This is a genomic window from Gemmatimonadales bacterium, from assembly GCA_036279355.1.
Taxonomy (GTDB): Bacteria; Gemmatimonadota; Gemmatimonadetes; order Gemmatimonadales; family GWC2-71-9; genus DASQPE01.
Genome location: DASUJH010000060.1, coordinates 1 through 57,671, shown reverse-complemented (window position 1 = coordinate 57,671; position 57,671 = coordinate 1). Strand labels below are relative to the sequence as shown.

The following is a 57,671-nucleotide window of genomic DNA, read 5'->3' as shown; positions in this document are numbered from 1 at the left end:
CCACTCGGCGCTCAGACCCTTGAGGAACGCGTCGCCTTCGCCGAGCCGCATCCCGAGGAGATCGACGGCCTGGCGATTGGCGATGAGCACATGGCCGTTCGGGTCGAGCGCCACGACGCCGGTGGCCACGGTGGCGAGCACCGTCGCGGTGCGGCGGCGCGCCTCCTCGAGCGCGGTCTGGCTGGCGCTGATGTCGGCCGCCATGCGCTCGAACGCGCCGAAGACGGGCTCGAACTCGAGAGGCGGGTGCGCCGAATGAGCCGGCATCGGTAGCCCCTTACCGAGCGCCACCGCGGAGCGGCGGAGCTCGGAGACCGGCCGGGTGAGCGCGCGCGCCACTCGGCGCGCGCCGACGAGCGCCGCCGCCACGCCCGCGATGGTCGCGAGCAGGAGCACGAGCGCCAGGTCGAGCTGCTTGGCGCCGAGATTCGAATCGCCGGCGAGCTGCGGGGTTGCGATCACGCCGACGGTGCTGGGCGGCCCCGGCTGGACCACGCGAAAGCCGATGCGCTCGCCCAGCTCCGGCATCGGGCCGGCGCGCGTGAGCTCGAGCTGGCCACCTAGCGCAAGGGCGCGGAAGGCCGCGGGGTCCATCAGCCGGCCCACTACGCCGAGATCCTGGAGCACCGGCGCACTGGTGGCGACGAGCGCGCCCCCCCGGTAGAAGGCCAGATCGGCGTCGATCCGCCGGCTCACGTCGCCCAGTCTGGATTCAAGCTCCTCCGGGCCCGCGTGCTCGAGCCCGGCCGAGCCGAGGAGCGCGTCGCGCAGCGTCTGGGTGATGAGCAGGTCGCGCCCCCGCTCCGCCTCCGCAGCGAGCCGCGCGAACCCCCAGCCCGAAAAGCCCACCGCGGGAACGATGAAGAACGTGGCAAGGGTCACGGCCAGGCGGAACCGGAACGAGCGCGAGAGGCTCTTGAGATGGAGCCGGGGCAGCGGGCCGCCGGAGACGAATTCCGCCAGCGCCCAGACCAGCGCCAGCAGTCCGGCGTCGAAGAGCACGACGAGCAACCCGCGCACGAAGAGCGGGAGCGGGCCGCGCAGATCGATTTCCGCGTGGACCTGACGCGCGCCGCCGGGAAACGCGAGGTTGTGCTCGCTCCGCAAGTACCAGTCTTCGCGGCGCCACGTGAGCGGCGCCTGCCCCACATCGAGCTCCGGCGCCGGCGGCGAGAGCGTGAGCCGATACTGCGACGAGCCGCGCCGCTCCGGATCGAGCAGCCGGCCCAACCGCCCCGGCGCCACCAGCCGCGACCGCGGTCCCACTCCTACACTCAGCACGTTGTCGGGCCCCGCGCGCACCACGAGCACGTAGGTGACGCCGGGGATCCGCCGAAGCGGGGTCACCGCCTGCTTCATGCCGGGGGCCAGCCCGCGCACCAGCGACGAGACGAGCGGGAGCGGGAGGTCGAGCGAGTCGAGTGGCAGCTCCTCGCGGAGCGCGCCGCTGTCTGACCAGAGCGCCAGGTGCGCGGGATATCCTTGATCGCTGAGCTCGGAGCCGCCCCAGAGGGCATAGAGCTCGGACGCAGTAGCCGGCGGGTGCCCGGAGCGCACCACATCGCCGAAGCTCTCGAGCAGCGGCACCGCGAATGGATCGGGCTCCTCCCCCAGACGCGCGATGTCGCGCTGCGCCACCTGCAGCCGGCCGCTCAGCTCCGCGCCCCAGGTGGAAAGAGCGGCCGCGCTGCCGGCCACGATTCCGATGCCGGCTATCGTGGCCGCGCGCGGCGCCGGCAACGCGACGAGGATGAGCGCCGGCGCCCAGAGAAAGAGGTACCACTCCGGCCAGCCGCCTTCCGGGCTCCACACGAAGACGCCCACCACCGCCGCGAGCACCGCGATACCGACGCCGGTCCAGACCCGGCTGCTTGCGGGCGGTGCCGCGGCGCCCGCGCGGAAGAGCGCTGCGGCCGCCGCCATCGGCGCCGACATCGCGAACACGAGTGTGAGCTCCCAGGTGAGCCAGAGCCCCGGCGGCGCGCCACCCGCCGGCGGCGTAATGCCGCGTGCGAGCGCGGTTACGAGCCACGGTGCCGCGAGCACGAGCACCACCCCCGCCGCCACGCCGTACCACCGCCGCGCCGGCCGGCGGCGCCAGAGCCCCACGCCGGCCAGCGTGAGCACGAATCCGGTGAGGGCGAGCACGCCGGCCGAGCTCGAGAGCGGACCGAGGAGCGGGCGGAAGTAGGTGGCCGGGGAGAAGAGAGCCCGCGCGCCCAGCGCAACGCCGGGGGGCGCGCGCACCGCGAGAAAGAGGACGAACGCGAGCACGAGATAGCGCTCGAGCGGCCGCCGCGCGAGCGCAAAGGCGAGCGCCAGCACGAGCAGCAACAGCCAGGTGACCGCGCGGGTGCCTCGCTCGAGCGCCAGCTCTTTCTCCGCCCCCTGCTCGGGCGGGATGGGCAGCACGCTCAAGAGCGCGCGCGCGCCGGCCGGCGTGGGCTCGCGGTAGGCGAAGACGTCGGGGTCGCTGGGCGCCTGGCCCGGCTGGTATACCTGGAGGGTGACGTCGGTCTGGCGGCGCACCAGTTCGGTGAGGCTCCGTGCGCGCTCCGGCACGACGGGATGGGCCCAGATCAACAGGCTCGCAACCGCGATGCGCCCGCTCGGCGATTGGCGCCGCGCCTCAAGCACGACATAATATCCGGTGGTCCGCACCGCGACCGAGTCGCCCCGGGCCAGCGGATCGAGGCGTTGGCGCCCGGCCCAGGCCCACGGCAGACCGGCCCGGCCCACGATCGTGACGCCCATCTCGGGTCCCTGCGTGGGCACCGCGCGTCCGAGGCGGCGAAACGCCGTCTCGCGGTCGCCGTCGGCCGCGGCGGCACCTTCTTCGGCGAGGTGGGCCACGGCGTGGTAGGCGGCGTGGAGTTGGTCGTTGAGCGTGCTGCTCGCCACCTTGACCAGGTGCTCACGCTCCGCGGTCCAGTCGGTCTCGATCGTACGAAGCTGCGCCTGGGCCGCGGTGAGCCCGAGAGCCAGCGCCGCGAGCGCGAGGGCCACCGCGGGACGTCTCCACCCGCGCCACGGCCGCACCGCGAGCGCGGCGAGGCCGCCGCCGAGCCACGCGAGCGCAACCCAGAGCGGCGCCGGGCGCCGCAACCACTCGACGGCCACGAGGCCGTCGAGCAGCACCAGCACCATCCACCAGCGAGCGAGATGCCTCACGAACCTCATCCCTGGCGGCTCAAGGAGATGAGCCCGATCGCCGTGCAGGAGCGCCTCCTCGCGCGGCCCACGCTGATCGTGCCGGTCGGCACCACCGAGCAGCACGGCCCGCACCTCCCGCTCGGCTGCGACACGATCATCGTCGAGCACCTGGCCGACGACCTCTCCTCCGCCTTCGGCGTGGTGCGCGCGCCGGCGGTCGAGTACGGCGTCCAGCCCCCGGCCCACCCGTTTCCAGGAGGGGCGGCGCTCCGCCGCAAGACGCTGCATCGGGTCATGAACGAACTTATCGAGTCGTGGGAGGACGGGGCAGGCGTGCGGGAGTTCGTCATCATCACGGCGCAGGCGGCCGATCCGCACCTCGAAGCCCTGAGCACCATCCGGACGGACGAGGCCAGCACGATGGCCATCGACATCTTCGGGCTCGATTTCGGCGACCTGCTCGAGGTGCCTGCCGCACCCGCACAGGGCGGCGAGCTCGACACCTCGCTGATGCTCTACCTCGCGCCCTCGCTGGTGCGCCTGGAGCTTGCGCGCGGCGCGCTGCCGGCGTCGGCACGCAAGGGCGAGCGGCTGTATAGATTCATCCTCGACCGCGTCGGCCGCTGCCTCACCGGCACCTGAGCCCGGACGGGAGCTTCATGCGCATCCTGCTCGCCATCCCGCTGCTGCTTGCCACGGCGCCGCCACTCGTGCGCCCCGCCCGGGCGCAGGCGCGGTTCGACGTCGTGCTCACCGTGCAGCAGAACGGGCGCGAGATCGGCCGGGAGGAATATTCGCTCAGCCGGGCCGGCGCGCGGGCCGGCGGGTCCACGCTCACGGCGGACGCGCACTATCCCGGCGCCGGCCTTCGCATCGAGGCCACGCTCGAGCGCACCGCCGACCTGGGCATCGCCAAGTTCGAGCTCGACGTGCAGGGGCCCGAGGGGAATCTCGTCATTCTTGCGGCGGGATCGGGGGCGCGGCTCATCGTGCGCTCGATCACCAAGGGGTCGGAGGCGGGGCGCGAGATGCCGGGCGGCCGGGACGTGGTACTGCTCGACGATGCCGTCTATTCGCTCTACGGAGCGGTCGCCGACCTCGCCTCGGCGTCCGGCGCGCACTTGACCGCCGTCTTTCCCCGCACCCGTCGCGTTGCCGATTTCGTCGCGCGCCGCGAGCCGGGCGGCGATGCCGACGCCGTGCGCACCCGCCTTACCGGCGATATCACCGGCACCATCGTGACCGACGCGCTCGGCCGGGTCCAGCGGGTGGAACTGCCCGCGGCCGGCATCGTGGCCTCGCGGGCGACGAAGTAACAACCGCCAGCACATCAGTCAGTTACCTCTCGTCGTCACAATCTGAAACTTCTCCGGATGGGCCTTCGTAAGTGGGCCCGTCGCACTCGCCTCGCACAAGGACACCACGCATGCATTGTCGGCTCGTCCTCTTCGTCCTGACGCTCGGTCTGGTCCGGCCTCTCCTGGCCCAGGACTCGACCGCGGCGAAGGACTCGATGGCCGCGCAGGACACCGCGCTCGTGCCCCGGTTGGCACCGCTCGCGACGCTCACACTTTCCGACGCACTCGCCCAGGCTCGGCGCCACAGTCCGGTGTACCGGCAGGCGCTCAACAACGCCGGGCCCGCTCGCTGGGGCGTGCGCAACGCGTACGGCAATTTCCTGCCGAGCGTGCAGGTGGCGAGCGACCTGGGCTACACCGGGTCCGGGCAATCCACCTTCGGTGCCTTCTTCAATCAGACCTCGCCGTTTCTTCGGTCCACCTACTCGATCGGCCTGCAGATGCAGCTCGACGGCAAGACGCTCGCGGGCCCGGGCCAGCAGAAGGCGCTGGAGCGCGCGACGAGCCAGGACATCGAGAACGCCGGCGTGGGGCTCCGCTTCGACGTGACCGACCAGTATCTCACCGCGGAAGACGCGGTGGCGCAGACCGAGGTGGCGCGGGAGCAGGTGCGGCGGAACGAGGAGTTCCTGCGGCTCGCCCAAACGCGCTACCGCGTGGGCCAGGCCACGCTGCTCGATGTCCGCCAGGCCGAGGCGACGCGTGGCACCTCGCAGGTGACGCTGCTCCGCGCCTTCCAGACGGAGAACGAGGCCAAGCTGGAGCTCTTCCGCCGGATGGGCGTGGTGCCGCCGGCGCCGGTGGAGCAGATCGCGCTCACCGACTCATTCACCGTGGCCGAGCCGCGGTTCAAGCTCGACGAGCTGATCACGATGGCGGAGGGCGAGAATCCCTCGCTCCGCGCGCTCCGCGAGCGCAGCTCGGCTGCGGGCGCGAGCGTGCGAGCCGCCAAGTCCGAATACTTTCCCACGCTCACGGCGCAGGCCGGCTGGTCCGGCTTTGCCCAGCAGTTCACCAACGAGAATCAGTTGCTGAGCGAGCAGCTCCAGACGGCGCAGGGCCAGGCCGCCGATTGCCAGTTCAACAACCAGGTGCGGACCGGCCTCAATCTGGGCGGGACGACGCCCGACTGCTTCGGCACGTTCGGGCTCGACGCGACGGGCAAGTCGCTCAATCCGGCCACCGCCGCACTGGTGCGGAGCCGGAACGACGTTTTCCCCTTCGGCTTTGCCGGCCAACCGTTTCAAGCCACGGTCACCCTCTCGCTCCCCATCTTCAGCGGCTTCGGGCGGGAGCTGCGGGTTTCGCAGGCGCGGGCGGACGAGGAGGACGCGGACGAGGCCGCGCGGGCCCAGGGACTCGCGGTGCGCGCCAGCGTACACGCGCGGTTCCTCGGCCTGACCACCGCATATAAGACGATCGGCGTGCAGGAGGTCGGGCGCGCCGCGGCCCGCGACCAGCTCCGGCTGGCGCAGGATCGCTACCGCGTCGGCCTCGGCACGGCACTCGAGGTGACCGACGCGCAGTCGGCGGTCGAGCGTTCCGAGGCAGACTACGTCACCGCCGTGTACGATTACCACCGTGCCTTCGCGGCCCTCGAGGCCGCGGTCGGCCGTCCCCTTCGCTGACGAGGAGCAGTCATGTCGCGTGGCATGAAGATCGGACTCATCATCGGCGTCATCGTGATCGGCGCGGGTGGCCTCATCGCGGCGGCCGCGGCCAAGCGGCGTAACAAGGCGGTCGAGGTGCGGCTCGAGCAGGTCGGCCGCCGGGACCTCGTGGCGGCGGTCACGGCGAGCGGCAAGCTCGAGGCCGACAAGCAGGTCGACGTGAGCGCCGACGTGACGGGCCGCATCACCCACATCGCGGTGAAGGAAGGCGACCGGGTGAAGAAGGGCCAGTTCCTGGTGCAGATCGATCCGGTTCAGTTCGAGGGCGCCGTGTCGCGCGGAGAGGCGGCGCTCGCCTCGAACGAGGCGGCGGTGCTGCAGGCAAAGGCCAACCGCGACCAGGCCAAGCGCACGCTCGACCGCTCGCTCGAGATCAAGCGCACCGCGCCCGAGCTCATCGCACCCGAGGCGGTGGAGCAGGCGCAGCAGGCGTACGACGTGGCGGTGTCGGTCTACCAGTCGAACATGGCGCAGGTGGACCAGGCACGCGCGAGTCTCAAGGAGGCGCGCGACAATCTTGCGCGCACCCGGCTCTTCGCCCCGATCTCGGGACGCGTGGTCCGGCTGCCGGTGGAGGAGGGCGAGGTCGCCGTGCCCGGCACGTTCTCCAAGGAAACGGCGCTCCTCATGACGATCGCCGACCTGTCCACGATCCTGGCGAAGGTGCAGGTGGACGAGACCGACGTGGTGCGGCTCCATCTCGAAGATTCGGTGGCGGTGAGCATCGACGCCTACCCCGACACCACGTTCCTCGGCCGCGTCACCAAGATCGGCAACAGCGCCAAGCTGGACAACTCGCAGGCGACGGGCGGCAGCAACCCCGGCACGAATGACCGCGCGGTGGATTTCGACGTCGAGGTGACGCTCAAGAACCCGCCGCAGGACGTGCGCCCGGACCTGAGCTGCACCGCGCGCATCGTCACCGACACGCGGCCGCGCGCGCTTTCGATTCCGATCATCGCGCTCACCGTGCGCGAAAACGAGAAGGTGCCGAACGAAGCGGGTCCGGAGGGGCCCGACACGATGCGCACCCGGAAGTTCCGCAAGAAGGAAACCGAGGGCGTGTTCGTGGTGCGCGACGGGATCGCGAGCTTCCGGCCGGTCAAGGTGGGGATTGCGGGCGACGAATACTTCGAGGTGCTCGACGGCGTGCGCGAGGGCGAAACGATCGTCGCCGGCACCTACCAGGCCATCCGCGACTTGAAGGACAGCACCCGGGTGAAGCAGGCGCCCGAGCCCAAGAAGGAGAGCAAGGTATCATGACCGACCAGGTGATCCGCCTGCGCGACCTCACGCGCGACTACGAGATGGGGAGCGAGGTAGTGCGCGCGCTCCGCGGCGTCTCGCTCGACATCGGCCGCAACGAATACGTCGCCATCATGGGCCCCTCGGGGTCCGGCAAGTCCACGCTGATGAACCTGCTCGGGTGCCTCGACACCCCGACCTCGGGCGAGTACTGGCTGAATGGGCAGGAGGTGTCGCGCCTCTCGGACGACGCGCTCGCGCGGGTACGGAACCGGGAGATCGGGTTCGTGTTCCAGACGTTCAACCTGCTCCCGCGGGCCACGGCGCTGCACAATGTCGAGCTGCCGCTGGTGTACGCCGGCACGAGCGCGCGGGCGCGGCGCGAGGTGGCCCAATCGGCGCTCGAGCGCGTGGGACTCGCCGACCGGATGCAGCACCGGCCCAACGAGCTGTCGGGCGGGCAGCGGCAGCGGGTCGCCATCGCCCGGGCGCTGGTCAACCGGCCTTCGATTCTCCTGGCGGACGAGCCCACCGGCAATCTCGACAGCGGCACGAGCGACGAGATCATGGGGGTCTTCGCCGAGCTGCACACGCAGGGGCAGACGGTGATCATGGTGACCCACGAGGCCGACATCGCGGCGCATGCCGAGCGGATGGTGGTGCTCCGGGACGGCCGGGTGGCGTCGGACCGCGCCACCCGCGACGCAGCGGCCTGAGGCCCGGTCGGTGCCGCTCTTCGAGGCCGTGCGGATGGCGCTCCGGACCATCCGCACCCAGAAGCTCAAGAGCGGCTTCTCGCTCATCGGCGTACTCATCGGCGTCACGTTTCTCATCGCGGTGGTGTCGGTCGTGCAGGGGATGAACGAGTACATGCGGGAGCGGTTCGCCAACGGGCTCATCGGCGTCAACAGCTTCGAGGTCCGCCGCTTTCCCGCCATCGACAACGGCAATGTCACCGACGATACCTGGCGGCTCTGGCTCCGCCGCCCGCGGGTGAACTACGAGGAATCGGCATTTCTCGCCGCGCAGGTCAAGACGCCCACCATCTTTGCGCGGGTGTGCTTCGACGACAACACGCCCGCCACCCAGGGCAAGCTCCGTGGCAAGATCCAGCTCTATGCCGCGGACGAGGCGTACGCGCGGATCAAGAACTACACGATCGCCGAGGGGCGCGCGTTCACCGCGCAGGAGGTGCAGGCGGGTCTGCCGGTGATCGTGATCGGCGATCTCGTGCGCGAAAAGTTCTTTCCCAACCTCGACCCGGTGGGCCGCGTCCTCGAGATCGCGGGGCTGCCGTACCGCGTCGTGGGTGTGATCGCCAGGCAGGGGACGCTCTTCGGGCTCTCGCTCGACCGCTTTGCGCTGGTGCCGTTCACCTCGCCCGCGCGGCGCGAGTTGTGCGCGGCCAACGTCGTGCACGAGCTCTGGGCCAAGACGGATTCGCCCGAAGCGATGCAGGCGGCGGTGGCGGAGTCGGAGCAGTACATGCGCATCGCCCGCCGGCTCAAGCCGGGTGAAGAGGACAACTTCTACATTCAGACCGCCGAGGGGGCGCTCGGCACCTGGCAGAAGATCTCCCGGATTCTCTTTCTCGCCCTGCCGATGCTCGTGGGCATCTCGCTCGTCGTGGGCGGCATCGTCATTATGAACATCATGCTCATGGCCGTCTCCGAGCGCACCCGCGAAATCGGCATCCGGAAGGCGCTTGGCGCGCGTCGGCGCGACATCCTGGCCCAGTTCGTGGTCGAGTCGGCGACGCTGGCCTCGACCGGCGCGCTGCTGGGCATCGGCACCGGGCTCGTGCTCGCGTTCGTGGTGAAGGCGGTGACGCCGCTCCCGGCCGCGGTGGCAACGTGGTCGATCGGGCTCGCGGTGGTGCTCGGCGTCGCGGTGGGGGTCACGGCCGGCGTGTATCCGGCGTACCGCGCGGCGCGGCTCGACCCCATCATCGCGCTGAGGGCCGAGTGACGGGCGCGGCGGCCACGGTGCAGCGGGGGCGGCCCCGCCGCGGCGGTTCCATGCTGTACCGCATGGGCGAGGGCGTCGGCATCGCGCTCGACTCGATCCGCTCGAACAAGGTGCGCGCGGCGCTCACCATCCTGGGCGTCGCCATCGGCGTCACCGTCGTCATCGCGATGGGCGCCGCGATCACCGGCATCAACCGCAGCATCACCCGCACGCTCGAGCAGGCCGGGCCCAAGACGTTCTTCGTCTACCGCTTCTTCCAGGGCGGGATCAACATCTCCGATGGCTCGGATGAGAACTCGCCCTGGGTGCACATGCCGTGGCTCTCGATCGAGGAGGCGGACCTGATCCGCGCGCAGCCGGCGGTGCGCGACGTAAACGTCGGCGAATACACCCAGGGCCCGGTAAGCTACGGCGACGTGAACCTGAGCGGCGTCTCGATCGTGGGGTTCGGGCCCCATTGGATCACGGTGAACGGCGGAGACATCCTACAGGGGCGCAACTACACGGAGGCCGAATACGCCGCCGGTGCGCACGTCGCCGTGATCAACGACCGGCTCGCCCAGGCGCTCTTTCCGGGGCTCGACCCGATCGACAAGGAGATCAAGATCTTCGGCCAGCCGTTCAAGGTGGTGGGGATGCATGCGGAGGCCGCGTCGCTCTTCAGCAACGCGGACAAGCCGCGGCTGGCCATTCCGCACACCGTCTTCACCAAGGTGGCCGACTACCAGAAGGGGTGGATGGACTTTTCCGTCGTGCCGACCGACGAGGCCACCGTGATCGAGGCCGAGGACCAGGTGACGGCGGCGCTCCGGAGCGCGCGCGGCCTCCGGCCGGGCGACGCGAACAACTTCGCCGTCGTCACCCAGAACAAGCTGCTCGACACCTTCAACAGCATCACCGCCGGCTTCTTCATCGCCATGCTGGTGCTCTCGGGCGTGGGACTCATGGTGGGCGGGGTCGGCGTCGTGGCGATCATGATGATCTCGGTCACCGAGCGCACCCGCGAGATCGGCGTGCGCAAGGCGCTCGGCGCCACCCGGCGCGAGATCATGTTCCAGTTCCTGGTGGAGGCGGCGACGCTCACGCTGATCGGCTGCCTCATCGGGATGGCGCTCGGGTCGCTCGCCGCATGGGGCGTGCGCTCGTTCACGCCGGTCCCGGCCACGGTGCCGCTCGCGTCGGTGGTGGCGGCGGTGCTGGTGTCGATTCTCACGGGGGTGCTCTTCGGCCTTTATCCCGCGAGCAAGGCCTCGCGGCTCGATCCGGTGGAGGCGCTCAGGTACGAGTAGCCGGCGGCTATGTTTCGCGCATGCCCCTCACGGAAGCCTTCCGCCTCGCCGTCCACGCCATCCTCGGCGCCAAGCTCCGCTCGTTTTTCACCCTGCTCGGCATCATCGTTTCCGTCGGGTTCCTCGTGGTGGTCGTCGCGATCATCCAGGGGATGAACGCGTACGTGAAGGAGAATCTCACCGGTGCCATGATCGGTACCAACGCCTTCCAGGTGCGCCGGAACCCGATCGCCGTGGGACTGCTGGACGACGATGAGGTGCGCGCCATCGCCAAGCGTCCGCTCGTGACCCTCGACGACGCCGAGGCGGTGCGCGAGGCGCTCCCCGATGCCGAAGCGGTGGCGCTGCAGTCGGGCTGGCCCACGCCGGTGAGCGACGTGTCGCATGGGAGCCGCGCCGTGACCGGCGTCGCCGTTTTCGGCATCACCCCGCCCTACCAGCTCGTGCAGGACTACCGCTACGCGTACGGCTCGCCGCTCACCGAGCCGGACGTACGCGAGCGGCGCTACGTCGCGGCGCTGGGCTGGGACATCGCCGACCGGCTCTTCGACGATCCCGCCGCCGCGGTGGGCCGCCCGGTGCGCGTCGGCGGCTACGAGCTCACGGTGAAAGGCGTCATCGCCAAGAAGGGCCGCGTGCTGGGGCAGTCGTTCGACGCCTTCGTCCTCGTCCCCTTCAGCACCTTCGAGGCGATGTACGGGCGCCGGAAGACCACCGTGGTCTCCGTGAAGATGGCGAGCGCCGAGGCGATCGACGGCGGGATGGCGCGGGCGGAAGAGGCGATGCGCATCGCCCACCGGCTCCGGCCCGACGAGAGCAACGACTTCACGGTGGACAAGGCCGATGCGCTGGTCGCCTTCTGGAAGAGCCTCACTCGGCTCCTGTTCACGGCGATTCCTGCCGTAGTAGGCATCGGCATCGTCGTGGGCGGGATCGTGATCATGAACATCATGCTCATGACCGTCACCCAACGCACCCGCGAGATCGGCCTCCGCAAGTCGCTCGGCGCGCGCCGGCGCGACATCCGGCGCCAGTTTCTGGTCGAGGCGCTCGTCCTCTCGAGCCTGGGCGGCCTGCTCGGCGTCGCGGCCGGGTGGCTGCTCGCGGCGGGCGTGGCGCACTTCACGCCTCTTCCCGCGCGGATTACCCTCTGGTCGGTGGTGGTCGCGCTCCTTCTAGGCGGCGGCACGGGCATCGTCTTTGGCGTCTATCCGGCGAGCCGCGCCGCCCGACTCGATCCGATCGGCGCGCTCCGGGTCGAGTAGCGGGCGTGCGACGGTGATCTCCCGATGATCCGCAGCGCCCGCGAAGGCGCCGGCATTGCGCTGGGCGCGCTCCGCGCCAACAAGCTGCGCTCCTTCCTCACCATCCTGGGCGTCGTGATCGGCGTGGCGACGGTCATGACGATGGCGTCGCTGGTCCAGGGCATCCGGACCCAGATCTTCAACGCCATCGAGGTCGCGGGGCCGCAGGTGTTCTACGTGCTCCGCTTCTTCACCGCGACGCCGATGGACGCGAACCGCCTGCCGTACGAGTACCGCATCCGCCCGGTGCTCGACGCCGCCGATGCCGACGCGATCCGCCGAGTGCCGCAGGTGGGGTACGCCCAGCTCTGGATCCAGGTGTTCGCGCGCCTCGCCGTGGCGGGCGAGCACACCCAGACGATGATCGTCTACGCCGCCGACGACCGGTTCATGGAGATCATCGGCGGCACCCTGCTTCGTGGCCGGCTCTTCACCCGCGGCGAGGTGTCCGGCGCGGACGTGATCGTGCTGGAGGACGACGTCGCCCGCCGGCTCTTCGGACAGACCGACCCGCTCGGCAAGACGGTCCGCGCGAACGGCGTGGCGCTCCAGGTGATCGGCGTCTATCAGAAGCCCGGCAACATCTTCGAGCCGCCCGGCCAGGAGATCGCCGGCATCATGCCCTACCGCACCGGCCGGAACGAGTTTCGCTACAACGAGAGTTACGATCTCTTCATCGCGGTGCGGGCGCGGAATGGCGTGGCGGTGCCCGACGCCAAGGACGCGGTTGCGGTGGCGCTCCGCCGCGCGCGCAATCTCCGGCCAGACGTCCCCAATACCTTCGATCTCGTGGCGCAGGACCAGATCCTCGACGTCGTCGGCCGGTTCACCCGCTATTTCTTCATCGCGATGGTAGCGCTCTCGAGCGTAGCGCTTCTCGTGGGCGGCATCGGCGTCATGGCGATCATGATGGTGTCGGTGACCGACCGCACCCACGAGATCGGCCTTCGCAAGGCCCTGGGCGCCACCCGGCGCGAAATCCTCTGGCAGTTCCTCGTCGAAGCCGCGACCCTCACCTCGCTCGGCGGGCTCATCGGCATCGTGGTCGGCCTCGCCATGGGCGAGTTGCTCAAGACGGCGCTCCAGTTCCAGTCCGGCGTGCCGCTCTGGAGCGCGGCACTCGCCGTAGTGGTGAGCGCCTGCATCGGACTCGCGTTCGGGCTCTATCCCGCGAATCGGGCGGCGCGGATGGACCCGGTCGAGGCGCTTCGGCACGAGTGACACGCGGCGGCCCGGCCTGCGGCGCCCGTGCGTGCGGGCGCCATGTGCACGGCGCGGCACCCCGCGCATCTCCCCCGGACTCCAACCCTGAGGGCATATGCGCATCATCCGTTGCGCCGTGCGCGCGTCCGCGCTCGCGGCCGTGCTCATCGCATGTCAGCGTCCGGCCGCAGTCCGGAATTCGAAGGATCAGCCGGCGCGGAACGTCGCCGGCGAGGCGAAAGTGATGGATGAGGCCGCCCGCCGCGCCGTCGCGTCACCTGCGGAGCTCAGCCAAAGCACTGCGCAGGCGGCCGACGCGCTCGGAGCTGCGGCCCGGGCCGGCCGCGGCGACGACCTCCCGCCCGGCGCAGATCCGTCCACGTCCGCCATGGTCATCCGCACCGGCAACGCGAGCGTCGAGGTGGACTCGATCGAGCCCGCCGTCACGGCGCTCCGCGACATCGCGCTGCGCGTGGGCGGCTACGTCGGCAACACCGCCATCCAAGCCGGCCGCGATCAGAGCCGCTCCGCGACGCTCGAGCTCAGGGTGCCGTCCGCCCGCTTTGACGACGTGGTGGCCGGCCTCCGCCCCATCGGCCGGGTCGAGTACGTCAACGTCTCGGCCGAGGACGTGGGCGAGGAGTTCGTCGACGTGACGGCGCGCGAGACCAACGCGCGGAAGCTGGAGGAGCGGCTCATCGATCTCCTCGCCACCCGCACCGGCAAGCTCTCCGACGTCCTTCAGGTGGAGCGCGAGCTGGCGCGGGTGCGGGAGGAGATCGAGCGGTACGACGGCCGGCTCCGCTACCTTCGCGCGCGGAGCGTGGTGAGCACGCTGAGCGTCTCGCTGCACGAGCCGCGGCCCATCGTGGCAGCGGGAGAGAACCCGATCGAGGAAGCGCTCCGCACCGCGTGGCGGAATCTCGTGGCGCTTACCGCGGGGGCGATCGCGCTCACCGGCTACCTCATTCCGCTGGCGATTCTCGGCGCCGCGGCGATATTCCTCCTGCGCCGCTCCATGGGCGCCTACCGACGGAGGTTGTCCGATGCCCGTTGACGTGCTCGCCATCGCCGCGCACCGCGACGATGTGGAGCTCACCTGTGGCGGGACCCTGCTCCGCGCCAGGGACCAGGGTCACACCACCGGCATCCTCGATCTCACGGCCGGCGAAACGGGCACGCGCGGGAGCGCGGAGCTCCGCGCCAGGGAGGCGGAAGCCGCGGCGCGGGTGCTTGGCGTGGCGGAGCGGCGGAACGCGGGTCTGCCCGACGCGCACCTTGCCAACACCGACGATGCCCGACGCATGGTGGTGGAGCAGATCCGCCACTTCGCGCCGCGGCTCGTGATCCTGCCCTTCGCCATGGCGCGCCACCCGGATCACCGGGTGGCCGCCGAGCTGGGCCGCGACGCCTGCTTCCTCGCGGGGCTCACGCGCTACGAGGCCGGCGGCACGCCGCACCGGCCGCACAAGATTCTGCACGCGCTCGCCTACCGCGAGGATCCGGTCAAGCCGACGTTCGTGGTGGACATCAGCGCCCAGTTCGACCGCAAGCTCGAGGCGATCCGCTGCTACGCGAGCCAGTTCGACGGCGCGCGCGCCGCGGGTGAGATCTTTCCCACGGGACAGGATTTCTACTCGCTCATCGCCACCCAGAACGCGCACTACGGCTCGCTCGTGCGTTGCCGCTATGGCGAGCCATTCTTCACCCACGAGACCGTGCTGGTGGATGACGTCGTGGCGCTCGGCGTGCAGAGCATGTGAGCCGGGGCGGCGGCTGCGCTATCTTTCCGCCATGCCTTCCGCCGTCTATCTCGACCACGCCGCGACGACGCCGGTCCGCCCCGAAGCGCGGGACGCCATGCTCCCGTACTTGGGCGCGGAGGCGTTCGGCAACCCGTCGAGCCCGCACCGCTTCGGGCGCGCGGCGCGCGCGGGGCTGGAGCAGGCGCGGCGGCAGGTGGCCGCGGCCGTCGGGGCGGAGCCGGCGCAGGTGCTCTTCACCTCGGGCGGCACCGAGGCCGACAATCTCGCCGTCCTCGGCTTGGCGCTCGCGATGCGGCACCGGGGCGAGCTGGCGCACGTCGCCACACCCGGCACGGAGCACAAGGCGGTGCTGGCGGCGGCGCACGCGGTGGCGGTGTTTGACGGGCGCGAGACCCTGCTGCCGGTGGGGCGCGACGGGCTGCTCGACCTCGCGGCGCTCGATGAGGCGCTCGCCGCGCCCGCCGCCGAGCGGCCGACGCTCGTGTCGGTGATGTGGGTCAACAACGAGACCGGGGTCGTGCAGCCCATCGGGGAAATCGCCCGCCGCTGCCGGGCTGCGGGCGTACGCTTTCACACCGACGCGGTGCAGGCGTTCGGCAATCGCGCGCTCGGCTTTCGTGAGCTCGATTGCGATCTGCTGAGCGTCTCGGCACACAAGATCGGCGGGCCGAAGGGTGTCGGCGCATTGGTGGCGCGCGAGCCCAAGCTGCTGGAGCCGCTCATCCACGGCGGGGGCCAGCAGGGCGGCGTCCGGCCGGGCACTGAAAACATCGCGGGCGCGGTGGGCTTCGGCGCAGCGGCCGAGCTGGCGGCGCGGGAGCGGCCGGCGCACGTGGCGCGGCTCGCGGCGCTCCGGGCTCGATTGCGCGACGCACTTGTCGCCGCCGTGCCGGACGCCAGCGTGACGGTCGATGGCGATGCGTCGCGCGACATGCAGGCCCCCCATATTCTCAGCCTCTGCGTCCCCGGCGCCGACAGTGAGGCGCTGCTCATGCACATGGACCTGGCCGGCGTCGCCGTCTCCAGCGGCTCCGCCTGCACCACCGGCGCGGTCGAGCCGTCGCACGTGCTCACGGCCATGGGCGTGCCGCGCGAGCTGGCGATCGGCGCCATCCGATTCAGCCTGGGCCGCGCCACGACCGATGCGGACGTCAACAGCGCGGCGGCTGTGTTCCCCGAGGTCGTCGCCAAGGTGCGCGCGCTCGCCGGAGTGCTGGGGCGATGAGCGCGCGGGTGCTGGTCGCGATGTCGGGCGGCGTGGACAGCTCGGTGGCCGCGGCGCGGCTCGTGGAGCAGGGCTACGACGTGATCGGCGCCACGATGAAGCTCTTCTGCTACGGCGACGCCGTCCCCGATCGCCCCTGCTGCTCGCTCGACTCGATCACCGACGCGCGCGACGTAGCCCACGCGCTCGGCATTCCGCACTACGTCCTCAACCTCGAGGACCGCTTCAGCCGGCACGTGATCGAGAACTTCGTGAGCGAGTACAGCCGGGGCCGGACGCCGATTCCGTGCGTCCGGTGCAACTCGTTCACCAAGTTCCGCGACCTGCTGGCCCACGCCGACGCGCTCGGCTGCGACGCGATTGCCACCGGGCACTATGCCGTCGCTCGTGACGCCGCGCTCTATCGCGGCCGCGACGCCGCCAAGGACCAGAGCTACTTCCTCTGGGGCATCGACCGCGCTGTCGTCGCGCGGATGCTGACGCCGGTCGGCGAGCTGACCAAGACCGAAACGCGCGCCTATGCCCGGCGCCTGGGTCTCACCACTGCGAACAAGGAGGAGTCGGTGGAGATCTGCTTCGTGCCGGACGACGACTACGCCGCGGTACTCGAGCGTCACCTGCCGCCCGGCGCCCCCGCGCTCGCGCCGGGCGCGTTCGTCACCACCGCGGGCGAAGTCGTGGGCGAGCACCGCGGGTTCGCGCGCTACACGGTGGGCCAGCGCAAGGGCGTGCCCGGTGGCGGCCGCGAGGCCCGATACGTAGTCGAGATCCGCCCCGGCGCGCGCGAGGTCGTCCTCGGCACGGCCGGCGACCTGCTGGGCCGGCGCGTGCGGCTCGACGAGGTGAACTGGCTCGCCGATCCGCTCGGCGCGGACGACCGGTGTGAGGTGCAGCTCCGCTACCGCGCGCGCGCGGTGCCGGCCACGGTAATCTCCGCGGGCGACGGCACGATGGGGCTGGCGCTCGCCGAGCCGGTGCGCGCCATCGCGCCGGGGCAGTCGGGCGTCTTGTACGGGGATGGCGGGCGGGTGCTGGGCGGCGGGGTGATCGCGTGAGACGGCGCGGAGGCGCCGCGCTCCAGGCGGTCGCGCCGCTTGCGGCCGTCTTCTTCGTGTTCGCGCCCATCACTGCGCGGGCTCAGTCGCCGGCCCCGGCCCGGCACCCCGTGACGGTGGAGGATTTCCTTTCGCTCCACGTGGTGAGCGACCCGCAGCTCTCGCCGGACGGCAAGAGCGTCGCGTTCACCATCACCACCCCATCTCTGGAGCAGAACAAGAACGTCGGACGCATCTGGCTCGTCGGAGCGGACGGCGCCAACGCGCGCGAAGCGACGAACATCCAGGGCAGCGAGCACGCACCGCGCTGGTCGCCCGACGGGCGCGTTCTCGCGTTCCTCGCGAAGGGCGACAGTAACGACCAGGTCTGGCGGATGCCGGCACCGGGCGGCACTCCCACCCGCGTCACCGCCGTGCCCACCGGCATCTCCGATTTCTACTGGAGCCCCGACGGCCGAGCGCTCTACGTCGTCACCGACCTCAAGTGGCCTGCGCACCAGGAAATCGACGCGCGGAACGACGGCCAGCCCACCGACGCGCGCATCTGGACCGATCTCTTCTATCGCCACTGGACCGACTGGCGCGCGGGCCTGCGCCAGCACGTGCTCCGCGTGCCGCTCGCCGAGAGCGGCGACACGGCGGGGCCCCCCGTGGACGTCACGCCACTCGATCGCGACGTGCCGACGCTCGCGCTGGGCGGCGCGGACGTGGCCTTCTCGCCTTCGGGCGACGAGATGGCCGTCGTCTATAATCCGGACTCCGTCGTCGCCACGAGCACCAACAACGACATCTTCGTCATGGCGCCCGACGGCAGCGGACGCCATGCGATCACGACGAGCCACGCTAACGACCACAGCCCCACGTTTTCGCCCGACGGCCGCACCATCGCGTACCTCGCGATGCGCACGCCGGGGTTCGAGGCTGACCGGCAGGAGATCGTTCTGTACGATCGTGCGAGCGGCCGCCGCCGCTCGCTCACGCCAAGCTGGATGCTGAGCCCGTCCACTCTCACCTGGACGCCCGATGGCCATGCACTCATGGTCGAGGTCGAGGAGCGGGGGACGAATGTGCTGTACCGCATCGACGTGCCGAGCGGGCGGCGCACCCGCCTCGTCGCGGGCGGCGTCAACACGTCTCTGCAGTTGGCACCGGCCGGCGGGGGGATGGTCTTCCTGCGCCAGAGCGGCAACCGCCCAGCCGAGCTCTGGCACGCCGCGCTCGACGGGAGCGGCGCCGCGCCGCTCACTCACGTCAACGACTCGGCGCTCGCGGCACTCGATCTCCCACCTGTCGAGCCGTTCGGCTTCGTCGGCGCTCATGGCGATTCGGTATTCGGCTGGACAATGAAGCCGCCGGGGTTCGACCGTTCGAAGCGTTACCCGCTCATCTACCTCATCCATGGCGGCCCGCAGGGCGCCTGGCTCGACGAGTGGCACGCGCGGTGGAACTACGCGATGTTCGCCGCGCGCGGCTACGTGATCGCGGCCGTCAATTTCCACGGCTCGACCGGCTACGGCCAGCGCTTCACCAACAGCATTTCGCGCCACTGGGGTGGCGCGCCCTACACCGATCTCATGAAGGGCCTCGACGTCGTGGCGGCCCTGCCCTACGTCGATCGCAACCGGATGGGCGCGGCCGGCGCCTCCTACGGCGGCTACATGATCTACTGGCTCGCCGGCCACACCGACCGCTTCAAGGCGCTGGTGGCGCACGACGGGGTGTTTAACACCCGCTCCATGTTCGGCTCGACCGAGGAGCTGTGGTTCCCCACCCACGAGTTCGGCGGCACGCCGCTCTCCCCCTCGGCGCGAGCCTTGCTGGAGCGCTGGTCGCCCTCCAACTTCATCGATCGCTGGAGCACGCCGATGCTCATCGTGCACAGCCAGCAGGACTTCCGGGTGGACGTGTCGGAGGGCTACCAGGCCTTTACCGCGCTCGAGCTGCGCCACGTGCCGGGCAAGTTCCTCTACTTTCCCGACGAGGGGCACTGGGTGGTGAAGCCGCGCAACCGCCGCCTCTGGTGGGGCACCGTGCTCGACTGGCTCGATACCTATCTCGCGCCAGCCTCCGCCACCTCCGCAGCGCCCTCGGTGGCGCGCCCCCGCTGATGCGCCATCTCATCATCCGGCTGCTCATCAACGCCGCGGCGCTGCTCGTCGCCGTCTATCTCATTCCGGGCGTGCACTTCACCGGCGGGTTCGGACGGCTGCTCATCGTGGCGGCGGTATTCGGCATCATCAACGCCCTCGTGCGCCCGATCCTCACCGTGCTGAGCTGCCCGCTCATCGTGATCACCCTCGGCCTCTTCATGCTGGTGATCAACGCCGTGCTGCTCATCCTGACTGCCTGGCTCTCCACGTTCTGGCATCTGGGCTTCAGCGTGGACGGCTTCTGGCCCGCGCTCTGGGGCGGGCTCGTAATCGGGATCGTGAGCACCGTGCTGACGCTCTTCGTGGGCGGGCGAAAGCCGTAGGGCGGCAAGGTGACCTCGCTCTCCGAAGTTCCGGCGACCGCGGCAGCGCCGCCCGACCTTCGCCACCCGTCGCTCTACCTCAACCGCGAGCTGTCCTGGCTCGAGTTCAACCGCCGGGTGCTGCACGAGGCGCAGGACCCCCGCACCCCGCTCCTCGAGCGGCTCAAGTTCCTGGGCATCTTCAGCAGCAACCTGGACGAGTTCTTCCAGGTGCGCGTCGCGGGCCTGAAGCAGCAGCTCGCGGTCGGAATCGGCGAGCGCACGGCCGACGGCATGACGCCGGAAGACCAGCTCCGCGCCATCTCGACCACGGTGCGCGAGCTGTGCAGGCAGCACCGGATCTGCCTGATGCAGGAGGTGCTCCCGGCGCTCGCGGCGCACGGCGTGCACCTCACGCTGAGGGTGGCGGATCTCCCCGCGGCCGATCGCGCGCACCTCGACCGCTACTTCGAGACCAACGTCTTTCCGGTGCTGACGCCGCTCGCGGTGGACCCCGGGCACCCGTTCCCCTACATCTCGAACCTGAGCCTTTCGCTTGCGGTGGCCCTCCGCGGCGCCGACGGCGAGGAGCGCTTTGCCCGCGTCAAGGTGCCCAAGATCCTGCCGCGCTGGGTGCCGCTCACAGCGCCGCACAGCTTCGTGCCGCTGGAACAGGTGATCGGCGCCAATCTCGAGATGCTCTTTCCCGGCATCGAGATCCTCGGCTGGTACACCTTCCGCATCACCCGCGATACCGATCTCCAGATCGAGAACGACGACGAGGCCGAGGACCTGCTGAGCCTGATCCAGGAGGAGGTGCGGAACCGCCGGTTCGCCGAGGTGGTGCGGATCGAGGTGCACGCGTCGATGCCGGCATCGCTCCGCGAGCTGTTGCTGGCCGAGTTCAGCGAGGACCAGGAGCAGCCGGCGGCACCGCTCACGAGTGACGACGTGTACGAGGTGCTGGGCCTGCTGGACACCGCCGACCTCTTGAGCCTCACCTCGCTCGACCTGCCCGCGCTCAAGGACCCGCCGTTCCACCCGGGCACGCAGCCGCGCCTCGCGGGCCCGCGCAGCATCTTCGAGGTGATCCGCGAAGGCGACGTCCTCCTGCACCACCCGTATGACAGCTTCGCCACCTCCGTGGAGCGCTTCATCCAGGCGGCCACCGAGGACCCGGACGTCGTCGCCATCAAGCTGACGCTCTACCGAACCGGCGGCGATTCGAGCATCGCGCGGATGCTGGCGCAGGCCGCCGAGCGGGGCAAGCAGGTGGCGGTGCTGATCGAGCTGCAGGCGCGGTTCGACGAGGAGAACAACATCACCTGGGCCCAGCGGCTGGAAGACGTGGGCGTGCACGTGAGCTATGGGGTGCCGGGGCTCAAGACCCACGCCAAGGTGATGCTGGTGGTGCGCCGCGAAGGCGACGCGATGCGCCGCTACGTGCACATCGGCACCGGCAACTACAACCCCAAGACGGCTCGGCTCTACACCGACTTCGGCCTGCTCACCGACAACGCCGAGCTGGGTGCCGATCTCACAGATCTTTTCAATGTGCTCACCGGATTCGCGCAGCCGGCGGCCTACCGCAAGCTCATCGTCGCGCCGCGTGGCATGCGCGAGTTCTTCCTCGAGATGATCCGGCGGGAGATCCGCCACCGCGAGGCGGGGCGGCCCGCATGGATCTTCGCCAAGCTCAACGCGCTGGTCGATCCGGACTTGATCGCGGCGCTTTACGAGGCGTCGCGGGCCGGGGTCGCGGTCGATCTCATCGTCCGCGGCATCTGCTGCCTCCGGCCGGGGCTCGCCGGGGTGAGCGACAACATTCGCGTGATCAGCATCGTGGGCCGCTTCCTGGAGCACTCGCGCGCGTACTACTTCCTGAACGGCGGCGACGCCGAGGTCTACATCGGCTCGGCCGACTGGATGCCCCGCAACTTCGAGCGGCGGATCGAATGCGTGGTGCCGATCGACTCGCCGGCCCACCGCGCCACGATCCTGAGTCTGCTCGAGCTCATGTGGAAGGACAACCGGCAGGCGTGGGAGCTCGGGGCGGACGGGGTGTACCTGCAGCGCCAGCCGCGCAATGCCGAGGGCGAGCGATCCACGCACCGCGTGCTGGCTGAGGGCACACGCAGCCAGCTGTAGCCGCGCGACCGCTCATCGCCGCTGCGGAACCGTCCCGACCCTCAGCTCGTTTACCCGGGACCAAACTGCGGCCCCAGCCGCGTCGCACTCCCGGAGGCGCCAACGGTGGGTCAGGCCGCGAACTTCGAACGTGACGGAGCTGGCCTGGGCAGGTGCAGGAAGTGCCCGAGACCCATGGCATCGGCGTGCTGCCGGCGTAGCTCGAGCGGCGGTCCCGTCTACGCCGCGGCACCCTGGCGCTGCCCGTCCGCGCCAGGGTGGCCGATCGCCCGCTCGAACGCCGCGAACACGTCCGGCCGCCACCAGTGCCCGCTCTCCCGCATCCGCCCGAGCGCTTCCTCCTTCGACATCGCCGCGCGATAGCTGCGCGTCGTGGTGAGCGCGTCGTACACGTCCACCACGCAGATGACCTGCGCGCCGAGCGGAATTGCGTCGCCCACGAGCCCGTCGGGATAGCCGCTGCCATCGTATTTCTCGTGGTGCGAGCGGATGATCGGCTTGATGTCCCACGGAAACTCGATGTCGGCGACAAGCTCGAGCCCCCACTCCGGGTGCTTCTTCATTACCCCGAACTCTACGTCCGTCAACCGGCCCGGCTTGTTCAGGATCTCGTGCGGGATGCGCACCTTCCCGAGGTCGTGCAGGTAGGCGCCGAGCCGGATCGTGGTCACCACCCCGTCGTCGAGCCCGAGCGCGCCGGCCACCGCCGCGCCGTAGTCCGCCACCCGCTCGCAGTGGCCGTGGGTGTAGGTGTCCGCCGACTCGATCGACCGGCCCCACTCGCGCACCACGGCGAGATAGGTCGCCTCCAGCCGGTCCATCTTGGACGCGACGTCAACCAGGTCCGCCCGCGCGTCGAGTCGCCGGAAAAGCTTATGCGATGCGCTGAGCAGCCGCAGCGCGTCCTGGTTCCGGCCGGTGGACTGAGAGAGAATGGCCAGCTCGCGGGTGGCCTCCGCCTCGCTCAGGACACCGCCGGTGCTTGCGGCCAACTCCACTGCCGTCTTGAGGCGCGCCTCCGCGAGCGCCGTGCGGCCCACCTCGCGGAACACGACGCCTATAACCTTGTAGGCGTCCGCCTTGTCGAGATGCGCGTGCAGCTCGTCGAAGGCAGTCAGCGCGCCTTCCGCGTACCTGAGCGCCTGCTCCATCCGCCCGCGGGCGACGTGCACCTCCGCGTGGTTCAGCAGGCAGAGGCCGCGGAGATGCGCGTCCTTCACCTCCTCGGCAATCCGGCGGCTCTGCCGGAAGTAGGAGTCGGCCTCGTCCCACCGATGTCGATCGGCGCTGATCATGCCCAGGTTGTGATAGATCACCGCACAACTGCGCTGATCGTCGCCACCCTGCGCCGCCTCGAGCGCGCGGTGATAGTGCGCCAGCGCGTCGGTGTAATTGCCGCGGATGTTGGCCAGAATGCCGAGGTTCTGCTCGATTGCCACGCGGACCGCGGCGATGTCGCGGGCGAGCACCAGCGCCCGCCGGTAGGTCTCTTCCGCCGACTCGATGGCGCCCGCCTCGAGGTCGAAGCTTGCGAGCGCGTTCAGCGCCTCCGCGCCGAGGCGCGCGTCGGCCAGGCGGCGAGTGGCGATGTCGAAGCTGCGCTGGCACAGCTCGCGGGCGGGCGCCGTGTCGCCGCTCCGATGCCGAACGACCGCCAGCCGGCGCAATGCCTCTGCGAAGACCGCATCTTCTCCGCTCTCCTCAGCCATTTCCACGGCCGCAGTGAACCCGGCGATCGCCTCGGCCGTGGCCCCCTCCCGGTCGCGCTGCAAGGCCGCGCGGAGCGTCGCCTCGGCGGGCGAGCGCTCGAAGATTGGTCGTGGCGCCCCCGGCGCGAGCGCCCGGGGCGCCCCGGAACCGTTCGCGCCGTTCGATCGCATCGAATGGGTCACGTCGGATAGCATTCCGCGGGATGGACGAGACGACGCGAGGCAATCGCCATACCCGGCCGGCCGCGCCGCTGCCGGATGCACAGCGCCCGGACCGCCGCGCGAGCGGGTCCGCCGAGGCCGCCCGCTGCAATCAGTTGCGCGGAGGAAATGCAATCCGTTAGCGGATTGCAGGAGCTGGCCCAGCCGGGCATCCGCGCAAGGCGTGGCGCACTTCGGAGCGGGCAGGGGCTAACGCCTTCTCCCACTCGCGTGTGCGCTGCGTCGGTCGCCGCCGCTGCGCTGCCATCGGTTGCGCTTCGTACCCCGGCACATCCGTTGCGACGGGCGAGCGCGCCGGGCAACCTGCCGGCGCACCAACAAAAAAACCGACTGCCCGATAAGAGCACACCCGGAGCGATCCGGGGCCGCAAAACCAGGGGTCTCATCAGAGGACCGGTGAGATAGCTCGGTGCCGAAGGTGGTCCGCGACGCGTCGAGCGCGTCTGGGAGTCGGTCAATGGGTGCGGCGTCCGCCGAATGGCGGATGGCCCGCAGTTTCGACCATCTCCCGGAGGGCTTGATGCGCGTCCTCGCTGGCGCCGCCTTTACCGCAGCGCTCCTCGCCACCGTCGCTACCGGCTGTTCGGACGGCGGCATTACCGGCCCCTCCGCTCCGCCGCCCGCGCCATCGGAAAATCTGATCGGCACCGCGATCTCGACGGTGAGCTCCACTGCGGGTGCGTTGACCTCAACGGTCGGCGCTACGCTCGATCTGCTCACCTGTAGCCCGCAGTCGTACGCAAAGGCGACCGAGAGCATCGGCCCCGCGGGCGGCAGCATTTCGGTAAGCGGCCATAAGCTCGTCGTGCCGAGAGGCGCGCTCTCGCGCACGGTCACCATCACGATGGAGACCCCGTCGAGCCGGGTGCGAAGCGTCCGCTTCTCGCCTGAAGGGCTCCGCTTCAAGGCCTCGGCCAAGCCGACGCTCACCATGAGCTACTCCGGCTGCCTCCTGCCGCACGGCGCGTTGCTCGGCATCGACTATGTGAGCGAGTCGCTGAATCTGCTCGAGACGCTCAAGTCCACGGTCGACCTCCGGCAGAAGACCGTCAGCGCGGGCATCGGCCACTTCAGCCGCTACGCCATTCACTATTGATCGTCATCCGTGACTGCCGGACCGGAGTGGAAAGGCTCACGTGAAACCGGGAGGCGCGGATGGCGATCGCCAGCAATCCGGGCGACGATACCGACGAGAGGAGTGCCGAGCGGTGCCTCGACGAGGGCCGCCGGCACGACCTCGCGGGACGTATGGACAAAGCGGTCGAGTGTTACGCCGCGGCGATTGACTCGGCGGCCGGCGGGCCCTCCTCCCGCGTGCGGGCCGAGGCCTTCCGCAGGCTCGGCGTGCTGCACCATCGGAAGGCGGAACCGGAAGCGGCCCGCGAATGCTGCCGCCGGAGCCTGGACGCGGCGGTGGCGGCGGAGCTGCCGGACCTGGCGGCGGAGGCGCTCAATGCGCTCGGCGGGTTCGCGTTCGAGCACGGAAAGCTCGCGGAGGCACGGGCCAGCTTCGTCCGCGCGCTGGAGCTCGCCGCCGGGGATGTTTCCGTGATCGGCAAGGTCGAGGAGAACCTCGGCATCATCGACAGCGCCCAGGGCCACTGGGAGTCCGCGCTCATGCATTACGGCCGCGCACTCGACGCCTGCGAGCGCGCGCATGACACCCGCGGCTGCGCGATCGCGTATCACAACCTCGGCATGCTCCACGCGGATCAGCGCCAGTGGCAGCAGGCCGACGCGCACTACCGCGACTGTCAGCGGCTCGCCCAGGCCGTGGCCGATGTGCACCTCACCGCGCTCGCGGCCCTCAACCGGGCCGAGGTGCAGGCCGCGCTCGGGCAGTACGCGGGCGCGCGGACGCTGGTAGAGCGCGCGCTGCGCGCCTTCACGCGCCTCGGGGCCCGGCGCGACCTGGCCGGGGCGCACCGGCTTGCAGGCGTGGTCAGCCGCGCGCTCGACCAGCCGACGCTGGCCGAGTCGCACCTGCGCTCGGCGGTGGAAGTGGCGCGGGCGGCGGACTGTCCGCTGGCCGAGGCGGACGCATGGCGAGACCTCGCCGAGCTGTATCGCGAGCGAGGTCGTGTGAAAGAGGCGCAGAGTTTTCTGTTGGAGGCCCGCAGGACCTACCAGATGCTGGGGGCGCAGCACGAGGTGGCGGACATGGACGAACGAATGCTTGCCTGCCAGGTCGCGTGATGTAGAGGGATGGCGCTAGTGCGCCATCCCCGTCGCGTCCGCGAACTTCTTCATCATCTCCTGCTGCTCGGCGGTGAGCGTCTCGGGCAGCGTCACCTTGATCTCCACGAGCTGATCGCCGCGGCGGCCTTTCCCTTCGACCCCTTGGCCCTTGATGCGGAAACGCCGCCCGGGCTGGGTGCCGGGCGGGATCCGCAGCATCACCTTCTTGCCGTCGAGCGTGCGCACGCGGAGCCGGGTACCGAGCACCGCCTGCGCCAGGTTGATCGGCACCTCGCAGACGATGTCGAGCCCCTCGCGGGTGAAGAAGCGATCGGGCTGCACCTGGAAGGTGATGATGAGATCGCCGGCGGGAGCGCCCGCGCGACCGGGTGAGCCCTGGCCCGTGAGCCGCACGCGGGTACCGGTCTCGGTGCCGGGCGGTACCGTGATCATGACGCGCCGCTCGGTGCGCACCTCGCCCGCGCCGTAGCAGGTGGGGCACGGCGTCGACGGGATCTTGCCGCGCCCGCGGCACTGCGGGCACGGACGATTCACGGCAAAGTTGCCTTGGCCGAACGAGATGGTGCCGCGTCCCTGACACTCGGGACAGGTGATGAGCGCGGCACCGGGTGCCGCCCCGCTCCCGTGACAGGTCGGGCACGGCTCGGTGACTGGAAGCGTCACCGGCACCTTGCCGCCGAGCATCGCCACGCGGAATGGCACCTCGAGCAGCGTCTCCAGGCTCTCGCCGCGCTCTTCTCGCCGTCCGCGCCCGAAGATTGACGAGAAGATGTCGCCCAGGCCGAAGCCGCCGAGGTCATTGATGTCGACCTCTTCGGCACCGAAGCCGCCGGGCGCACCCGTGCCCCCGAACCCGCCCGGGCCACCCGCGCGCGCACCGGCACCTGCGCCCGCCGGGCGCCGCGCGAATCCCTCGAACGCGCCGAGCTTCCGCATCTGGTCGTACTGCTTCCGCTTCTCGGCGTCCGAGAGCGTGGCGTGCGCCTCGGAAATCTCCTTGAAGCGCTCAGCCGCCTGCGGGTTGTTCGGGTTCGCGTCGGGGTGGTACTGCTTGGCGAGCCGGCGGTAGGCCTTCTTGATGTCCGCCTGACTCGCCGTGTCCGGCACGCCCAGCACCTGGTAGAAATCCTTTGCAGCCACGATCAGCCGGCGCCGTGGGTGGAATAGACCTGCACCCGCGCCGGTCTCACCAGCTGACCCTTGAAGCGATAGCCGTTCTGGAATGTCGCGCTCACCATGTGGTCCTGCGCAGGGCTGGGCGGCGGTACGGTCGAGACGGCCTCGTGCTCGCTCGGGTTGAAGGTTTCGCCGGCGGGATCGATACGCTCGACGCCGGCGGCCTCCAGCTCCTTGCGGAGCTTGCGGTCGACGAGCGTGAGCGCTTCGCGCAGTGCATCGGGCGGGGCGCTCGCGGAGTCGGCCACGATGCGGTCCAAGTCGTCGAGCACGTCGAGCAGACGGAGGACGAACGCGGCCTGGGCGCGGTCGCTCAACTCGCTCCGCTCGCGGGTGACGCGCTTCCGGTAGTTGTCGAACTCGGCGGCGAGGCGGAGCTGGCGGTCGCGCAACTCGGCGATTTCGCCCTCGAGTCGGCGGACGGCTTCGGCCTCAGGCTCGGCCGGGACGCCGGCGGCAGTGCCCGGGTCCGGCGCGTACTCGGCTGGCGGTTGTACGTCTTCCGGCCGAGCGCCGGCGGGACGCTGGCTCATGTCGGTCGAGGCGAGGTCGGCGCCGTCGGCGGCGCGACCACGCGAGGACGCGGGGTCCGCCATGCCGGCGGGGGTATGGATCGGCTCGTCGGGGCCGTTCGGGTCGCCGCCGGGGCCGCCCCTGCGGCCGCGGTCGCGGTTTTGGTCGGAGAATCGTTTGTCGTTCTTCACAGGCACATCCACCCATCCACGGGACAGGCGAAAGATAATGAGACGGGGAGAAAATCCGGTGCAGCGGCCATCTACCACACTGAACGCATTAGACGAGGGGCCGGCAGTAATGGAAAGAGGTGCACCATGCGCACGCTCGAGCTCGGGCTCCGAGCCTACACACGATACCTCACGCAGTTGCACGAGGTGGCCGGGCTGCGGCTCGTGCGGCCGGCGGTCTACGATTTCCGGGGGGAGCGGCAGGTGAGTGGCGCGGCGCGGCGGTCCGTCAGCGCGAGGCCGTGCCGGCGAGCGCGGCGGCGCCCGCAGCCGCGGTGCCGGCCGGCGCCGAGCCGGTGCGCGATGTGACAATAATCGCGAGCGCGATGAAGCTTCAGCCGACGGTTTGGGTTCCGACCGGGCGGGGGCTTCGCGCGTTGCGCGACGCGGATCCCGACAGGGTCGCACTTGCGTCAGAAGCCTAACCGGGAGTTGATCGATTTGGTCGGTAGTCACCGTAGGCGGCGCGCCGCGAGATACAGCGCCGCCTGCGCCGCTCGTGCCCGAATTTCCGCACGCGTTCCGACGAACAGCGCCCGCGTGGCGCTCGTCTCGATCGTGAACCGCGCCGGCGTGTTGACCCTTTCGCCGTGCGCCAGCGCGAACCACACCGTCCCCACCGGCTTCTCCGCGCTCCCGCCGCCCGGACCCGCGATGCCCGTCACCGCCACCGCGAGATCCACACCGAGCCGCCGCACCGCGCCCTCCGCCATGAGGCGCGCCACCTCCTCACTCACCGCGCCGTAGCGGCCGATCACCGCCTCCGGCACGTCGAGCAACGCGCTCTTGATCGCGTCGTCGTAGGAGATGACGCCGCCGACGAAGACGTCGGAGCTGCCCGGAATGTCCGTGAGCCTCGCACCCACGAGACCACCGGTGCACGACTCTGCCACCCCGATTCGCAGCCCCTGCGCTCGCGCCAGCTCGAGTACCACGGCAGCCAGGTCATCACCGCCCTCGCCGTAGGCGTGGCCGCCGGCGCGATCGCGCAGCAGGCCGACCGCCGCGCGGAGCCTGGCGTCGGCCTCGGCGACCGGGAGATTCCACGCGGTGACCCGGAGATCAACGCCCGGCCACCCCGGCAAGTACGCCAACGTGAGCGGCGCGATCGCGTCCTCGATCTCTCCCAGCCGTTCGGCCAGCGTCGACTCGGGGATCCCGGTCGTGCGAACGACGGCCGAGCGCACCGTTTGGCCACCCGCCCGCGCCGCGAGCCTCGGCCCCACTTCGTGCGCCAGTAGGTTCGCCATCTCGATCGGCACGCCGGGCAGCATGATCACGAGCCCGCGCGACCCGCCGCCGTCCAGCTCCCCTTCCATCCAGAGCCCCGGCGCCGTTCCCCACCGATTCGGCAGCACGAGGGCCCCGCGCGGCACCTCAGCCTGCACCCGGTTGGAGGCCACCGGCACCCGCCCGAACCGCGCAAAGCGCGCAACCAGCGCCTGCCACACCGCCTCGTCGAACTCGAGCGGCGCCCCGAACAACTCCGCCACGATCCGCTTGGTGATGTCGTCCCGCGTGGGGCCGAGCCCGCCGGTCGTAATCACCGCACCCGTACGCGCGAGTGCATCACGTACCGCATCCCGGATCTCATCGCCCCGATCCGCCACCGCCGTCCGCCGCACGATGCGGACGCCGGACTCGGAGAGCGTACGGGCGATCTCAGCCCCATTGGTGTCGAGGGTGAGGCCGAGGACGAGCTCGGTGCCGATGGTAAGAATTTCGAAATTCATGGGAGGAACACTACCGGGTGCCTATCGCCCTGAAAACAGCCCCCTGTTCCTGTACAGGTAGACCGCAAAGGAATAAACCGTGAGCAACGTCGCCACCGCGAGCGTCACCGCCACGAAGCCGCCGTGAAATTCATTCCAGTATTCCGCCCACCGGCTGTGCTCCCACCCGAGGGGCTTCCTTGCATCCCTGAACGCAAACCACGCGATCGTCGCCCCGATGAAGATGTTCTGGATGACGGTCTTGAGCTTGCCGGCGCCGCCGGCCGGGATTACGACGCCCCGCTGCTTGGCCCACCAGCGGAACCACGTCATCGCCAGCTCCCGGCCGATGAGCAGCAGGCACACCCAGAGCGGAATGCTGCCCCAGATCGGGATGTCGTAGAAGTCGTGCCGCTGGCGCGAGATCCAGTAAATCGGGATCAGCGTCGCGAAGAGGAGCAGCTTGTCGGCGATGGGATCGAGCAGGATGCCGAGGTTGGTCACCTGCTTGCGCGAGCGGGCGAGGCGGCCGTCGAAGACGTCGCTCACCGCGGCAATGATGAAGACGACGAGCGCAATGAGCTTCGGCCAGTAGCCCTCGATGAACGGCAACAGCGCGATGATCGGGGTGAAACAGATCCGGACGATCGTGATGATGTTGGGCAGGGTCCACATTCCCGCCACCTAGCCGAGTCCCTTCACCACGCTCTTGCTGATCGCCTTGAGGGTGTCGAACACCCCATCCCCGGTCAAGGCCACCGCCTCGAACCAGAGGGCGCGCTCCACCCATTGGCCATCCTGCTCGAAGACGAGCTGCTCACCGTCGTGATACGGATCGGGCGTCGTCCGCTGCCGCGCCGGCTCCGACACCGGCCAGCCCGGATTGAGCGCCGCCTGCAGCTCCGCGACGGGCGCCGCGTTGGGCAGGTCGCGCTTGTTGTACTGCACCGCGAACGGCAGCTTCGTCATGTCGTAGCCGTACTGCGCCATGTTCTCGTACAGGTTCTGCATCGATTCGATGTTGGCGTCCATCCGGTCGATCTGGCTGTCGGCCACGAACACGACGCCGTCCACCCCCTTGAGGATGAGCTTGCGCGACGCATTGTAGTAAACCTGCCCCGGCACGGTGTAGAGATGGAACTTGACCTTGAACCCTCGGATGGTCCCGAGGTCCACCGGCAGAAAATCGAAGAAGAGGGTGCGCTCGCTCTCGGTGGCGAGCGAGATCATCTTGCCGCGCGACGCGGGTGCCACCTTGTTGTACACGTGCTCCAGGTTCGTCGTCTTGCCGCCGAGCCCGGGGCCGTAGTACACCAGCTTGCAGTTGATCTCGCGTGAGGCGTAGTTGATCATCGACATGCGTCGGCGTCTCCCTCAGGCCCCGAAGAGTTTGTCGATCTCGCTTTCCGCCTCGCCCACGAATTCCGTCTCCATGCCGCGCCGCGGACCGCCGGCGCCATCCCGCTCGAACATCGCGGTGAAGATCCCGTCGAGCGCGCCCACCGCGTGCCGCGCCCGGAGCTTCACCAGCCCAAGCGTGGTGCGGGTGTCGAACAGCACCACCAGGATCACCCGGCGCGCCACATCGGCCAGGTACATCGACTCGCGCTCGCCCTGGTGGAAGAGCGTGCCGAACTCCTGCTCGCCCAGAAGCCGGGCGAGCTGGTCGTTGGCGCTGAAATCCGCCGCCGTGAGCGAGGCGAACGCCGTCGGATCGAACGCGGGGGGTTCGCCCACCGTGGCGACGAGCTGCCCGGACCGATCGACGACGAGCGCCGTGCGCGCGCCCGATTCCCTCAAGAATCCGGCAAGCACGGCGCGCATTTTTTCCGCGTCCGCTTCGCCGAACGACCAGCTCGCCGGAGCGCCGGTCAACGAATCGCGGCCTCCATGCGCCGCACGATCGCGTGCGCGCGCCGGCGGAGCACCGGATGGTGCTCCCACGCGACGTAATCGCGCAGCAGGCGGATGGTCTCGACGCCGTTCTGGCCCGCCAGGAACCCGAGCGCCGCGAGCCGGCGGAGCGGCCGCGCGCTGAAGAGATCGGCCCGGTGCCGCTCGAACCGGTGCTGCGCCGTGAACCAGCCGGCCACGAAGCCCGCCGCCGCCGCCCCCGCGAACACCCCCGTGCGCGAGCCCATCAGGTAAGCTCCTGCCGCGCCGAGAGCGCGTGGGCGAGGGTGATGCCATCCACGTATTCGAGGTCGCCGCCGACCGGCAGCCCGCGCGCGAGCCGGGTGACGCGGGGCCCGAGCCCCGCCAGCAGTTGCTGGATATAGGTGGCCGTCACTTCGCCCTCCATGGACGGATTGGTGGCGAGAATGACCTCGCGGACCCCCTCGTCCTGCACCCGGCGTACCAGCCGGTCGAGCCGGAGCGCTTCCGGGCCGACGCCGTCGAGCGGCGAGAGCCGGCCGCCCAACACGTGGTAGCGGCCGCGAAAATCGGTGGCGCGCTCGACCACGCCCACGGCCGAGGGTTCCTCCACCACACAGAGCAGCGTGGCATCGCGCCGCGGATCGCCGCAGATCGCACAGGGCTGCGCCTCGGTCGGATTGCCGCACTGCTCGCACGGCCGCACCTGCTCCGCCACCGCCGTGAGTGCGGCCGCGAGCTGCCCGGCCTGCCCGGGCGCATGCTGCAACAGATGGTACGTGAGGCGCTGCGCCGTCTTGCGGCCGATCCCCGGCAACTTTGCCAGCTCGGCGATCAGTTGCTCGATCGCCCCCACGTTCAGAGCGATGGAAACGGGAACGGCTGGACCTTCCGCATTTCGGCCTGCAGGAGATCGGCGGCGCGGCGCTGCGCCTCGGCCACCGCCGACAGCACGAGGTCCGCGAGGAACTCGGCGTCGTGCTCCTGAAAGACGGCGGGATCGATCGCAATGCCGCGCACCGTGCCCCGTCCGTCCGCGGTCACGCGCACCAGCCCGCCGCCGGCACTCGTCTCGAACGTGCGACCCGCGAGCTCCGACTGCAGTTGCTGCAGGCGACCCTGCACCTGCTGGCTCAACTGCAGGAGCTGCTGGAAGTCGGCCATAGATTCGGGTAATCCCGCCATTGTCACCCGGGGCGCCTTGCGGCGCTTTCCGCCAAACGTAGGAAGGGTCAAATCGCGCCGCAACCGAATACGGGCTTCGGGAACCGGCGGATGCGGCTACTCGACGATCTCCAAATCTAACGCGTCGGCCGCCGTGTCGAGGGCCGGGTCCCGGTCTCGAAGGCGGCGCAGGCGCTCGGCCCGGCTGGCGCTCTCGGTGAGGCGCTCGGGGCGGTCGGCGGAGCCGTCCGCCGACGTGACGGCGACGGCGAGGCGTACGGGCTGGGCGAGCACGCGCGCCAGCACCTCTTCGATCTGCGCGGCTTTCTCCTCCAGCATGCGGGCGAAATAGGCGCTCGCGGCGGGCAGCTCGATGGCGAGCTTGGGCGGTGCGGCCTCGACTGGGGTGGCGAGGGCCAGCGCTTCCCCGAGGAACTGGGCCCTTGTGCGGACGGCCGTAACGAGCGCGGGCCACTCGGCGCGGAGGGAGTCGAGCGCGAACGCGATCGGGGCGCTCGGCGGCGCGGCGGGATCGCTCGGCGCGGTACGCTCGGTGCGGGGTCGCGGCGCAGAAAGGGACGGGGGCTCGGCCGGCGGGGTGCCGGAGATCACCTCCCGCAAATCCACGATGCGGTCCATCATCGTCCAGCGCAAAAGCAGAGTCTCGACGACGAGGCGCGAGTTGGCGCTCCGCCGGATTGCGGCCTCCTGCTCGGCCGAGAGGCGAAGCATGCGGAGGAGGTCGCCGGGCTCCAGGCGATCGCGGTAGGCGGCGAGGGTGTTACGCATGGCCTCGGTGAGGCCGTCGGGGTCGCCGCCGAGCTGCAATTGGAGCAATGAGCGGCAGGTGTCGGCGGCGCCGGACATGAACTCGGCCAGGTCGGCGCCCGATTCCATCAGGCGCTCGACCAGAGGGAAGACGCCGGCCGGGCGGCGCTCGGCGACGAGACTGAGCAGCTCGGCGAACAGCTCGTCGCCGGCGAGGCCCAGCACCTCACGCACCCGCGCGGCGGTCACCGCGCCCTCACCCAGGCTCAGGCACTGGTCGAGCATCGAGAGGCCGTCGCGCATGCCCCCGTCGGCGTGGCGGGCGATGAGCGTGAGCGCGTCGTCGTCGGCCGAGATCTCCTCTTCCTTCAGCACGGCGCGAAGCCGGTCGCGGATCGCGGCGGGGCCGATGCGGCGGAAATCGAACCGCTGGAGCCGGGAGAGCACGGGTGCTGCCGCCGCCGCGATCCTCTGCGGATCGGTCGTAGCGAACACGAAGACGACGCGCTTCGGCGGCTCCTCCAGGATCTTGAGCAGCGCATTCCACGCCTCGCGCGTGAGCATGTGCGCCTCGTCCACGATGTAGACCTTGTACCGGCCCTCTTTCGACGGCGCGTACATCGCGCGCTCGCGCAGCTCGCGCGCATCGTCGACGCCGCGGTTGCTCGCCGCGTCGATCTCGACCACGTCGAGGTTGGCCGAGCCGTTCCAGATCCGCTGGCAGTCCTCACACACGCCGCACGGCTCGCCCGCGAGGTCGTCCGCTCCCTCACCCGACTCCGGCCGATGGGGACAGTTGAGCGCCATGGCAAGGATGCGGGCCACGGTCGTCTTCCCCACCCCGCGCGGGCCGGTCAACAGGTAAGCGTGCCCCACCCGGTCGCGAGCCACCGCGCCCCTGAGCAAGGCGCTGACATGGTCTTGCGCAAGAAGGTCTGAGAAGCGCTTCGGACGGTACTTGCGGGCTAACGCGATCTGCATGGGCGGTAGAAAAGGCCGTGAGGGCGGTAGAGGCGGTAAGGGCGGTAGGGACTCGACCGGCGGAGCTCCCTGCCGCCCCTACCGCCTCTATCGTCTCTACCGCCCATGAAAGTTGCCCCAGGCACCCCGAAGCAACACCGGACATCGCTTAGCGCTGCTACCGGCGAGGTCCTGACGCGGTTCACGCGCCGGCGCCCTTCGGACCTGGGGCATCTCGAATATAGCCCGATGCAGTGGCTGGGGAAACGGAAAGGGCGGCAAGGCCGCCTCCCCGTGGCCCCTACTTCCCATTCATCGCCCAAGCATCGACCGCGTACTTCCACGACCCGTCCCCCTGCTTCTTGAACACCTCTGCATAGTGCCCTGTCGTCGTCTGGCCGTTCACCGTCATCGCAAACTGGCCAACGGCGTAGGCGAGATCGCCCCGCCCCTCCACCTTCTCCGTCCTGAGCGTCATCCCGGCCGGCTTGAGCTGCATCAGGCCGGTCATTTCCTTCGCGATGGCATCCCGCCCAGTCACCGGCGGCGCGTCGGGGGCCTGATATACCGCATCGGACGCATACAGCTCCGAGAGCGCCGCCGCGTCGCCCCGGTTGGCGGCGGCGGCCCACGCGGAATCGACAGCGCGCACGCCTGCCTCATCGGCGGCGGAGAGCGCCGCAGGTGACGGATCATCGGCGGCGGCCGCGGCGGGCCTGGGCGGGCCGCCGCAGCCGATCGCGGCAAGCGCCACAAATCCGACGACCTCCAGGCGAATGGCTTTCATGAGAGGCCTCCTCTCGAAACCGGTGGAACGGCACGACGGTGGGTGAGAAACGGCGGATGAAGGTGGTGCGCCCGCGGCAACGGCGCCAGGGCACCGCGCTCAGGCGAGGATTGCGCGCTGGCGCTGCTGCAGCTTTCTGAGGTCCCAGATTTCGGCGACGACGCCACCCAGGAGAAACACCACCGCGGTGTAGTACACCCAGAGCACGAAGAGGACGATCGCGCCGATGTTGGCGTCGCCCGAGGGGCCGGTGAGCGAGGCGAAGTGCGCGAGGTAGAGCGCGTAGAGCCGTTTGGCGATCTCGAACGCAACCGCGGCGAACGTTGCCGCGAGCAATGCGGTGCGCCAGCGCGGGCGGCGGCGCGACGCATATCGATAGGTGATATAGAAGAGCGAGAGCTGGAAGGCGAATGCGAGCCCCTCGCCCAGCACCCGTCCGAGTGTCGAAACGAAGAACCGGAATTGTGGCGCCACCGCCGTGCCACGCGACTGCAAATAGGCAAGGCCGCCGGTGAGCACGGTGTTGGCGAGGAAGAGCAGCACGGTGGCGAGCACCAGCGCCGTGTCGCGCAGCTTGCCGAGCAGGTAGGCGACGACCACTGACCGGGCCGGCTCCGGCCGCGCGGACACATCGAAGATCTCGTTGAGCGCCGTGCGCGCGCTCGCGTAGAGCCGGGTGCTGAACCAGATGAACGCGGGCGCGGCATACAGCGACAGCGTCGCGCGGTTGCGCAGGATCTTCGTCAGCACGCCCTCGACCAGGCTGAACGGATCCTGGCCCGGCGCGGTCGAGTGCGGTGGAAGAAAGCGATGAAAATATTCCGAGGGGTTGACCGAGCCGTCTCCGAAGGTGACGTGCGCCGGCGCGAGCGCCTGCGCCGCGAGACTCAATCCGACCAGCACGAGCAGCACGAACGGGATGGCCGCGAGCAGCGCGTCGAAGGTGAGCGCGCTGGCGTAGAACGGGACATGATTCTCGTCGGCGGCCTCGAGAGTGCGCCAGACGAACCCGCGGAATGACTGGTACCAAGCCCGCCTGGGCGTGCCGCTCAGGCGAGCGGCTCCTCGAGCTCCGCGTCAGCGCGACGGCGGGCGCGGGCCTCGCCCAGCCGGCGCTCGAGCTCCTGCCGCGCGCCGGCGACGCCGCCGCGCGCCGGGCCCTCCTCCTCGAGCGGGTCTTCCAGCTCGTCCTCCTCGTCCAGCTCCTCCTCGTCCTCGAGGTCGGCGAGCGAGGCCCGGCGCGCCCCGCCCAACTGCTGGGTCAGCTCGTCGAGCTTCTCCTCGGTCATCGCGCGGAATTTCCAGAGCTTGCGCTGCAAGGTGCGGCGGGTTTCCTCCCCGCTCCGCGGCGCGTAGAGCAGCGCCACGCCGGCGCCGAGCACCGCGCCCCAGAGCAGCCACTTGACCGAGGCGTCGCCGCCGCGGTCGAGGTAGATCACTTCGCGAGGCTCCCTGCGATGCACCATGGTGTCCTCCCTATTCCCCGGCGTCGGGGTCGTCAGCCGCGGCGACCAGCGCCGGCTTGAGGGTCGCGTGATGCTGCAGCGGCGCGTCCACGTGGCGCCGCACCAGGTCCGCCGTGCCGTTCACGTTGAGCTGCTGAAAGAGAAACGCAAACATCCGCTCGAGGTCGGCGGCGATCGCGCCGCGCACGTCGTCCGGCAGCTCCCACAGCTCGCGCTTGAACGGGCCGATCGCCCGCTTGCGCGCCTTGTAGTAGAACTGCTCTTCCGAGTCGCCCGCCTTGCGCTCGCCCTGCGCGTTCTCTCCGAGCCACGCCTTGACGGCGGCGCGGAGCGGCGCGGGCAGGCGGGCGTGGTCGAAGATGATATTCTGGAAGTTGGTGGCGAGGTGGATTTCGGCGGTTTCGACGCGGGGGAAGTTGCCGAATGCATCCGCCGGAAGCGTACTGGCACCGTGCTGCACCGCGCCGGCCAGGTGGTATCGCTCGCGCGCCACGCGGGAGAGCGCCGCGAGCGCCGCGAGGTCGAGCTTGACTTCCGCAATGCTGCCGTCGGCGAGCACCACGCCACCGTGGCTGGTGCCGGTCTGGACCGAGATCTTGCTGATCCCGGCGAACGAGCCGAGCGAGGCAAGGCTCGCGTTGTACCCATCCATGAACGCGTGCAGCTCTTCGACCGTGCTGTTCTTCATCCCCACTTCGCCGATCTCGGCGCCCACCGACACGGTCACGCCGTCCGGCTCGCGGCGGCGGATGAAGCGGGTGATGCCGGCGGCGCGCTCGTAGTTGGCGCGCTGCTGCTCGGCGAGGGTGGGCTGCGAGAGATCGACCAGCGTCGAGGTGTCGACGTCGACGTTGTAAAACCCCGCGCCGATCTCTTCCGCGATGAGCTTCTCCACCTCCGCGATTTCGCCGTCGGGGTCGCTGGCGTACTTCTTGGCGTTGACCTGGCAGTGGTCGCCCTGGATGAAGAGCGGAAGGGTATGGCCCTCGCGGAGCGCCGCGCCGAGCATTACAGACACGTACTCGGCCGGCCGCTGGTCGGTGTAGGCGATTTCGGACCGCGCAATCTCCAAAATGAGCGCGCCCACCCCGCCCGCCCGCGCGGCGCGGAACACCGCGCGCCCGGTGTCGTACGCCATCGCGCGCACGTTGATGGCGGGCACGGTGAACCCGCCGCACTCACCGCGGCCGCGCGCCATGTACAGATCGTGAATCGACGCCGGCCGAGCGCCGGTGGCCTGGCCCAGCTCCCAGAGCAGCCAGCGCCCGGCGTCGCGCTCGGCCCCCTCACCGAACACCGCCTGCCCCACCAGCCGGTCGGTGGCGGAAGAACGGAGCGCGGCCGCGTCCCGCACCGCGACGCCCGCGCCGCTCTGCGCCACCGCACCGCCGTAAATTCCTATCGCCTCGCGCACTGCATCAGACATGCGTGAAGTCCTTGCATGGGCAACATCTACCGACGCTTCGTCCGGCTAATGTAGGCCGATTGGAAGGGCGGGTCAAACGGCTACCGATCCGCCGCGCGCGAGCTATGTGGCCTCGATGACCGTACCGAGCCCCGCATATACGTACCGCGCGCCAAACATGCGCCAGAGCGCCGCAAATGCTGGCTCACCGGTGCAGTGGCCTGGGGCGATGCGATCGATGCCCCATCGGTCGTGCAATGCCGTCGCGATCCGCTCAATTTCGTCGTCCGGCGTCGTCACGAGGTGCAGTCCGCCCAAAATCATGTGCACGTGTGGGCCCACCTCGGCCGAGGCCTGGACGATTCGCTCGATGCCCGGGTGCGAGCAGCCCACCAGCAGGACGAGCCCCGCCGGCGTCGCCACCGCGAGCGAAATCTCGCGCAATTCGAGTGTGCCCGGCTTGTCGGACACGGTCGAGATGATCGAGAAGCCTGGTGCGATCTGGGTCACGCTGTCGACCAGAACGAAGTGCGCATCGGGCCATGCCTGGCCGAACCGGAGCGTGTCAGCGGGCTCGCCGTCGAAGTACCGCATGCGCGCGGGAAGTGAATCGTTCCGCCGGTAGAACGTCGCCGGCAGCGCCGACCCAAACACGCCGAATCCCTCCCTCGGCGCGTAAATCGTGACGCGCGGGTTCACCTTGAGGAGATAGGCGAGCCCGGCGATGTGATCGCTGTGTCGGTGCGAGATCACCACGAAATCGAGCGTGCGCAGGTCGATCTTGAGCGCGCGCACGTTTCGCTCGAAGATGGCGGCATTGTCGCCGGTATCGAACAGAATCCGTTTGCCACCGTATTCGACCAGCGCGGCAAAGCCCCAGTCGCGGGTGAGCCCCGCGCGTCCGCCGAAGGCGTCGTAGAGGATGGTGATGCGGGCGGCCGATGGTGCCGGCGGTGCGCTGGTGTGAGCGGCGGCCGACGTCGTCGCGCCGAGCGCGAGCACGAGCCCCGCGACCGCCACGAGGCGGGTGATTGTGAGGCGCATTGCGCCCTCCCTGCGGAAAGCCGGGCTCAGACCTCGTCGGTCGGCGAGGCCTCGCGCCCGGTGCCCTTCTCTTCCGCGTACCCCGGGCGACCCATCGCAGCGAACGTGAGCCGCTTGCCCAACTCGACGCCCGGCTGGTCGAACGGGTCCACCCCGTACCACACGCCCGCGTACCCGGTCGCGATCTGAAAGAACATGATCAACTCGCCCACGCTTTCGGGCGACACGGCCGGCAGCCTGAGCGTGCAGTTCATCTTCCCCATTCGGGCGAGCGCCGCCGAGGTGGCGGCGCCCTCGGCGTGCAGCAACTCGCCCAACGTGTGGCCAGGGAGATATGCGAGGTCGGCCGGCAGGTCAGACCGCGATGGGATCGGCACGTCGACGCCGAAATCTTCTACGGTCACGAATGTCAGCACCTTGTCGAACGGCCCTTCCATGAAGAGCTGCACCTGGCTGTGCTGGTCGGTGGCACCCACCGCGCCCACCGGCGTCGGTCCCACGTGTACCGTCTGGCCGCGCCGGTCCACCCGCTTGCCCAGGCTCTCTGCCCAGAGCTGCCGGAACCATTCGGCGAGCTCGCGCAGCCGGTCGCTATACGGCATCAGCACGTGGATGCGCGCGCCGAGCCTCGTGTCGGCCGCCCAGAGGAGGGCAGCGTAGAGTGCGGGTGCGTTTTCGAGCAGCTCGTCGGGCTCTGCGCGCCCAAGCGCCGCCCGCGCGCCGTCGAGCAGCGCGCGGATGTCGATGCCCACGAGCGCCGCAGGCAGGAGGCCCACCGGCGAGAGCACGCTGTAGCGCCCGCCCACCCCCGGCGGCACGGGCAGCGTGGCGATGCCTTCGCGGCCCGCCAGCTCGCGCAGCGCGCCCCGCGCCGGATCGGTCGTGAAGACGAGGTGCCGGTACGCCGCGGCACCGAGCGTCTCGTCGAGCCATCCGCGCACGACGAGATACTGCGCCATCGTCTCCGCGGTCCCACCCGACTTGCTGATGACGTTCACCAGCACGCGGCGCGGATCGATCCGGTCGAGCGCGGCGCGGACCGATGTAGGATCGACGTTCTCGAGCACGGTGAGGCGCGGAAAGAAGTCGCGCCCCTCGTCGTCCAGCTCGTTCCAGGCCGGGGCACGCAGTGCGTTGAGCAGCGCCTTGGTGCCGAGCGCCGAGCCGCCGATGCCGAGGACGAGGACGTGATCGTACGCCTGGCCCAGACCCTCCGCGAAGCGGGTGATCTCGTCCACCGTGGCGTCCTGTGCGACGAGATCGTAGAAGCCGTAGTCGCCCGCGGCGCGACGCTCGCGCACCTCTGCCTGCACGGCGCCGAAGCGCTGGCCCAGCTCGGCGAGCACCGCGCGCGGGAGCCCGTGCTCGCCGTCGAGCCCGTCCGCCAGCAGGCGGCCATAGTTGAACCGGATCACGGGACCTCCACGGTGAGCCCGTCGTACGCGGGCAGGATGCCCGCCGGCAGCTTGCCCTCGAGATCGGCGTGCGCGGTTTCGTGGGTGAGATGCGTGAGATACGTCCGCTCGGCGCCAACGTCGCGCGCCACCGCGATCGCCTCGTCGATGCTCAAGTGGGTCGGGTGGGGGCGCCACCAGAGCGCGTTGAGCACGAGCACGCGCACGCCGCGGAGTCGCTCGCGCTCGGGCGCGGGCACCTCCTTCACGTCGGTGATGTACGCGAGATCGCCGCACCGGTAGCCGAAGACCCGCAGGTGCCCGTGCTGGAAGGCGAGCGGCAGCACATCGACGCCCGCCACCATCGTGGGCTCGCCCGGCACGAGCGCGTGCAGCTCGAGCGCCGGCTTGGAGGTGCCCGCGTAGAGCGGCGTCGCGTCGTCGAAGATGTAGCGGAAGGAGGCCCTGATCCGCTCCAGCGTTTCAGGCGGCCCGTAGAGCGGCAGCGGCCGGCGCTGGCGCTGCGAAAACATCCGCAGGTCGTCGATGCCGTTCACGTGATCGGCGTGTTCGTGGGTGTAGAGCACCGCGTCCACGTGCGAGAGGCCGGCCGCGATGAGCTGCAAGCGCAACTCCGGCGGCGTGTCGATCAGGATGGTGCCGCTCTCGGTCCGTACCACCGCGCCCGACCGGGTGCGCCGGTCGCGCGGATCGGTCGAGCGGCACACCGCGCAGGCGCATCCGATCTGGGGCACCCCGAACGAAGTGCCCGTGCCGAGAAAGGTGAGCCGCATCTCCTAAACTGCTTCGATCTTGAGCAGGTTGGTAGTGCCGGGCTGATCGAAGGGGACACCGGCCGTCACGACCACGCGCTCGCCCGGCTCGGCCAGCTTGAGCTCGAGTAGCTTGTGCCGCGCGATCGTGAGCATCGAGTCGTAGGTGGGCAAGTGATCCACCAGCGCCGGCACGACGCCCCAGACGAGCGCGAGCTGGCGGAAGGTCTCGGGCTCGGGCGTCACGGCAAAGATCGGCACCGTGGGGCGGTACGACGCGACGGTGCGCGCGGTGAATCCGCTGCTGGTGAAGCAGACGATGAGCGGTGCAGCCATCAGCTCCGCCGCCGCGCACACGGCGACGGCGATGGCGTCCTCGGTGCGGGTGGGGAGCGCGCCGTGCACATCGCCCCGATGGACGCGCTCCATCTCCTCGCGCCGGCGCCCCACGGCCACGTCGAAGGCCGGGCTCCGCCCGCGCCGGTGCCGCTCCAGCTCGCGCGCGATGCGGGTCATCGCCTGCACCGCCTCGAGCGGATAGTCGCCCACGGCCGTCTCGGCCGAGAGCATCACGGCGTCGGTGCCATCGAGGATCGCGTTCGCCACGTCCGAAGCCTCGGCGCGCGTGGGCCGCGGGGCATGGACCATGGACTCGAGCATCTGCGTCGCGGTAATGACCGGTCTGCCATGCAGGTTGGCCTCGCGGATCACCCGCTTCTGCGCGAGCGGCACCTCCTCGAACGGCAGCTCCACGCCCAGATCGCCGCGGGCTACCATGATCGCATCCGCAGCCTCGAGGATGGGGCCGAGTTGGTTGAGCGCCGTGTCCTTTTCGATTTTGGCGATGAGCCAGGTGGAGCGCGGCACCAGCCGGCGCACGTCCTCGATGTCCTCCTTCTTTCGCACGAATGAGACGCCGATGTAGTCCACGCCGAGTGCCACGGCGCGCTCGATCTCGGCGCGGTCGGCGTCGGTCACGGCGGGGGCGCTCACCTCGATGCCGGGGAGGTTCATCCCTTTGTTCGCCTTGAGCTCGCCGCCGTAGCGCACGCAGCCACGGATCCGCTCGCCATCGCTCTCCAGCACCTCGACGTTGAGCAGGCCGTCGTCGAGCAGGATCGTGGCGCCCTTCCCCACGTCGCGCGCGAGCCCCGCGTAGGTGGTCGGGATCTCGCCCGGCCCGGCGATGCCCTCCGGCGCGAAGACCACCTCCTGGCCCGGCACGAGCGGCATCGGCGCCGGCAGCTTGCCGACCCGGATGCGTGGACCGCGGATGTCGAGCAGGATCGCGGCGCTCGCCTGTGCACTCCGCGCGGCGATGACCTCCTTGAGCTGCGTGATCCAGCGGGCCCGGAGCTCCGGCGTCCCGTGCGACGCGTTGATGCGCACGACGTTCACGCCGGCCTCGAGCAGCGCGGCCATCTGGTCGGGCCGGTCCCACGAGGGGCCAAGGGTAGCGACAATTTTCGTGCGGCGAATGGCGGTCGGTGCCACGAACGCTCCTCTCCCGTCGAAGGGCAGGAGTTTAACCGCGCCGGGGCGATGTCGCAGGGTTGGCGAGGCGCGTTGCGAGGCGGACCTTGAGGGTCGCGCGCATCACGCGCGCATCACGATGCGCCCGCCCACGACCGTGAGTCGCGCCTTCGCGCGGCGGAATGCGTCGGCGGCATCGGGCGCCGGGCGTTGGAGTGCGGCGCCGTCCACCTCCCACGCGACGAAATCCGCGTCGTTGCCCGCGGCGAGGGTGCCGCGCCGGGCCGCCACGCCTGCTGCGGCTGCGGGTGCCGCGGTGTACGCGTGCAGCGCGGCCGCAAAGTCGAGTCGCTCGTCGGGGTGCCAGCCGTTGGCCGGCGAGCCGTCGGCGGACCGGCGGGCGAGGGCGGCGTAAATGCCGTCGCGCGGATCGATCGAGGCTACCGGGACGTCGCTCCCGAAGACGAGCGCGGCGCCGGTGCCAAGCAGCGTGCGAAAGGCGTAGGCGCCCCGGCCGCGCGGGCCCCCGCCCCAATGGCGCTCGACCAGCGGAATGTCCGTGAGGAGGTGCGCGGGCTGCATCGAGAGCACGACGCCGAGCCGCGCCGCGCGACCCACGTCGTGGGGGTGGACGCACTGGAAGTGCTCGATCCGGTGCGGGATGGCGGCGCGCGGCAGGTTGTCGAAGAGATCGAGCGCCCGGCGCACCGCCGCGTCCCCGATGGCGTGAACCACGCTCGAAATGCCCGCGGCGGCCGCGGTGGTCGTGGCGGCGCGTGCGGCTTCGAGCGTCGAGGTGGCGAGGCCGCGGTCGCGGCTGCCTTCGTAGGGCCCGAGCATCCATGCGGTCCGGGTGCCAAGGCTGCCGTCGAGGAAGAGCTTGATGCCGCCCCACGCGAGCCACTCGGAGCCCGCGCCGCTCCGGACCCCGGCCGCCACCAGCGACGGCAGCGAGGCCACCGGCGGATGGAAGAGCACCCGGAGCGTGAGCGCGCCCTCCGCCTCCAGCCGGCGAAACGCCTCCAGCACGGGCTCGCCTTCGACATCGTGCAGCCCTGTGACTCCCAGCCGGTGCGCTTCGGCTTGCGCGGCACGCAAGGCTTCGAGCACGCGATCGGGATGCGCCAAGGGGAGTGCGGGGAGCGCCAGGTCGACCGCGCGCTCTTTGAGGAGGCCCGTGGGTTCGCCGTTGCCGTCCCGTACGATCACGCCGCCGAACGGGTCGGCCGTGTCCCGTGTGATGCCCGCAGCGCCGAGCGCTGCGCTGCTGAGCCAGGCCGCGTGCATGTCGACTGACTCGAGGAACACTGGGCCGGGCTGCACCGCGTCGAGGGCCCAGCGGTCGGGCGCGCGCTCCCACCCATTGGCATCCCAGCCCTGGCCGAGCACCCAGCCGTCCACCGGGGTCGCGCGCTGAATCCTCCGCAGCGCCTCCGCTCGCTTCACTGCACCCGCGAGCTGGACCCGGCGCCGGTAGAGCGCCCAAGCACCGAAATGGGTGTGGCCGTCCACGAAACCGGGGGTGACTACTGCGCCAGGCAGCTCGTACTCGGGAAGGCGGCGCGACCCGGCGCGGCGGCGCTCACGGTTGAGATGGGCCGCGTCGCCAACCGCGCGCACGCGGCCGTCCTCCCACCAGATCGCGTCGCCGACGATGCCGGGTGCCAGCGTGAGCACGCGATCGGCGCGGAGAATGCCGCTCGTCGCGTCCGCGCTCATGCTGTCAACATTTCGAGGCGAATGCTGGCGACTGTGGACAACTCCGCGGTCCGGCGGGTGCTCGAAACGGCTCGAATCCACATGTGGAAAAGCCCAGGAAGTGAATATCGTTCGGCGCTCCATGCAGGGCTCGATGGACTCGATCGCACCTCAGCGGATACGTCAGGTGGGCGGCACAAGCCGTTGTTAAAGCTGTGCTTTTGCTGGCAGCATTCATCTGACCTCACGCATGGCGACAGTGGCGCCACCATCGATCTATTTATGCATACGCTCGATTTACTCACATTTTCTACATGGGCTTTTTCAGGTATTCAGGTACCACGCGCGTCAAATTGCTACGCGCCGTCACCGCTCTCCACCTGAGGGCCGCCGGGTCGCGATCCAGGCCTGTACCTGCTCCGCCAGGACCGGCAGCGCCAGCGCCCCGTTTGCGAGCACCGCATCGTGGAAGCTCCGGAGATCCTGTCCAGGTCGCTGCTGTACATCCCCGCCTCGTCTGCCAGGCGCTCGGTGTAGAGCGCCCATCCCTCGACCAGCGCCGTGCTCCCGCCGCCGTACCGGCGGAAGTCGGGGAGGGGCAGCTCCTGGCTCAGCGCGATCTGCACGTGGTGACCCGGCACCGCCTCGTGGTACGCCAGCACCTCCGCGGTGTAGCGGGGGCGCTGGCGAGGGTCGTAGGTGTTCACGAGGTATCTGCCCGGCCGGCTCCCGTCGGCGGTGCCGGGGAAGTAGTAGGCGGCGGGCGCGTCGCGCTCCTCGAACGCCGGCATCTCCTGGACGACAACGCGCCGACGCGGCAGCCGGCCGAACAGCTCGGGCAGCTTCCGCTCCATGCGCGCCACCGCCTGCTCGGCCGTGTCGAACGCCTCGGCGCGGGTCGCGAACGTGAGGCCCGTGTCGAGCGGCAGCGCGGGGAGGAGCGAGTCGAGGTTTTCGGAGTGGAAGCGGCGCCGGGCGACGTCGAGCATTTCGCGCCGGATCGCGGCGACTTCTTCCAGCCCGATCCGGTGGATCGAGTCGGCCGAAAGATTGAGCGACGTGTGGACCCGGATGAGCGCGCGGTAGCAGGCCGCGCCGGAGGGGATGCCGCTCACGCCCGGCTCGGTGCGGCTCCGCGGCAGGTAGTCGTCGCGGAGAAACTCCCGGTAACGGCGGAGCGCCGGGTAGATGCCGCGGCGGACGGTCGCGTGGACGGCGGCATTGAATCCGCCCGCGCCCGCCCGCCCGGCGCGGCGGGCCGGCGCCGACAAAGCCGAGGAGTCGGGCGGGTCGGCGAGCAGGCGGTCGAGCTGATCGATCACCCGCTCGACGTTGATCCGGGCCGCGACGTAGCCGCTGTCGAGCCCGGTGCGGAGGTTCTTCACGTGCTGGTCGAGATAGGGCCCCATGCGACGCCAGCGCGCGAGCAGATGGGCCCGCTCCGTCGCGGTGCCGATCGGCTGGAGTGCCGCGAGCGTCGCGAACTCGACTTGGGGGCCGTTCAGTTGATCCACCGTCCAGAGCTCGCGCCGCCAGATGCGGCCTGCGAGCTGCCTCGATGCCGCCTCGCGCAGCATGGCAAGGTTAACCCGACCCGCGGGGTCGAGCCGCTCGGCGTCCACCGTTGCGGCGGCCCGTAGCAGCTCGTGCAGGCGGGCGTCCCACGCGGCGCGGGGCGAGAGGTCGGTGAGCCGGGCGTTGCGGGGGCCCGCGAAGCCGTGGATCGTGGCCGACTCGGGAAAGCGCCCGAGCTCGGCCTGCCAGTACGCGGCGGCCAGCGAGTCCACGTGGGCGGCGGCGGATTGTGCTGCGGCCCGCGAGATGGCGCCGGGGAGATTCCGCAAAGGGATGCAGCGGAAATCGCGGCAAGCGCGGCAAGCCGAGCGCCGGCCCGCGTCCCCGCGCGCGCCGCTTGTCGCGCCGGCCCGCGTCCCCGCTCAACCACGGCGCGCGGCGCGCACGGCCTGTTGCAGCTCGTTGTATGCCTTGGGATCGGTCGCTTTGAACTTCATCGCACGCCAGACCACCATCCCGTCGCGCCCGATTACGAACACCGTGCGCCGGTCGATCCCACCCGTATCGCTGCTGCCGTAGCGCCGAGCCACCGCCTGGTCCGGATCGCTCAGCAGGCGGAAGGGGAGTTCGAGCGTCCGGGCAAACCGGGCGTGCGTCGCGAGCGGATCCACGCTCACGCCCGCCACGATCACGTCGGGGCCGAACAGGTCATCGTAGCGGTCACGAAACGTGGCGAGCTCGAGGCTGTCGGTATGGGTGAAGTCGTGCGGGTAGAACGCGAGCACGATCACCTTCCCGCGATCCTTCCACAGGCCGTACGGATCGTCCGGACCGCCGGCGGTGTCACGGCTCGCCCACGGCAGGTTGAAGTCGGGCGCGGCACGGCCCGGCTCCGGCCCGCCTGACACGAACGCCGCCGGCGTGTAACCGGACTGTTCGGCGACCGATCGCTCGGCCGAGGACGTGGCCGTGGCGCAGCCCGCGGCGGCGAGGAGGGCGAGCGCGAGCGTGCAACGGAGCGTGGCGAGGGGCGTGGAACGATGCATGGTTCATCCTTCTCGGTGCAGTAAGCGGCGACGATGCCCGCCGCTTTGGGATCTCTGAGGGGGTGGGGCCGAATTCGTGCTCGATTGGAAGGGCGAGATCGCCCTCAACGACAGGACGGCGTCGCGGTAGCGCCGGCCGCGGCCGCATCGCGCACGCCGTATCGCGTCGCGACGTACTCGTCGAGGATGGCGAGAAACTCGGGCACGATCCCGTCGCCTTTGAGCGTGACGAGGAGCCGGCCATCCACGTACACGGGCGCCTTCGGCTCCTCGAACGTGCCCGGCAGCGAGATGCCGAGGTGGGCATGCTTCGATTCGCCGGGGCCGTTCACGACGCAGCCCATCACCGCCACGCGCAGCTCCTCGACGCCCGGGCGCTCCGCGCGCCAGACCGGCATCCGCTCCGTGAGGTAGGTCTGGATGTCGAGCGCCATCTGCTGAAAGAAGGTGCTCGTGGTGCGGCCGCAGCCGGGACAGGCCGTCACCTGCGGCGTGAAGCTGCGCAACCCGAGCGATTGCAGGATCTGCTGCGCGACGCGCACTTCTTCGGCACGGTCGCCGTTCGGCTCCGGCGTGAGCGACACCCGGATCGTGTCGCCGATGCCCTCGTTGAGCAGGACGGCAAGCGCGGCACTGCTCGCCACCGTGCCCTTCATTCCCATGCCGGCCTCGGTGAGTCCCAGGTGCAGCGGGTAGTCGCAGCGCGTGGCGAGCCGGCGATATACGTCAATCAGGTCCTGGACGCCCGACACCTTGGCGCTCAGGATGATCCGCTCGTGCGGCATGCCCATCGACTCGGCGAGCGCGGCGGAGCGGAGGGCGCTCTCGATCATCGCGTCCATCGTCACCTCACGCGCATCGCGCGGCTCGGCCGAGCGCGCGTTCGCATCCATCAATTCTGTGAGGAGGATCTGGTCGAGTGACCCCCAGTTGACGCCAATGCGGACGGGCTTCTCATTGCGGACGGCAACGCCGATGATGGCGCCGAAGTGCTCGTCGCGCCGCTTGCCGCCCACGTTGCCGGGGTTGATGCGGTACTTGGCGAGCGCGCGGGCGCACGCCGGAAAGGCGGTGAGCAGCAGGTGCCCATTATAGTGGAAGTCGCCCACGATGGGCACGGCCACTCCGATCCGGTCGAGCCCCTCGACGATCTCGGGCACGGCGGCCGCCGCCGACTCGTTGTTCACCGTCACCCGCACCAGCTCGCTGCCCGCGCGCGCGAGCGCCGCCACCTGGCGCACGGTGGCGCCGACGTCGGCGGTATCGGTGTTGGTCATCGACTGCACGACGAGCGGATGGCACGAGCCAACGGGCACGCGGCCGACCCAGGTCGTGGGCGTCGGACGGCGGGTTGGAAGCGGCATGCGGGAAAGTTAGATGGTCCGGCGGATCACCTCGCCCTCAGGCGAGCCCGAGCTGCTTGGTGAAGCGGGCCCAGTCTCCGGGGCGCACGGTCCCCTGCTCCACCAGCGGTGTGAGCGCGGCCAGAATGTCGGCGCGGCTCCCGTCGATCCGCCGGTCCCGCAGCTCACCGATCATTCGGGCAAAGCGCTGGTCGTACGTCGTCGCGTCCAACTCGCCGCTCTGCCGCATCTCACTCAGCTTGGTGAGCTCTGCCGCCACACGGGCCGGCGACACCGGCTTGAGGGTGCCACCCTGTGGATCAGCCATCGGTCGTCCTCCGTTGCGGGTCGCCCAGGGCGCGGGGTGAGTCCCCGCCTGCACGAAGATAGGCGCGGCGCTCCCTTGCGCCAACGGCGGAGGCCCGCAAGTATCCGGGTCCGATCGTCACCTCGAGCCCCGAACCAACCGCATGGAATCCCCGGCACACCTGAGTCTGTTCGTGGCCTTTGCGGCCGGACTGCTGAGCTTTCTCTCGCCCTGCGTCCTGCCGCTGGTGCCATCGTACGTCGGGTTCCTCACCGGGCTCACCCTGCCCGAGCTGTCCAAGCGGCGCCGCTCCGCGCTCCTGCATGGACTCCTCTTCGTCGCCGGTTTCTCGCTCGTCTTCATGCTGCTCGGCGCCAGCGCCACCGCGCTCGGCCGCGCGCTCGGCTACTACCAGCTCTGGCTCCAGCGGGCGGGCGGCGTGCTCATCATCCTGTTCGGGCTCGTCTGCCTCGGCGTGGTGCGCGTTCCCTTCATGGAGCAGGAGCGGCGGCTTCAGGTCCAGAACAAGCCGCTGGGCTATCTCGGCTCGGGTCTCATCGGCATGGCGTTCGCGGCGGGATGGACGCCCTGCATCGGGCCGGTGCTGGGCGCGATCCTCGGACTCGCGGCCACGCAGCACGATGTGCGACAGGGGCTCGTGCTGCTCGCGGTGTACTCGGCCGGGCTCGCCGTGCCCTTTCTCATTGCGGCGGTTGCGGTGGATTCGTTCCTCTCGTGGTTCCAGCGGTTCCGGCGGTTCCTGCCCTGGGTCATGCGGACGAGCGGCGCGTTGCTCGTGTTCGTGGGCGCGCTCATGGTGAGCGGGCAGTTCACGCGGCTCTCGGGATGGCTGCAGACACTCACGCCGGAAATTCTGCGCAGCCAGTTGTAGGCGAGACGGTCGCGATTGCGGCGTGCCGCGCCCATCTCATTCTGCCGGCGGCACGTCTGCGACGGCGGCCTTCCATCCCTGCCAGTGGTCGTCATCGTCGGAATTGAGGACGACCACCTGGTATTTCTTCGGCTTGAGGCGCTTGAAGTGCGCCCGGTACAGCTCCGGGACATCGGCCGTGGGGCAGTTGCGGACTTCGGACGTCCCCTTGAGCCGGATCATGATGACCGCGCCGCGCGCCTGATAGGTGGCGCTCACCTTCTCGTGACACCGGGTCGTGAGGGCGAGGGTGGCATCCATCGCGCCGGGCTCGGGCGTGAGGGTGATGCCGGCGGTCACGATCGAGTCGGGCGGGAAGTCGAGCCGGGTGAGTGTCAGATGATACCAGGCATCCTGCGCTCCGCCGGCGAGCAACGCGCCGAGCGCGAGAGAGAGGGCGAGCTTCATGGCGTCTCCGATATCGCGGCCATCATGTGGGCACGTCGGAATATGGCCCGCGCCGCGATGCTGTCCAGACGGCCGCGCGGCCATCGATCACCGCGGCGGCCCGGCGCTCCCGGTTAGGAGTGCGTCGGCCCTTCATCTGGAGCGATGACATGCAACACCGCAGGATCGGCTCGCTCACGGCCTCGACGGTGGGCCTCGGCTGCAACAACTTCGGCTGGCGGACCGATGAGGCGGCGAGCGCGGATGTGGTTCGCGCGGCGCTCGACGCCGGCATCACCCTTTTCGACACGGCGGACATCTACGGCGGCGCGCGGAGCGAGGAGTTTCTGGGCCGGGCGCTTGGGAGTCGGCGGCGAGAGGTCGTGATCGCCACCAAGTTCGGTGGCAAGCTGCAAGGGCAAGGTGAGGGCGCGCGCCCGGAGTACGTGCGCCGGGCCGCCGACGCGAGCCTCCGCCGTCTCGGCACCGACGTCATCGACCTTTACCAGTTGCACCGGCCGGACCCGTCGGTGCCGATCGCCGACACGCTGGGCGCGCTCGACGAGCTGGTGCGCGCGGGCAAGGTGCGCGAGATCGGCTGCTCCAACTTTTCGGTGGCGGACCTGCGAGAGGCCGAGTCGGCGAGCGCCGCGAGGCCGGGGGCCGCGAACTTTGTGAGCGTGCAGAACGAGTACAGTCTCCTGCACCGCGAGCCGGAGAGCGGCATGCTCGCCGAGTGCGAGCGCGCGGGACTCGCCTTCCTGCCCTACTTTCCGCTCGCGAGCGGATTGCTCACGGGCAAGTATCGACTTGGCCGACCCGCGCCCGAGGGTACCCGGATTTCGGGAGGCGGGAGGTTCAACGAGCTGTTGAGCGAGCGGAATCTCACCGCGGTGGAAGAGCTGATCGCCTTCGCGGAGGCGCATCACCGGTCGGTGCTCGAGCTCGCCTTCTCGTGGCTGCTCGCGCAGCCCGCGGTGGCGTCGGTCATCGCGGGCGCCACGTCGCCGCGCCAGGTGCGCGCCAACGCCGCCGCGGCCGACTGGACCCTCACCGCGGCGGATCTTACCGACATCGATTCCCGCATGCCGCAGGCCGCCTGACCTGGAGGTCGCATGCCGATCGCAGCCGCCGCACCGTCCAGCGCACCGCGCCCCCGCCACATCGACGCCGCATTGCTCGTGCTCCGCATCGTCGTGGGGATCATCTTCATCATGCATGGCGGGCAGAAGTTCTTCGTGTGGGGCATCGGGGGAACGACGCAAGCGTTCGGCGGCATGGGCGTGCCGATCCCGGGCTTCACCGCGCCGCTCGTGGCGGTGGTCGAGCTCTTCTGCGGGATCGCGGTGCTAATCGGGCTGCTCACGCGCCTCGCAGCCATTCCGCTCGTGATCGACATGCTTTCGGCGATTCTGCTCGTGCATGCGAAGAACGGATTCTTCGGGAAGGGCATCGAGTTCCCGCTCGTGCTTGGCACGGGGGCCCTGGTGCTGTTGCTGGCGGGCTCGGGGGCGTACGGAGTGGATGCGGTGCTCGGGCGGCGCGGGTCGCGGGAAGCCTGACGCGCCCGGGGCGAGAGCCCATGCGGTGAGACGCCCGCCGGCGTTCGGCGCGCGTTCCGGCGCCGCATCCGGCGCCGCTCATACCCGCCAAGCCGGCTCCTGCCTCTGCTCGAAGTGGGTGTAGGCCTTCTGCAGCCCGCCGAGGACCTCCGCCGTCGTCTCGAACAGCGCCTGCGCCTTCGGGTCGTGCACCTTGTTCACGTCCTCCCGCACGTGACGCGAGGTGTCGGCGAGCATCCGCTTGATGTTGGACGTATGGTGTCGCGGATCGCTCTCGGGATAGTTCGGGTTGGTCATCCTGCACCTCCTCTGGTGTGCAATGTCGAACAGCACCGCCGGCCCTTTGTCGTTGCGGCGGGCGGCCATCGGCAGCATAGCGTGCGCGAACGTACATGCCGTGCATCTCCGCTTGCGTGGCCGTGCCCGCACCGCGGATCACATCCAGTTCGAACCACATCGATCGAAGCAGGCTTGATCCATGACCAGCCAGACCCATTGCCCGCATCGCCGCGTTCGCGTCGCTCGTCACATTGTCGTCGTTGTCATGGGCTGCACCCTGTCCGCGGTGGCGCCCATCACGCTCGTCCCGCCGGCCGCGCACGCGCAGGGGTCTGCGCAGGACTTGGCGGGCGCGCGCGATCCCCGCTGGGCACCGATCCGCAAGGTCTTCGGCCAGGGCGAGGCCGAGGGTCCGTACTTCCGCGTGAACCTGCCCAGGAGCGACCTCCACGTCAGCATCGGCGGCGACGCGCTCGACCCCGATTTCGAGTTCACCAGCTACATCGGCTTCATGCCGGCGGGTCGGGGCGTGCTCGCCATGGGCGAGAGCATCCTGCTCGAGGACGAAGTTCCGGCCGTGCTGGCCGAGGCGCGCCGGCAACATGTCGACGTAACCGCAGTGCACAACCACCTGCAGCGTGAGCGGCCGCGCATCATCTACGTGCACGTGATGGCGGAGGGGGCGCCGGATGATGTGGCGAAGCGGCTCCGCGCGCTGTTCGCGAAGAGCGCCACGCCGCTCAAGCCGCTTAAGCCCGAACCGAGCCGCGCCGACTGGTCGGCCATCGACGCGGTGCTCGGCACGCATTCGGAAGCCGAGGGCAGCGTGGCCGAGTATGTCTTTCCGCGCCGCGAGCAGCTCACGGTGCGGGGACGACCTGTCGAGTCGAGCGGCGCACTGGAAACGGCGTCGGAAGTCGTCTTCCAGCAGCTCGGCGGCGGCCGGGTGGCGAACACCGGCGAGCTGTATCTCCTGCCGAGCGAGGTGGAGTCCGTGGTGCGCGCGCTTAGCGAACATGGGCTCGACGTGACCGCGCTGCACAATCACATGCTCGACGACGGGCCGGCGCACTACTGGGTGCACTGGTACGCCACCGGCAACGGGCCCACGTTGGCGCGCGGTGTCGAGGCAGCGCTCGCGCAGATGAACAGCGCACGCATCGCGGCGGCGGGAGAGTGAACGCGCGCGGCGATGCGCCGCCGCCCCGCACGCCGTTTCGCGAGCTCGCCGGGCTCTTTCTCAAGCTAGGCACCGTCGCGTTCGGAGGGCCAGCGGCGCACGTCGCGTTGATGGAAGACGAGGTGGTGCGGCGGCGGCGCTGGCTCAGCCGCGAGCAGTTTCTCGATTATCTCGGCGCCACCAATCTCATCCCCGGGCCCAATTCCACCGAGCTCGCGATTCACATCGGGCACGCGCGTGCGGGGTGGCCGGGACTGCTCGTGGCCGGCGCTTGCTTCATTCTGCCCGCGGCGCTGATCGTCACCGCCGTTGCGTGGATTTACGTCCGCTTCGGCTCGCTGCCGGCGGCGGCGGGGATTCTGTACGGCGTGAAGCCGGTGGTGATCGCCGTCGTGCTGCAGGCGCTGTGGCGGCTCGGCCGGACGGCGGTGCGGAGTCGGGAGCTCGCGGCGCTCGGAGTCGGCGCGGTGATCGCGACGGCGCTCGGGGTGAATGAGCTCGCGGTGCTCGCGGCGGCGGGACTCGTGATGGCGGTGGCGCGCGGGATCGCGCGGGACGGACGCGGGCGGCTGCCGGCCATGCACGGTATCACGGGCACCGCTGGAGGTGCGGGCGCCGCCGCAGGCGCCGCCACCGCGACCGTCACCGCCGCTGTGGCCGCCACCGCAGCGGGCCCGGGCACGCTCACGGGGCTGTTCGTGGTCTTCGTCAAGATCGGCGCCGTCCTCTTCGGCAGTGGGTACGTGCTGCTCGCGTTCCTGCGCGCGGATCTGGTCGAGCGGCTCCGCTGGCTTACCGAGCGGCAACTGCTCGACGCGGTGGCGGTGGGCCAGGTGACGCCGGGGCCGGTGTTCACCACGGCGACGTTCGTGGGCTATTTGCTCGCCGGTCCAGGCGGCGCCGCGGTGGCGACCGTGGGCATTTTTCTGCCGGCATTCGTATTCGTCGCGCTGAGCGGGCCGCTGATCCCGCGGCTGCGGCGTTCGCCGCTCGCGGGCGCGGTGCTCGATGGCGTCAACGTCGCGTCGCTGGCGCTCATGGCGGTGGTGACCTGGCAACTGGGCCGGGCGGCAATCGTGGACGGCGTGACGCTCGGGTTGGCGCTCGCGAGCGCGGGGCTCTTGTTCTATGGACAGGTCAACTCGGCATGGCTGGTGGCGGCAGGTGCGGGGGTGGGGCTTGGGATAGCGGCGGTAAGGTGACCAACGCAAGCGCCCCGCTCCGCGAATCGCCGACCGGGGCGCCGCTCAGAATGCTGGCGCCGTCAAGGCCGCGATACTGCCGTCGTCGATGCCCTCACCCGCACTCACTAAACCCGCACACGTGACACTTCACGCACCCTTCCGCGTACTCTAGCTGCGAGCCGCAGTCCGGGCACGCCCCCGACAGCGTCTCCTGCATCCCGCCGAACGCCATCTGCGCCCCACCCTCTCCGGCCTGTGGTGAGATGCGCTGGACCACCGGCGCCGGCTCGGCCGTCGAATCCGGCGCCGCGCCCGCTGTGCCCGGCAAAAGCTCCTGCTGCACGCCTTGCTTGTCCTGCATCCACCGCTCGATCGCGATGCCCACCGCATCGGGCACCGACAACACCTTGTTGGGGCCCAGGCCGATCGTGCGGTCGGAGCTGATGCCACGAAGCTGCCGGTAGATCTCCATCATCGGAATGCCCGAGCGAAGTGCCAGGCTGATAAGCCGACCGAGCGCTTCGACATCCGCCATGAGCGCCCCGCCCGCCTTGCCCAGGCTCATGAAGACCTCGAACGGCTGCCCGCGGTCATCTTCCGTGACCGTGACGTAGAGCGTGCCAAGCGGCGTCTCCAGGCGGCGGGTCGTGCCGCGCAACAGCTCAGGCCGCGACCGCTTCTGCCGCCGCTGCAGGTTCTCCGCCTCGAGCTCGTGGACGGCGCGGCGCAGGCGCTCGTTTTCGGCATTGAGCTCGGCGAGCTCGCCGCGCAAGTCGGTAAGGGCGGTAGGGGCGTCAACGCCGGAGCTCCGCGTGCCTTTGCCGGCACTTTCCTGAACCTTCTTTGCGGTGGCGCCGGCGCTCAGGACCTGCATCTCGCGGCTGCCGTCGCGGTAGACCGTGACGCCCTTGCAGCCCAATCCGTAGGCGAGGCGATAAATCGTCTCGACATCTGATTCAGTAGCCGCGTGGGCGAAGTTCACCGTCTTGGAGATGGCCGAGTCATTGAAGTCCTGGAAGGCCGCCTGCATGCGGACGTGCCACTCGGGCTTCACCTGGTTGGCGGTGACGAAGACGCGCTGCCAGCGCGCCGGCACCTCGGGAAAATCAATGTGGCCCGTCTCGGCGATGCGCTTCATCAGGTCGTCCGAATACCAGCCCTCGCGCTTCGCGACCGCGACGAAGTCCTCGTTGACATCCGGCATGAGCACGCCGGCCTGGTTCCGCATGAAGGCGACGGCAAAGAGCGGCTCGATGCCCGAGCTGCACCCCGCGATGATCGAGATCGTGCCGGTGGGCGCCACGGTGGTGACGTTGCAGTTGCGCAGCCGGCGCATCGGCCGGATGCGCTCGCCCTCGGAGCCGCGGGCGCAGGTGGCGTCCGGCCCCCAGATGCTCCGCTCCCACTCGGGGAACACGCCGCGCTGCACCGCGAGCCGCTCCGACTCGACCTTGGCCTCTTCGTCCACGAACTGCTGGATCTTCCGGCCGAGCGCCACGCCCTCCTCCGAGTCGTAGGCAATGCCGAGGCGGACGAACACGTCGGCGAGTCCCATCACGCCGAGCCCGATGCGGCGGATTCGGTTTGCCAGATCGGTGATCTCGGGCAACGGATACTGGTTGGCGTCGATCACGTTCTCGAGGAAGTGGGTCGAGAGATGGATCACCTGGCGGAGCCGGTCCCAGTCGATCCGGCCCTCGTCCACGAAGGCGCCGAGGTTGATGGAGCCCAGGTTGCAGACGTCGTACGGCAAGAGCGGCTGCTCTCCGCAGGGGTTCGTCGCTTCATAGCTCCCGAGCGCCGGCACCGGGTTGTAGTAATTGGCCCGGTCGATGAAGAAGACCCCCGGCTCACCCGTCTTCCAGGCACCGTGAATGATCATCGCCCACACGTCGCGCGCGCGGAGCTGGCCCGTGATCTCATGGGTTCGGGGGTGAATGAGGTCGTACATCTCGTCGGACTCGACCGCGCGCATGAACGCGTCGGTGACGGCCACCGAGATGTTGAAGTTGGTGATCTTGGTCGTGTCGTCCTTGCAGGTGATGAAATCGAGGATGTCGGGGTGGTCCACGCGCAGGATGCCCATGTTGGCGCCGCGGCGGGTGCCGCCCTGCTTCACCACGTCGGTCGATGCGTCGTAGAGCGACATGAACGACACCGGGCCCGACGCCACGCCCATCGTCGAGCGCACGATATCGTCCTTGGGCCGGAGGCGGGAAAAGCTGAACCCGGTGCCGCCGCCGGACTGATGTACCAAGGCCATGGCGCGGAGCGTGTCGTAGATGCCGCTCCGCCCGTTCGAGATCGCGTCGTCCACCGGGAGTACGAAGCAGGCGGAGAGCTGGCCGAGGGGTCGGCCGGCGTTCATGAGCGTGGGCGAGTTCGGCATGAACAGCCCACCCGCGATCATCCCGAAGAACGCCTCGGCCAGCGCCTCCACCGCGCCCGGCGACGCCCCGTACCGTGCGTCAGGTTGAGCCACGGTCCGTGCCACCCGCCCGAAGAGATCGGCGGGCTGCTCCACCGGCTGTCCCGATTCGTCCTTCATCAGGTAGCGCCTGGCGAGCACCGTAAGGGCGTTGGACGACAGCGCGACCGCGTCCCGTGGCGTGGACGGACTCATCGACATCCCCGGCTTGTGAAGGAGTTGGGCGAGGCAACCGCGCCGTACGCGCGGGTTAGACTCTCTGCAGCGAAACGCTTTTGCATCCGCACCTGCACCTGCTCGCTCTGCATCGGCTCAACCAGCGCCGCGCCCGACCACATTCACTCACTTCGAGCGTGAACTCCGACCGGCGGCGCCGAAAACGGACCGCCAACGTAGGACAACCCACAAACTCGCACAACCCACCGCGGAAGCTGCGGCAGGCGGCGGATTCACGCGCTGCACATCACAAAAATAACGAAGATCGACTTTGTGGAAAACGTGGGAAACTGCCTCACAGTGCCCAACCTGTGAGCAGCGTCACGTCACTGTGCGCCCGTTATTGCCGGCCGGAAGATCATCTGGGTCCAGGCCTCGACCGGCGTGCCGCCTTTCGTCGCGGGATACCAGGTCATGTCCTTGGCGAAGGCGCGTACGTCACGCTCGAACGCGCCGTCTCGCGAGGGCCGGAGCGGGTCAACCGCGAGGGTCTTGCCGTCCGTCGAGACCTTGACCCAGAGAATCGATGGGCCGGGATGGGGGTCCGCATCCGCCGGGAGCGGCACGAACGGCGGCGCCACCGGTTTCGGGCGCTCGTCGAAGCAGGCGCCGTCGGCGTTGTAGCCGGGACCGGGCTCGCAGGTGGGGGGTGGCGCCCTTCGTGGTGCTACAAGCTCCCGCACGGCGGCGCGCCGCGCGGCGCGCGAGCGGGCGATGGCGTCGGCGGCCGAGGAAGGCGGCGCAGCGCTCGCGCCGCCACCGCTCTCGCCGACGGGCGATGCGGCAGGCCCGGTCCGCGCCGCCGCCGTATCGGTTCGGCGCTCGGCGCCTGCACTCGAGTCGTGTCGCGCGAGCGCGAGCTGCGTGGCGACGCTGTCGAGTGCCGTAC

General features: G+C 70.0%; 52 protein-coding genes, 1 other RNA gene and 1 riboswitch (1 of these 54 running past the window's edge). Of the genes, 23 read left to right on the top strand and 30 right to left on the bottom strand.

All coding sequences use genetic code 11. The features are described 5' to 3' along the window. Positions 1-3,171, bottom strand: partial view of an ATP-binding protein gene (locus VFW66_14700; GenBank protein ID HEX5387950.1) — the 5' portion only. It extends 876 nt beyond the left edge of the window; the window shows 3,171 of its 4,047 coding nt (coding positions 1-3,171); the start codon lies at positions 3,169-3,171; the stop codon falls past the left edge of the window. On the opposite strand from VFW66_14700, the gene VFW66_14695 reads away from it, so the two are divergent. The 16 genes from VFW66_14695 (at position 3,163) to ppk1 (ending at position 21,836) form a co-directional block, all read left to right on the top strand. Then, a complete protein-coding gene (locus VFW66_14695) occupies positions 3,163-3,795 on the top strand; it encodes a creatininase family protein (protein HEX5387949.1) in 633 nt (210 codons plus the stop codon). The genes VFW66_14700 and VFW66_14695 overlap by 9 nt on opposite strands. Positions 3,796-3,812: 17 nt before the next feature. After that, positions 3,813-4,469, top strand: coding sequence for a hypothetical protein (locus VFW66_14690; protein HEX5387948.1), 657 nt, complete (start codon positions 3,813-3,815; stop codon positions 4,467-4,469). 110 nt (positions 4,470-4,579) lie between these two features. After that, on the top strand, positions 4,580-6,139 hold the full coding sequence (locus VFW66_14685) for a TolC family protein (GenBank protein ID HEX5387947.1): 1,560 nt from the start codon (positions 4,580-4,582) through the stop codon (positions 6,137-6,139). A gap of 12 nt (positions 6,140-6,151) precedes the next feature. Beyond that, entirely contained in the window at positions 6,152-7,444 is a 1,293-nt protein-coding gene (locus VFW66_14680) for an efflux RND transporter periplasmic adaptor subunit (GenBank protein ID HEX5387946.1), read from the top strand. Further along, a complete protein-coding gene (locus VFW66_14675) occupies positions 7,441-8,142 on the top strand; it encodes an ABC transporter ATP-binding protein (GenBank protein ID HEX5387945.1) in 702 nt (233 codons plus the stop codon). Before VFW66_14680 ends, VFW66_14675 begins: the two co-directional genes overlap by 4 nt. A 10-nt stretch (positions 8,143-8,152) precedes the next feature. Continuing rightward, positions 8,153-9,394, top strand: coding sequence for an ABC transporter permease (locus tag VFW66_14670; protein ID HEX5387944.1), 1,242 nt, complete (start codon positions 8,153-8,155; stop codon positions 9,392-9,394). Positions 9,395-9,444: 50 nt separating this feature from the next. After that, entirely contained in the window at positions 9,445-10,683 is a 1,239-nt protein-coding gene (locus tag VFW66_14665; GenBank protein HEX5387943.1) for an ABC transporter permease, read from the top strand. Between the two features lie 20 nt (positions 10,684-10,703). Beyond that, positions 10,704-11,948, top strand: coding sequence for an ABC transporter permease (locus VFW66_14660; GenBank protein HEX5387942.1), 1,245 nt, complete (start codon positions 10,704-10,706; stop codon positions 11,946-11,948). Positions 11,949-11,972: 24 nt separating this feature from the next. Then, positions 11,973-13,208 (top strand): ABC transporter permease, encoded by a 1,236-nt coding sequence (locus VFW66_14655; protein HEX5387941.1) that lies wholly within the window; start codon positions 11,973-11,975, stop codon positions 13,206-13,208. A 97-nt stretch (positions 13,209-13,305) separates the two neighbouring features. Beyond that, positions 13,306-14,247, top strand: coding sequence for a DUF4349 domain-containing protein (locus VFW66_14650; GenBank protein ID HEX5387940.1), 942 nt, complete (start codon positions 13,306-13,308; stop codon positions 14,245-14,247). Then, positions 14,237-14,953: a bacillithiol biosynthesis deacetylase BshB1 gene (gene bshB1 / locus VFW66_14645; GenBank protein HEX5387939.1), complete on the top strand. Its 717-nt coding sequence runs from the start codon at positions 14,237-14,239 to the stop codon at positions 14,951-14,953. The genes VFW66_14650 and bshB1 overlap by 11 nt, the downstream gene beginning before the upstream one ends. Positions 14,954-14,984: 31 nt before the next feature. Continuing rightward, positions 14,985-16,181 carry a cysteine desulfurase family protein gene (locus VFW66_14640; protein HEX5387938.1) on the top strand — a complete coding sequence of 399 codons (1,197 nt, stop codon included), beginning with the start codon at positions 14,985-14,987 and terminating at the stop codon, positions 16,179-16,181. Beyond that, entirely contained in the window at positions 16,178-17,236 is a 1,059-nt protein-coding gene (mnmA, locus tag VFW66_14635) for a tRNA 2-thiouridine(34) synthase MnmA (protein HEX5387937.1), read from the top strand. Before VFW66_14640 ends, mnmA begins: the two co-directional genes overlap by 4 nt. Then, a complete protein-coding gene (locus tag VFW66_14630) occupies positions 17,233-19,344 on the top strand; it encodes a S9 family peptidase (GenBank protein HEX5387936.1) in 2,112 nt (703 codons plus the stop codon). The genes mnmA and VFW66_14630 overlap by 4 nt, the downstream gene beginning before the upstream one ends. Further along, positions 19,344-19,709 (top strand): phage holin family protein, encoded by a 366-nt coding sequence (locus tag VFW66_14625; GenBank protein ID HEX5387935.1) that lies wholly within the window; start codon positions 19,344-19,346, stop codon positions 19,707-19,709. Before VFW66_14630 ends, VFW66_14625 begins: the two co-directional genes overlap by 1 nt. Before the next feature lie 9 nt (positions 19,710-19,718). Beyond that, positions 19,719-21,836, top strand: a complete 2,118-nt coding sequence (gene ppk1, locus VFW66_14620; protein ID HEX5387934.1) for a polyphosphate kinase 1 — start codon at positions 19,719-19,721, stop codon at positions 21,834-21,836. A 218-nt stretch (positions 21,837-22,054) separates the two neighbouring features. Here the strand turns inward: ppk1 and VFW66_14615 are convergent, their stop codons facing one another. Next, a complete protein-coding gene (locus tag VFW66_14615; protein HEX5387933.1) occupies positions 22,055-23,728 on the bottom strand; it encodes an HD domain-containing phosphohydrolase in 1,674 nt (557 codons plus the stop codon). Positions 23,729-24,099: 371 nt separating this feature from the next. Beyond that, positions 24,100-24,184: riboswitch (cyclic di-GMP riboswitch) on the top strand. Positions 24,185-24,287: 103 nt separating this feature from the next. On the opposite strand from VFW66_14615, the gene VFW66_14610 reads away from it, so the two are divergent. Both VFW66_14610 and VFW66_14605 read left to right on the top strand, forming a co-directional pair. Continuing rightward, on the top strand, positions 24,288-24,863 hold the full coding sequence (locus VFW66_14610) for a hypothetical protein (protein ID HEX5387932.1): 576 nt from the start codon (positions 24,288-24,290) through the stop codon (positions 24,861-24,863). A 59-nt stretch (positions 24,864-24,922) separates the two neighbouring features. After that, complete coding sequence (locus VFW66_14605) at positions 24,923-25,963, top strand: tetratricopeptide repeat protein (GenBank protein HEX5387931.1); 1,041 nt, start codon at positions 24,923-24,925, stop codon at positions 25,961-25,963. 15 nt (positions 25,964-25,978) lie between these two features. Here VFW66_14605 and VFW66_14600 read toward each other — a convergent pair whose 3' ends face one another. From VFW66_14600 to VFW66_14485, 24 genes are all read right to left on the bottom strand, one after another. Beyond that, the gene (locus VFW66_14600; protein ID HEX5387930.1) at positions 25,979-27,106 is read right to left on the bottom strand and encodes a J domain-containing protein; all 1,128 of its coding nucleotides are present in this window, start codon (positions 27,104-27,106) and stop codon (positions 25,979-25,981) included. A 2-nt stretch (positions 27,107-27,108) separates the two neighbouring features. After that, positions 27,109-27,846 (bottom strand): nucleotide exchange factor GrpE, encoded by a 738-nt coding sequence (locus VFW66_14595; GenBank protein ID HEX5387929.1) that lies wholly within the window; start codon positions 27,844-27,846, stop codon positions 27,109-27,111. A 491-nt stretch (positions 27,847-28,337) separates the two neighbouring features. After that, a complete protein-coding gene (locus tag VFW66_14590) occupies positions 28,338-29,618 on the bottom strand; it encodes a CinA family nicotinamide mononucleotide deamidase-related protein (protein HEX5387928.1) in 1,281 nt (426 codons plus the stop codon). 21 nt (positions 29,619-29,639) lie between these two features. Further along, the gene (gene pgsA / locus VFW66_14585; protein HEX5387927.1) at positions 29,640-30,272 is read right to left on the bottom strand and encodes a CDP-diacylglycerol--glycerol-3-phosphate 3-phosphatidyltransferase; all 633 of its coding nucleotides are present in this window, start codon (positions 30,270-30,272) and stop codon (positions 29,640-29,642) included. Between the two features lie 9 nt (positions 30,273-30,281). Beyond that, the gene (locus tag VFW66_14580; protein HEX5387926.1) at positions 30,282-30,956 is read right to left on the bottom strand and encodes a GTPase domain-containing protein; all 675 of its coding nucleotides are present in this window, start codon (positions 30,954-30,956) and stop codon (positions 30,282-30,284) included. A 15-nt stretch (positions 30,957-30,971) separates the two neighbouring features. Continuing rightward, positions 30,972-31,472, bottom strand: a complete 501-nt coding sequence (locus VFW66_14575) for a roadblock/LC7 domain-containing protein (GenBank protein HEX5387925.1) — start codon at positions 31,470-31,472, stop codon at positions 30,972-30,974. Further along, positions 31,469-31,738 carry a hypothetical protein gene (locus VFW66_14570; protein HEX5387924.1) on the bottom strand — a complete coding sequence of 90 codons (270 nt, stop codon included), beginning with the start codon at positions 31,736-31,738 and terminating at the stop codon, positions 31,469-31,471. Before VFW66_14570 ends, VFW66_14575 begins: the two co-directional genes overlap by 4 nt. After that, positions 31,738-32,328, bottom strand: a complete 591-nt coding sequence (gene recR / locus VFW66_14565; GenBank protein ID HEX5387923.1) for a recombination mediator RecR — start codon at positions 32,326-32,328, stop codon at positions 31,738-31,740. The genes VFW66_14570 and recR overlap by 1 nt, the downstream gene beginning before the upstream one ends. 2 nt (positions 32,329-32,330) lie before the next feature. Next, positions 32,331-32,636: a YbaB/EbfC family nucleoid-associated protein gene (locus VFW66_14560; protein HEX5387922.1), complete on the bottom strand. Its 306-nt coding sequence runs from the start codon at positions 32,634-32,636 to the stop codon at positions 32,331-32,333. Positions 32,637-32,753: 117 nt separating this feature from the next. Next, positions 32,754-34,385, bottom strand: coding sequence for a DNA polymerase III subunit gamma/tau (dnaX, locus tag VFW66_14555; protein HEX5387921.1), 1,632 nt, complete (start codon positions 34,383-34,385; stop codon positions 32,754-32,756). 112 nt (positions 34,386-34,497) lie between these two features. Then, an RNA gene (gene ffs / locus VFW66_14550) (signal recognition particle sRNA small type) lies at positions 34,498-34,595 on the bottom strand. 70 nt (positions 34,596-34,665) lie between these two features. Next, positions 34,666-35,151: an SgcJ/EcaC family oxidoreductase gene (locus VFW66_14545; protein ID HEX5387920.1), complete on the bottom strand. Its 486-nt coding sequence runs from the start codon at positions 35,149-35,151 to the stop codon at positions 34,666-34,668. A 99-nt stretch (positions 35,152-35,250) separates the two neighbouring features. Continuing rightward, positions 35,251-36,204 carry a YihY/virulence factor BrkB family protein gene (locus VFW66_14540; GenBank protein HEX5387919.1) on the bottom strand — a complete coding sequence of 318 codons (954 nt, stop codon included), beginning with the start codon at positions 36,202-36,204 and terminating at the stop codon, positions 35,251-35,253. Continuing rightward, entirely contained in the window at positions 36,201-36,617 is a 417-nt protein-coding gene (locus tag VFW66_14535) for a YtxH domain-containing protein (GenBank protein ID HEX5387918.1), read from the bottom strand. The genes VFW66_14540 and VFW66_14535 overlap by 4 nt, the downstream gene beginning before the upstream one ends. A gap of 10 nt (positions 36,618-36,627) precedes the next feature. Next, complete coding sequence (locus VFW66_14530) at positions 36,628-38,043, bottom strand: class II fructose-bisphosphate aldolase (GenBank protein ID HEX5387917.1); 1,416 nt, start codon at positions 38,041-38,043, stop codon at positions 36,628-36,630. Positions 38,044-38,145: 102 nt separating this feature from the next. After that, positions 38,146-39,066, bottom strand: a complete 921-nt coding sequence (locus VFW66_14525) for an MBL fold metallo-hydrolase (GenBank protein ID HEX5387916.1) — start codon at positions 39,064-39,066, stop codon at positions 38,146-38,148. Positions 39,067-39,092: 26 nt separating this feature from the next. Continuing rightward, on the bottom strand, positions 39,093-40,481 hold the full coding sequence (locus VFW66_14520; GenBank protein HEX5387915.1) for a glucose-6-phosphate isomerase: 1,389 nt from the start codon (positions 40,479-40,481) through the stop codon (positions 39,093-39,095). Continuing rightward, positions 40,478-41,254 (bottom strand): MBL fold metallo-hydrolase, encoded by a 777-nt coding sequence (locus tag VFW66_14515; GenBank protein ID HEX5387914.1) that lies wholly within the window; start codon positions 41,252-41,254, stop codon positions 40,478-40,480. Before VFW66_14515 ends, VFW66_14520 begins: the two co-directional genes overlap by 4 nt. Positions 41,255-41,257: 3 nt before the next feature. Next, positions 41,258-42,727 (bottom strand): pyruvate kinase, encoded by a 1,470-nt coding sequence (gene pyk, locus VFW66_14510; protein ID HEX5387913.1) that lies wholly within the window; start codon positions 42,725-42,727, stop codon positions 41,258-41,260. Positions 42,728-42,829: 102 nt separating this feature from the next. After that, positions 42,830-44,425: an amidohydrolase gene (locus tag VFW66_14505; protein ID HEX5387912.1), complete on the bottom strand. Its 1,596-nt coding sequence runs from the start codon at positions 44,423-44,425 to the stop codon at positions 42,830-42,832. A gap of 335 nt (positions 44,426-44,760) precedes the next feature. Beyond that, on the bottom strand, positions 44,761-46,248 hold the full coding sequence (locus tag VFW66_14500; GenBank protein ID HEX5387911.1) for a DUF885 domain-containing protein: 1,488 nt from the start codon (positions 46,246-46,248) through the stop codon (positions 44,761-44,763). Positions 46,249-46,341: 93 nt separating this feature from the next. After that, positions 46,342-46,965: a peroxiredoxin family protein gene (locus VFW66_14495; GenBank protein ID HEX5387910.1), complete on the bottom strand. Its 624-nt coding sequence runs from the start codon at positions 46,963-46,965 to the stop codon at positions 46,342-46,344. Between the two features lie 104 nt (positions 46,966-47,069). Continuing rightward, positions 47,070-48,329, bottom strand: a complete 1,260-nt coding sequence (ispG, locus tag VFW66_14490) for a flavodoxin-dependent (E)-4-hydroxy-3-methylbut-2-enyl-diphosphate synthase (protein ID HEX5387909.1) — start codon at positions 48,327-48,329, stop codon at positions 47,070-47,072. A 37-nt stretch (positions 48,330-48,366) separates the two neighbouring features. Further along, positions 48,367-48,636, bottom strand: coding sequence for a hypothetical protein (locus tag VFW66_14485; protein HEX5387908.1), 270 nt, complete (start codon positions 48,634-48,636; stop codon positions 48,367-48,369). Between the two features lie 142 nt (positions 48,637-48,778). Here VFW66_14485 and VFW66_14480 point away from each other — a divergent pair, with 142 nt between their 5' ends. Continuing rightward, positions 48,779-49,507 carry a cytochrome c biogenesis protein CcdA gene (locus tag VFW66_14480; GenBank protein ID HEX5387907.1) on the top strand — a complete coding sequence of 243 codons (729 nt, stop codon included), beginning with the start codon at positions 48,779-48,781 and terminating at the stop codon, positions 49,505-49,507. A gap of 36 nt (positions 49,508-49,543) precedes the next feature. Here the strand turns inward: VFW66_14480 and VFW66_14475 are convergent, their stop codons facing one another. Beyond that, entirely contained in the window at positions 49,544-49,954 is a 411-nt protein-coding gene (locus tag VFW66_14475; protein ID HEX5387906.1) for a hypothetical protein, read from the bottom strand. 149 nt (positions 49,955-50,103) lie between these two features. Between VFW66_14475 and VFW66_14470 the strand changes: the two genes are divergently transcribed. Then, entirely contained in the window at positions 50,104-51,036 is a 933-nt protein-coding gene (locus tag VFW66_14470; GenBank protein ID HEX5387905.1) for an aldo/keto reductase, read from the top strand. 12 nt (positions 51,037-51,048) lie between these two features. Further along, positions 51,049-51,495, top strand: a complete 447-nt coding sequence (locus VFW66_14465) for a DoxX family protein (GenBank protein ID HEX5387904.1) — start codon at positions 51,049-51,051, stop codon at positions 51,493-51,495. Between the two features lie 78 nt (positions 51,496-51,573). Here the strand turns inward: VFW66_14465 and VFW66_14460 are convergent, their stop codons facing one another. Beyond that, positions 51,574-51,792, bottom strand: coding sequence for a hypothetical protein (locus VFW66_14460; protein ID HEX5387903.1), 219 nt, complete (start codon positions 51,790-51,792; stop codon positions 51,574-51,576). A 181-nt stretch (positions 51,793-51,973) separates the two neighbouring features. On the opposite strand from VFW66_14460, the gene VFW66_14455 reads away from it, so the two are divergent. Both VFW66_14455 and chrA read left to right on the top strand, forming a co-directional pair. Next, positions 51,974-52,954 (top strand): DUF1259 domain-containing protein, encoded by a 981-nt coding sequence (locus VFW66_14455; GenBank protein ID HEX5387902.1) that lies wholly within the window; start codon positions 51,974-51,976, stop codon positions 52,952-52,954. Then, positions 52,951-54,156 carry a chromate efflux transporter gene (gene chrA, locus VFW66_14450; protein HEX5387901.1) on the top strand — a complete coding sequence of 402 codons (1,206 nt, stop codon included), beginning with the start codon at positions 52,951-52,953 and terminating at the stop codon, positions 54,154-54,156. The genes VFW66_14455 and chrA overlap by 4 nt, the downstream gene beginning before the upstream one ends. A gap of 94 nt (positions 54,157-54,250) precedes the next feature. On the opposite strand, the gene VFW66_14445 is transcribed toward chrA, so the two are convergent. Both VFW66_14445 and VFW66_14440 read right to left on the bottom strand, forming a co-directional pair. After that, a complete protein-coding gene (locus VFW66_14445) occupies positions 54,251-56,761 on the bottom strand; it encodes a vitamin B12-dependent ribonucleotide reductase (GenBank protein ID HEX5387900.1) in 2,511 nt (836 codons plus the stop codon). 347 nt (positions 56,762-57,108) lie between these two features. Continuing rightward, positions 57,109-57,671 (bottom strand): hypothetical protein (locus VFW66_14440; GenBank protein HEX5387899.1); only part of this gene is annotated, 563 nt, incomplete at its 5' end.

Bases quoted from the DNA above. Each gene is read 5' to 3' on its own strand.
- VFW66_14530 (HEX5387917.1), bottom strand. From the start codon at position 38,043: ATGTCTGATGCAGTGCGCGAGGCGATAGGAATTTACGGCGGTGCGGTG.
- VFW66_14535 (HEX5387918.1), bottom strand. From the start codon at position 36,617: ATGGTGCATCGCAGGGAGCCTCGCGAAGTGATCTACCTCGACCGCGGC.
- VFW66_14650 (HEX5387940.1), top strand. From the start codon at position 13,306: ATGCGCATCATCCGTTGCGCCGTGCGCGCGTCCGCGCTCGCGGCCGTG.
- VFW66_14665 (HEX5387943.1), top strand. From the start codon at position 9,445: ATGCTGTACCGCATGGGCGAGGGCGTCGGCATCGCGCTCGACTCGATC.
- VFW66_14580 (HEX5387926.1), bottom strand. From the start codon at position 30,956: ATGTCGATGATCAACTACGCCTCACGCGAGATCAACTGCAAGCTGGTG.
- VFW66_14455 (HEX5387902.1), top strand. From the start codon at position 51,974: ATGACCAGCCAGACCCATTGCCCGCATCGCCGCGTTCGCGTCGCTCGT.
- VFW66_14515 (HEX5387914.1), bottom strand. From the start codon at position 41,254: ATGCGGCTCACCTTTCTCGGCACGGGCACTTCGTTCGGGGTGCCCCAG.
- VFW66_14460 (HEX5387903.1), bottom strand. From the start codon at position 51,792: ATGACCAACCCGAACTATCCCGAGAGCGATCCGCGACACCATACGTCC.
- dnaX (HEX5387921.1), bottom strand. From the start codon at position 34,385: ATGCAGATCGCGTTAGCCCGCAAGTACCGTCCGAAGCGCTTCTCAGAC.
- VFW66_14640 (HEX5387938.1), top strand. From the start codon at position 14,985: ATGCCTTCCGCCGTCTATCTCGACCACGCCGCGACGACGCCGGTCCGC.
- VFW66_14505 (HEX5387912.1), bottom strand. From the start codon at position 44,425: ATGAGCGCGGACGCGACGAGCGGCATTCTCCGCGCCGATCGCGTGCTC.
- bshB1 (HEX5387939.1), top strand. From the start codon at position 14,237: ATGCCCGTTGACGTGCTCGCCATCGCCGCGCACCGCGACGATGTGGAG.
- VFW66_14590 (HEX5387928.1), bottom strand. From the start codon at position 29,618: ATGAATTTCGAAATTCTTACCATCGGCACCGAGCTCGTCCTCGGCCTC.
- VFW66_14470 (HEX5387905.1), top strand. From the start codon at position 50,104: ATGCAACACCGCAGGATCGGCTCGCTCACGGCCTCGACGGTGGGCCTC.
- VFW66_14570 (HEX5387924.1), bottom strand. From the start codon at position 31,738: ATGGGCTCGCGCACGGGGGTGTTCGCGGGGGCGGCGGCGGCGGGCTTC.
- VFW66_14445 (HEX5387900.1), bottom strand. From the start codon at position 56,761: ATGAGTCCGTCCACGCCACGGGACGCGGTCGCGCTGTCGTCCAACGCC.
- VFW66_14690 (HEX5387948.1), top strand. From the start codon at position 3,813: ATGCGCATCCTGCTCGCCATCCCGCTGCTGCTTGCCACGGCGCCGCCA.
- VFW66_14495 (HEX5387910.1), bottom strand. From the start codon at position 46,965: ATGCATCGTTCCACGCCCCTCGCCACGCTCCGTTGCACGCTCGCGCTC.
- VFW66_14465 (HEX5387904.1), top strand. From the start codon at position 51,049: ATGCCGATCGCAGCCGCCGCACCGTCCAGCGCACCGCGCCCCCGCCAC.
- ispG (HEX5387909.1), bottom strand. From the start codon at position 48,329: ATGCCGCTTCCAACCCGCCGTCCGACGCCCACGACCTGGGTCGGCCGC.
- VFW66_14695 (HEX5387949.1), top strand. From the start codon at position 3,163: ATGCCTCACGAACCTCATCCCTGGCGGCTCAAGGAGATGAGCCCGATC.
- VFW66_14525 (HEX5387916.1), bottom strand. From the start codon at position 39,066: ATGCGCCTCACAATCACCCGCCTCGTGGCGGTCGCGGGGCTCGTGCTC.
- VFW66_14675 (HEX5387945.1), top strand. From the start codon at position 7,441: ATGACCGACCAGGTGATCCGCCTGCGCGACCTCACGCGCGACTACGAG.
- VFW66_14625 (HEX5387935.1), top strand. From the start codon at position 19,344: ATGCGCCATCTCATCATCCGGCTGCTCATCAACGCCGCGGCGCTGCTC.
- VFW66_14660 (HEX5387942.1), top strand. From the start codon at position 10,704: ATGCCCCTCACGGAAGCCTTCCGCCTCGCCGTCCACGCCATCCTCGGC.
- VFW66_14475 (HEX5387906.1), bottom strand. From the start codon at position 49,954: ATGAAGCTCGCCCTCTCTCTCGCGCTCGGCGCGTTGCTCGCCGGCGGA.
- VFW66_14685 (HEX5387947.1), top strand. From the start codon at position 4,580: ATGCATTGTCGGCTCGTCCTCTTCGTCCTGACGCTCGGTCTGGTCCGG.
- VFW66_14560 (HEX5387922.1), bottom strand. From the start codon at position 32,636: ATGGCCGACTTCCAGCAGCTCCTGCAGTTGAGCCAGCAGGTGCAGGGT.
- pgsA (HEX5387927.1), bottom strand. From the start codon at position 30,272: ATGTGGACCCTGCCCAACATCATCACGATCGTCCGGATCTGTTTCACC.
- VFW66_14655 (HEX5387941.1), top strand. From the start codon at position 11,973: ATGATCCGCAGCGCCCGCGAAGGCGCCGGCATTGCGCTGGGCGCGCTC.
- VFW66_14680 (HEX5387946.1), top strand. From the start codon at position 6,152: ATGTCGCGTGGCATGAAGATCGGACTCATCATCGGCGTCATCGTGATC.
- VFW66_14480 (HEX5387907.1), top strand. From the start codon at position 48,779: ATGGAATCCCCGGCACACCTGAGTCTGTTCGTGGCCTTTGCGGCCGGA.
- VFW66_14485 (HEX5387908.1), bottom strand. From the start codon at position 48,636: ATGGCTGATCCACAGGGTGGCACCCTCAAGCCGGTGTCGCCGGCCCGT.
- VFW66_14605 (HEX5387931.1), top strand. From the start codon at position 24,923: ATGGCGATCGCCAGCAATCCGGGCGACGATACCGACGAGAGGAGTGCC.
- VFW66_14545 (HEX5387920.1), bottom strand. From the start codon at position 35,151: ATGAAAGCCATTCGCCTGGAGGTCGTCGGATTTGTGGCGCTTGCCGCG.
- VFW66_14610 (HEX5387932.1), top strand. From the start codon at position 24,288: ATGCGCGTCCTCGCTGGCGCCGCCTTTACCGCAGCGCTCCTCGCCACC.
- mnmA (HEX5387937.1), top strand. From the start codon at position 16,178: ATGAGCGCGCGGGTGCTGGTCGCGATGTCGGGCGGCGTGGACAGCTCG.